40 protein-coding genes (1 of these 40 only partly in view) are annotated in these 50,678 nt (G+C 56.8%); 13 read left to right on the top strand and 27 right to left on the bottom strand.

Annotated elements, in window-relative coordinates:
* Window positions 1-71 precede the first annotated feature (71 nt).
* Window positions 72-515 carry an Lrp/AsnC family transcriptional regulator gene (locus tag AB6731_RS03395; RefSeq protein WP_014170457.1) on the bottom strand — a complete coding sequence of 148 codons (444 nt, stop codon included), beginning with the start codon at window positions 513-515 and terminating at the stop codon, window positions 72-74.
* A gap of 107 nt (window positions 516-622) precedes the next feature.
* Here AB6731_RS03395 and AB6731_RS03390 point away from each other — a divergent pair, with 107 nt between their 5' ends.
* Window positions 623-1,519 carry a DMT family transporter gene (locus AB6731_RS03390; protein ID WP_371005886.1) on the top strand — a complete coding sequence of 299 codons (897 nt, stop codon included), beginning with the start codon at window positions 623-625 and terminating at the stop codon, window positions 1,517-1,519.
* Here the strand turns inward: AB6731_RS03390 and narI are convergent.
* From narI to AB6731_RS03365, 5 genes are all read right to left on the bottom strand, one after another.
* Entirely contained in the window at window positions 1,516-2,193 is a 678-nt protein-coding gene (narI, locus tag AB6731_RS03385) for a respiratory nitrate reductase subunit gamma (RefSeq protein ID WP_014170469.1), read from the bottom strand. The two genes, AB6731_RS03390 and narI, sit on opposite strands and share 4 nt — an antisense overlap.
* The gene (gene narJ / locus AB6731_RS03380) at window positions 2,193-2,903 is read right to left on the bottom strand and encodes a nitrate reductase molybdenum cofactor assembly chaperone (protein ID WP_047366388.1); all 711 of its coding nucleotides are present in this window, start codon (window positions 2,901-2,903) and stop codon (window positions 2,193-2,195) included. Before narJ ends, narI begins: the two co-directional genes overlap by 1 nt.
* A complete protein-coding gene (narH, locus tag AB6731_RS03375; protein ID WP_371005885.1) occupies window positions 2,900-4,435 on the bottom strand; it encodes a nitrate reductase subunit beta in 1,536 nt (511 codons plus the stop codon). Before narH ends, narJ begins: the two co-directional genes overlap by 4 nt.
* Entirely contained in the window at window positions 4,432-8,175 is a 3,744-nt protein-coding gene (locus tag AB6731_RS03370; protein ID WP_025203923.1) for a nitrate reductase subunit alpha, read from the bottom strand. Before AB6731_RS03370 ends, narH begins: the two co-directional genes overlap by 4 nt.
* A gap of 381 nt (window positions 8,176-8,556) precedes the next feature.
* Window positions 8,557-9,954 carry a NarK family nitrate/nitrite MFS transporter gene (locus tag AB6731_RS03365; protein WP_063214300.1) on the bottom strand — a complete coding sequence of 466 codons (1,398 nt, stop codon included), beginning with the start codon at window positions 9,952-9,954 and terminating at the stop codon, window positions 8,557-8,559.
* A gap of 309 nt (window positions 9,955-10,263) precedes the next feature.
* Here AB6731_RS03365 and narX point away from each other — a divergent pair, with 309 nt between their 5' ends.
* Both narX and narL read left to right on the top strand, forming a co-directional pair.
* Complete coding sequence (gene narX, locus AB6731_RS03360; RefSeq protein WP_025203922.1) at window positions 10,264-12,060, top strand: nitrate/nitrite two-component system sensor histidine kinase NarX; 1,797 nt, start codon at window positions 10,264-10,266, stop codon at window positions 12,058-12,060.
* Window positions 12,053-12,703 carry a two-component system response regulator NarL gene (gene narL, locus AB6731_RS03355; RefSeq protein WP_003856701.1) on the top strand — a complete coding sequence of 217 codons (651 nt, stop codon included), beginning with the start codon at window positions 12,053-12,055 and terminating at the stop codon, window positions 12,701-12,703. Before narX ends, narL begins: the two co-directional genes overlap by 8 nt.
* Before the next feature lie 3 nt (window positions 12,704-12,706).
* Here narL and AB6731_RS03350 read toward each other — a convergent pair whose 3' ends face one another.
* The 7 genes from AB6731_RS03350 to nasR form a co-directional block, all read right to left on the bottom strand.
* The gene (locus AB6731_RS03350; protein ID WP_371005884.1) at window positions 12,707-14,113 is read right to left on the bottom strand and encodes a YchO/YchP family invasin; all 1,407 of its coding nucleotides are present in this window, start codon (window positions 14,111-14,113) and stop codon (window positions 12,707-12,709) included.
* A 75-nt stretch (window positions 14,114-14,188) separates the two neighbouring features.
* Window positions 14,189-16,687, bottom strand: a complete 2,499-nt coding sequence (locus AB6731_RS03345; RefSeq protein ID WP_371005883.1) for a molybdopterin-dependent oxidoreductase — start codon at window positions 16,685-16,687, stop codon at window positions 14,189-14,191.
* Entirely contained in the window at window positions 16,684-20,670 is a 3,987-nt protein-coding gene (gene nirB, locus AB6731_RS03340) for a nitrite reductase large subunit NirB (RefSeq protein ID WP_371005882.1), read from the bottom strand. Before nirB ends, AB6731_RS03345 begins: the two co-directional genes overlap by 4 nt.
* 11 nt (window positions 20,671-20,681) lie before the next feature.
* Window positions 20,682-21,470, bottom strand: coding sequence for an ABC transporter ATP-binding protein (locus AB6731_RS03335; RefSeq protein ID WP_014170481.1), 789 nt, complete (start codon window positions 21,468-21,470; stop codon window positions 20,682-20,684).
* 9 nt (window positions 21,471-21,479) lie between these two features.
* The gene (gene ntrB, locus AB6731_RS03330; RefSeq protein WP_014170482.1) at window positions 21,480-22,361 is read right to left on the bottom strand and encodes a nitrate ABC transporter permease; all 882 of its coding nucleotides are present in this window, start codon (window positions 22,359-22,361) and stop codon (window positions 21,480-21,482) included.
* Between the two features lie 2 nt (window positions 22,362-22,363).
* Complete coding sequence (locus tag AB6731_RS03325) at window positions 22,364-23,611, bottom strand: CmpA/NrtA family ABC transporter substrate-binding protein (protein WP_032678342.1); 1,248 nt, start codon at window positions 23,609-23,611, stop codon at window positions 22,364-22,366.
* 228 nt (window positions 23,612-23,839) lie between these two features.
* Complete coding sequence (gene nasR / locus AB6731_RS03320) at window positions 23,840-25,024, bottom strand: nitrate regulatory protein NasR (RefSeq protein ID WP_371005881.1); 1,185 nt, start codon at window positions 25,022-25,024, stop codon at window positions 23,840-23,842.
* Window positions 25,025-25,096: 72 nt separating this feature from the next.
* Between nasR and AB6731_RS03315 the strand changes: the two genes are divergently transcribed.
* The 3 genes from AB6731_RS03315 to AB6731_RS03305 all read left to right on the top strand — a co-directional run bounded on the left by AB6731_RS03315 (window position 25,097) and on the right by AB6731_RS03305 (window position 27,792).
* A complete protein-coding gene (locus AB6731_RS03315; protein WP_020882353.1) occupies window positions 25,097-25,450 on the top strand; it encodes a DsrE/DsrF/TusD sulfur relay family protein in 354 nt (117 codons plus the stop codon).
* Between the two features lie 106 nt (window positions 25,451-25,556).
* The gene (locus AB6731_RS03310) at window positions 25,557-27,341 is read left to right on the top strand and encodes a methyl-accepting chemotaxis protein (protein WP_014170487.1); all 1,785 of its coding nucleotides are present in this window, start codon (window positions 25,557-25,559) and stop codon (window positions 27,339-27,341) included.
* A gap of 211 nt (window positions 27,342-27,552) precedes the next feature.
* Window positions 27,553-27,792 (top strand): DUF1883 domain-containing protein, encoded by a 240-nt coding sequence (locus AB6731_RS03305; protein ID WP_014170489.1) that lies wholly within the window; start codon window positions 27,553-27,555, stop codon window positions 27,790-27,792.
* Between the two features lie 40 nt (window positions 27,793-27,832).
* Here AB6731_RS03305 and AB6731_RS03300 read toward each other — a convergent pair whose 3' ends face one another.
* Both AB6731_RS03300 and chaB read right to left on the bottom strand, forming a co-directional pair.
* Entirely contained in the window at window positions 27,833-28,528 is a 696-nt protein-coding gene (locus tag AB6731_RS03300; protein WP_020882351.1) for a gamma-glutamylcyclotransferase, read from the bottom strand.
* Window positions 28,529-28,705: 177 nt separating this feature from the next.
* Window positions 28,706-28,936, bottom strand: a complete 231-nt coding sequence (gene chaB / locus AB6731_RS03295) for a putative cation transport regulator ChaB (RefSeq protein ID WP_032680829.1) — start codon at window positions 28,934-28,936, stop codon at window positions 28,706-28,708.
* A 269-nt stretch (window positions 28,937-29,205) separates the two neighbouring features.
* Here chaB and chaA point away from each other — a divergent pair, with 269 nt between their 5' ends.
* A complete protein-coding gene (gene chaA / locus AB6731_RS03290; protein WP_020882349.1) occupies window positions 29,206-30,300 on the top strand; it encodes a sodium-potassium/proton antiporter ChaA in 1,095 nt (364 codons plus the stop codon).
* Window positions 30,301-30,392: 92 nt separating this feature from the next.
* On the opposite strand, the gene kdsA is transcribed toward chaA, so the two are convergent.
* Genes kdsA through hemA form a run of 6 tightly spaced genes read right to left on the bottom strand, consistent with a single transcriptional unit; the run spans window position 30,393 to window position 35,696 of the window.
* Window positions 30,393-31,247 (bottom strand): 3-deoxy-8-phosphooctulonate synthase, encoded by an 855-nt coding sequence (gene kdsA / locus AB6731_RS03285; RefSeq protein WP_014170494.1) that lies wholly within the window; start codon window positions 31,245-31,247, stop codon window positions 30,393-30,395.
* A 36-nt stretch (window positions 31,248-31,283) separates the two neighbouring features.
* Entirely contained in the window at window positions 31,284-32,093 is an 810-nt protein-coding gene (sirB1, locus tag AB6731_RS03280) for an invasion regulator SirB1 (protein ID WP_014170496.1), read from the bottom strand.
* Window positions 32,094-32,096: 3 nt separating this feature from the next.
* Window positions 32,097-32,489 carry an invasion regulator SirB2 gene (sirB2, locus tag AB6731_RS03275; RefSeq protein ID WP_020882348.1) on the bottom strand — a complete coding sequence of 131 codons (393 nt, stop codon included), beginning with the start codon at window positions 32,487-32,489 and terminating at the stop codon, window positions 32,097-32,099.
* Window positions 32,486-33,316, bottom strand: a complete 831-nt coding sequence (prmC, locus tag AB6731_RS03270) for a peptide chain release factor N(5)-glutamine methyltransferase (protein ID WP_163304355.1) — start codon at window positions 33,314-33,316, stop codon at window positions 32,486-32,488. The genes sirB2 and prmC overlap by 4 nt, the downstream gene beginning before the upstream one ends.
* Window positions 33,316-34,398, bottom strand: a complete 1,083-nt coding sequence (gene prfA, locus AB6731_RS03265) for a peptide chain release factor 1 (RefSeq protein ID WP_020882346.1) — start codon at window positions 34,396-34,398, stop codon at window positions 33,316-33,318. Before prfA ends, prmC begins: the two co-directional genes overlap by 1 nt.
* 41 nt (window positions 34,399-34,439) lie before the next feature.
* Window positions 34,440-35,696 (bottom strand): glutamyl-tRNA reductase, encoded by a 1,257-nt coding sequence (gene hemA, locus AB6731_RS03260; RefSeq protein ID WP_014170500.1) that lies wholly within the window; start codon window positions 35,694-35,696, stop codon window positions 34,440-34,442.
* A gap of 201 nt (window positions 35,697-35,897) precedes the next feature.
* Between hemA and lolB the strand changes: the two genes are divergently transcribed.
* The 4 genes from lolB (at window position 35,898) to dauA (ending at window position 40,253) form a co-directional block, all read left to right on the top strand.
* On the top strand, window positions 35,898-36,509 hold the full coding sequence (gene lolB, locus AB6731_RS03255) for a lipoprotein insertase outer membrane protein LolB (RefSeq protein ID WP_371005880.1): 612 nt from the start codon (window positions 35,898-35,900) through the stop codon (window positions 36,507-36,509).
* A complete protein-coding gene (ispE, locus tag AB6731_RS03250) occupies window positions 36,506-37,375 on the top strand; it encodes a 4-(cytidine 5'-diphospho)-2-C-methyl-D-erythritol kinase (protein ID WP_106504203.1) in 870 nt (289 codons plus the stop codon). The genes lolB and ispE overlap by 4 nt, the downstream gene beginning before the upstream one ends.
* A 126-nt stretch (window positions 37,376-37,501) precedes the next feature.
* Window positions 37,502-38,449 carry a ribose-phosphate diphosphokinase gene (prs, locus tag AB6731_RS03245; RefSeq protein ID WP_003856663.1) on the top strand — a complete coding sequence of 316 codons (948 nt, stop codon included), beginning with the start codon at window positions 37,502-37,504 and terminating at the stop codon, window positions 38,447-38,449.
* A gap of 124 nt (window positions 38,450-38,573) precedes the next feature.
* Window positions 38,574-40,253, top strand: coding sequence for a C4-dicarboxylic acid transporter DauA (gene dauA / locus AB6731_RS03240; RefSeq protein ID WP_279257614.1), 1,680 nt, complete (start codon window positions 38,574-38,576; stop codon window positions 40,251-40,253).
* On the opposite strand, the gene AB6731_RS03235 is transcribed toward dauA, so the two are convergent.
* Complete coding sequence (locus AB6731_RS03235) at window positions 40,239-41,297, bottom strand: MerR family transcriptional regulator (protein WP_279257615.1); 1,059 nt, start codon at window positions 41,295-41,297, stop codon at window positions 40,239-40,241. The two genes, dauA and AB6731_RS03235, sit on opposite strands and share 15 nt — an antisense overlap.
* Before the next feature lie 124 nt (window positions 41,298-41,421).
* On the bottom strand, window positions 41,422-41,697 hold the full coding sequence (gene ychH, locus AB6731_RS03230) for a stress-induced protein YchH (protein WP_014170506.1): 276 nt from the start codon (window positions 41,695-41,697) through the stop codon (window positions 41,422-41,424).
* A gap of 274 nt (window positions 41,698-41,971) precedes the next feature.
* Between ychH and pth the strand changes: the two genes are divergently transcribed.
* Both pth and ychF read left to right on the top strand, forming a co-directional pair.
* Window positions 41,972-42,556 carry an aminoacyl-tRNA hydrolase gene (gene pth / locus AB6731_RS03225; RefSeq protein WP_006175913.1) on the top strand — a complete coding sequence of 195 codons (585 nt, stop codon included), beginning with the start codon at window positions 41,972-41,974 and terminating at the stop codon, window positions 42,554-42,556.
* A 126-nt stretch (window positions 42,557-42,682) separates the two neighbouring features.
* Complete coding sequence (gene ychF, locus AB6731_RS03220) at window positions 42,683-43,777, top strand: redox-regulated ATPase YchF (RefSeq protein ID WP_014170508.1); 1,095 nt, start codon at window positions 42,683-42,685, stop codon at window positions 43,775-43,777.
* Between the two features lie 59 nt (window positions 43,778-43,836).
* Here the strand turns inward: ychF and AB6731_RS03215 are convergent, their stop codons facing one another.
* The 4 genes from AB6731_RS03215 to AB6731_RS03200 form a co-directional block, all read right to left on the bottom strand.
* Window positions 43,837-44,262: a hypothetical protein gene (locus AB6731_RS03215; protein ID WP_371005879.1), complete on the bottom strand. Its 426-nt coding sequence runs from the start codon at window positions 44,260-44,262 to the stop codon at window positions 43,837-43,839.
* 14 nt (window positions 44,263-44,276) lie between these two features.
* Window positions 44,277-48,641 carry an RHS repeat-associated core domain-containing protein gene (locus tag AB6731_RS03210; protein WP_371005878.1) on the bottom strand — a complete coding sequence of 1,455 codons (4,365 nt, stop codon included), beginning with the start codon at window positions 48,639-48,641 and terminating at the stop codon, window positions 44,277-44,279.
* A 3-nt stretch (window positions 48,642-48,644) separates the two neighbouring features.
* Entirely contained in the window at window positions 48,645-49,085 is a 441-nt protein-coding gene (locus tag AB6731_RS03205) for a DcrB-related protein (protein WP_032680811.1), read from the bottom strand.
* A 75-nt stretch (window positions 49,086-49,160) separates the two neighbouring features.
* Window positions 49,161-50,678: the 3' portion of a type VI secretion system Vgr family protein gene (locus tag AB6731_RS03200; RefSeq protein WP_371005877.1), read on the bottom strand. It continues 405 nt past the right edge of the window; only the last 1,518 of its 1,923 coding nucleotides appear in the window; its start codon lies off the right edge, out of view; its stop codon occupies window positions 49,161-49,163.

Raw genomic sequence — 50,678 nt, 5'->3', positions numbered from 1 at the left:
CCCACCACCATCATCTCAAAGCCAATCCAGTGATGTATTTCAAACGATGTGTCATGCATAGCAACAGACGATCACATCGGTGGCAACCGGCGCTTCACCGGTGAACTTTTCACGATCGACGTATTACACTGAGCATGTTCCGCCAGACCATCAAGCAACGCATCCAGTTGCTCAATCGACCGCACGACCAGCCTGATAACAAAGCAGTCTTCACCGGTGACTTTATCGCTCTCAATACATTCCGGCATGGCCTGAATGTACTTATCTACTTTTTGCAGCAACCCCGGTAAAGGACGAACCCGCACCAGCGCCTGCAACGTATACCCCAACGCCGTCAGATTGACGCGAGCGCCATACCCTTCAATCACCCCACGCTCTTCCAGTCTTTTCAGACGCTCTGCTGTACTGGGAGATGTCAGTCCAATACGTCCGCTGAGTACCTTTAGCGACATGCGCGCATCCTCAACCAGACAGGCCAGGATTTGGCGATCGATGTCATCGAGAAGGTTTTCCATCGTTTTTACCTAATTTAAAAAAGCCATCACTGTATTTCACCTTATATCAGCCATGTTATTCCCGACAGCGGTATTCGACAATATCGTCATTAATCAGGAGGTGAACAATGGGTGATGTACAAAAAGGCGTCTGGCAGATGATCCTGGCGATGTTAATTTCCGGCTCGATTGGCGCGTTTGTTCTGCTTTCCGGCCTGCCGGTGACGGAAGTGGTTTTCTGGCGATGCCTGATCGGGGCGATGGCCCTTTTTATTTTCATCCGAATAAGTCGAAAACCATTTAGTCCGCTCACCCGTGTCACGCTACTGCTGGCAATTCTGGGCGGTGTTGCGTTAGTGGTGAACTGGTTGCTGCTGTTCGCGGCTTATGAACGTATTTCAATCGGCCTTTCTACCGTGGTCTATAACACTCAGCCGTTTATGCTGGTGTTGATGGGGATGTTTTTAGGAGAACGCGTGAGCCTGGTGAAATGGGGTTGGCTCGTTCTCGCCTTTGGCGGCGTGGTCATCCTGCTCTCCAGTGAGCTGAATGGCGCACAGGGCGAAGGCTGGCTCGCAGGAATCGGTCTGGCGATGGGAGCCGCTTTCTTCTACGCACTGACAGCCATAATCGCCCGCAGACTGAAATCAGTTGCGCCCCAGCATATCGCCTTTATTCAGGTACTGACCGGCGTGGTCATGCTGTTGCCCTTCGCCCACCAGCCGGCATTATCAGCTGATTTCCCATGGCCGATTTTACTGACGTTAGGTGTCGTCCACACCGGGATCATGTATCAGTTGCTGTATAGCGCGATCCAGAAGCTCCCGACGCCCGTTACCGGTTCTCTGTCTTTTATCTATCCCGTGGTGGCCATAATTGTCGATAACGTAGTGTTCGGACACTCGCTGAATATCACGCAACTGGCAGGGGGTGCATTGATACTGTTTGCGGCGGCAGGTAATAACCTGGGCTGGGGCGAGAAAAAACCCCGCGAGTGCGGGGTTAGGATCAAATCAGCACATTAGCGACGGGCGCGAACAATCTGATATTTGCGCGTCAGATACTCCACCGGTGCGCTCCAGATATGCACCAGACGAGAGAACGGGAACAGCACAAACAGCGTCATCCCGAGCACCAGGTGCACGCGGAAGATAAACGCCACACCGTCAAGGTGCTCAGACGCACCACCGTGGAAAGTCACCACAGACTGTGCCCAGCCGACCAGCTTCATCATTTCGCTGCCATCCATATGCTGAGCCGAGAATGGAATGGTCAGCAGACCCAGCGCACACTGCACCATCAGCAGGGACAAAATCAGAATGTCCGCCCCGGTGGTGGTCGCGCGAACACGCGGACTGAACAAACGGCGTTTGAGCAGCAGTAAACCGCCCACCAGCGTCATCACGCCGCAGGCACCGCCGGCAATCATCGCCATTTTCTGCTTCACCTCAATCGGCAGGAATGACTCATACATCCAGTGCGGCGTCAGCATTCCGAGGAAGTGACCCGCAAAAATCCCCAGGATCCCGATGTGGAACAGGTTAGAAGCCAGGTTCATCCCTTTGCGATCGAGCATCTGGCTGGAGGCAGCACGCCAGGTGTACTGGCCGTAGTCATAACGCAGCCAGCTTCCCACCAGGAACACGGTGCCCGCGATATACGGGTAAATGTCAAAGAAGAACATGTTCAGGAAGTGCATTATTGCTGTCCTCCGTTAGAGATATTCAAATATTGCGGGGCAACGGCTCCGGCAAAACGACGTTGGTGAGCGGAGATTTCAGACTCACCGCAGTTCTGGTCAGCCATGAATTTCACCTGCTCCTCCTCCCAGACCGCATCCAGCGCCTGTGGCGTATCATCGCGGGCTTCATCGGCGATCTTCTCCGCAACTTTTTCACTGTCGACCGATGCGTTGGCGAGTTTCACCAGCAGGTCGAACAGCACCGCGTAACGGCTCTCGCGCTGCTGAAGTCGTGCGCCGAGCAGCGCCAGGATCGGCGCGATGTCCTGCAGCCCCCCCAGCGCCTCCTCTTTAGGCAACTGCGCCAGATACTCAAGATAGAGCGGCAGGTGGTCCGGCAGCTCGCGGCTGTCGAGCTGCAGGCCGTGTTGCTCGTACTGTCCCATCAGGTCAACCATCGCCTGACCGCGGTCACGTGACTCACCGTGAACATGTTCGAACAGCAGCAGCGACGTCGCGCGTCCGCGGTCAAACAGCTGGCTGTAATCCGCCTGCGCATCCAGTAAATCGCGCGCTAACAGGTCCCGGAGGAAAACGGCCAGTGTCTGGGCATCCTCTTTCTCAAGATTTTCAGATGACGCGAGTGCATCAAAGAACTCCTGCTGATGCTGCGCAAGCGCAGCATCCGGGTACTCGAGCAGGCGCGAAACAATGACAAGTTCAATCATTGGTGCGGCTCCGTTTTGCTCGTCACATCCAGGGCATCGATGCGGCGGCTGTTGAAGAGATTGAATTTCGTGTCTGAACCGTGGCAACCGTCGCCAAAGGTAAAGCCACAACCATTTTTCTCCGGGAAGGCTTCGCGAGCCAGTTCACGGTGGCTGCTCGGCACCACGAAACGGTCTTCGTAATTGGCAATCGCCAGGTAACGGTACATCTCCTGCGCCTGGGCTTCGGTCAGACCTACCGCTTCCAGTGCACGGGTATCGTTAACACCGTCAACGGTTTCAGCGCGTTTGAAGTGGCGCATCGCCAGCATACGTTTCAGCGCCAGCAGGACCGGCTGGGTATCCCCTGCGGTTAACAGGTTTGCCAGATACTGAACCGGGATACGCAGGCTTTCCACGTCTGGCAGAATGCCGTTGCTGCCCAGCTCACCCGCATCCGCAGCAGACTGGATCGGAGACAGCGGCGGCACGTACCAGACCATCGGCAGCGTGCGGTATTCCGGATGCAGCGGCAGCGCCAGCTTCCAGTCCATCGCCATTTTGTACACCGGAGACTGCTGCGCCGCGTCAATCACGCTCTGCGGAATGCCGTCTTTCAGCGCCTGCTCAATCACTTTCGGATCGTTAGGATCAAGGAAAACGTCCAGCTGACGCTGATAGAGATCTTTCTCGTTCTCAGTGCTGGCTGCATTTTCAATCGCGTCCGCGTCGTACAGCAGCACGCCGAGGTAACGAATACGGCCCACGCAGCTCTCAGAGCAGACGGTTGGCATACCGGCTTCAATACGCGGATAGCAGAAGATGCACTTCTCAGACTTGCCGCTCTTCCAGTTGAAGTAGATTTTTTTGTACGGGCAACCGGTAATACACATACGCCAGCCGCGGCACTTATCCTGGTCGATCAGCACAATGCCATCTTCTTCACGCTTATAGATGGCTCCGCTCGGACAGGTCGCCACGCACGCCGGGTTAAGGCAGTGCTCGCACAGACGCGGCAGATACATCATGAAGGTGTTTTCGAACTGGCCGAACATCGCCTTCTGCATATTCTCGAAGTTCTGGTCTTTGGCGCGTTTTTCGAACTCGCCGCCCAGAATCTCTTCCCAGTTTGGACCGCTGGTGATCTTATCCATACGCTGTCCGGTAATGAGCGAGCGTGGACGTGCGATCGGCTGATGTTTGCTTTCCGGCGCGTTGTGCAGGTTCTGGTAGTCGTAATCAAACGGCTCGTAGTAATCATCGATGCCCGGCAGATGCGGGTTGGCGAAGATTTTACCGAGCAGCATCGCACGGTTACCCATGCGCGGTTGCAGTTTACCGTTGATTTTACGGATCCAGCCGCCCTTCCATTTCTCCTGGTTTTCCCAGTCGGTCGGGAAGCCTGTGCCGGGTTTACTTTCCACGTTATTGAACCACGCGTACTCCATCCCTTCGCGGCTGGTCCAGACGTTTTTACAGGTGACTGAGCAGGTATGACAGCCGATGCATTTATCCAGATTCAGCACCATGCCGACTTGTGAACGAATTTTCATTTTACGCTCTCCTGTACCTGGTCATTACCTTCGCCGTCTAACCAGTTAATATTCTTCATCTTACGTACCACCACGAACTCATCGCGGTTAGATCCTACCGTGCCGTAGTAGTTAAAGCCGTAGGCCAGCTGCGCATAGCCGCCGATCATGTGCGTCGGTTTTGGCGTAATACGGGTCACGGAGTTGTGAATGCCGCCGCGCTGCTCGGTGATTTCAGAACCCGGCAGGTTAACGATACGTTCCTGCGCGTGGTACATCATGGTCATCCCGGCCGGGACACGCTGGCTGACAACCGCACGCGCCGTCAGCGCACCGTTGCTGTTGAACACTTCGATCCAGTCGTTATCTTCAATGCCCAGATCTTTGGCGTCCGTCTCGCTCATCCACACAATCGGGCCACCGCGGGACAACGTCAGCATCAGCAGGTTGTCGCTGTAGGTGGAGTGAATGCCCCACTTCTGGTGTGGCGTCAGGAAGTTCAGCGCCTTCTCCGGGTTACCGTTCGATTTCGTACCCATTACCGCTTTCACGGAGCGGGTATCGATTGGCGGACGATAAACTAGCAGGCTCTCACCGAAGTCGCGCATCCACTGGTGATCCTGATACAGGGACTGACGACCGGACAGGGTACGCCATGGGATCAGTTCGTGAACGTTGGTGTAGCCAGCGTTGTAGGAGACGTGTTCATCTTCCAGGCCAGACCAGGTCGGGCTGGAGATAATTTTGCGCGGCTGAGCCTGAATATCGCGGAAGCGGATCTTCTCTTCCTCTTTATTCGTCGCCAGATGGGTATGATCGCGACCGGTAAACTCACTCAGTGCCGCCCATGCTTTCACCGCCACGTGACCGTTGGTTTCCGGTGCCAGAGTCAGGATCATTTCTGCAGCATCAATGGCCGTGTTCAGCATTGGCTGGCCTTTGGCCGGGCCGTCCGCTTTGGTGTAATTGAGCTTACGCAGCAGGTCCATTTCGCTCTGGGTATTCCACGCAATCCCTTTACCCCCGTTACCGATTTTTTCCATCAGCGGGCCGATAGAGGTAAAGCGTTCGTACGTTGCCGGGTAGTCACGTTCAACGGGAATAATGTGCGGCGCAGTCACACCCGGGATCAGGTCACACTCGCCTTTTTTCCAGTCCTTCACGTCCAGCGGCTGCGCCAGTTCGGCTGCAGAGTCGTGCTGAATCGGCAGGGTCACCACATCGGTCTCTTTGCCCAGATGTCCTACGCACACTTCGGAGAATTTCTTCGCGATATCTTTGTAGATATCCCAGTCGCTTTTGGATTCCCACGCCGGGTCAACGGCTGCAGACAGCGGATGAATAAACGGATGCATATCCGAGGTATTCATGTCGTCTTTTTCATACCAGGTAGCGGTTGGCAGCACGATATCGGAATACAGGCAGGTACTGGACAGACGGAAGTCCAGCGTCACAACCAGATCCAGCTTGCCGTCCAGACCGTTGTCTTTCCACTCCACTTCTTCTGGTTTCACGCCGCCCTGCTTGCCCAGATCTTTCCCCTGAATACCGTTTTCAGTACCCAGCAGATATTTCAGCATGTACTCGTGGCCTTTACCGGAGGAGCCCAGCAGGTTAGAGCGCCAGATAAACAGGTTACGCGGATGGTTTTTGCCGTTTTCAGGCTGCTCGGCCGCAAAGCGAATGGTGCCGTCTTTCAGTGCCTTGACGGTGTAATCCGCCGGGGTCATGCCCGCTTTCTTCGCCTCGTCGGCAATGCGCAGCGGGTTAGTCCCTAACTGAGGTGCAGACGGCAGCCAGCCCATGCGTTCAGCGCGGACGTTGAAGTCGATCAGGTGGCCGCTGTAGCGGGATTTATCCGCCATTGGCGACAGCAATTCCTGGGCCGTTACCGTCTCATAGCGCCACTGGCTGGAGTGGTTGTAGAAATAAGACGTACTGTTCATATGACGCGCCGGACGCTGCCAGTCGAGGGCAAACGCCAGTGGCTGCCAGCCCGTCTGCGGACGCAGTTTTTCCTGGCCGACATAGTGCGCCCAGCCGCCGCCGCTTTGCCCCACACAACCGCAGAAGATCAGCATGTTGATCAGGCCACGATAGTTCATATCAAGGTGATACCAGTGGTTCAGACCGGCACCAACAATGATCATTGAACGGCCATGCGTCTTGTCAGCATTTTCAGCGAATTCACGGGCGATACGGGTGATGTGTGCACGCGGTACGCCAGTGATCTGCTCTGCCCAGGCTGGGGTATACGCTTTGATGTCGTCGTAGCTGGTTGCGCAGTTTTCATCATTCAGGCCGCGCTCCAGGCCGTAGTTGGCCAGCGTCAGGTCATACACGGTTGTCACTAACGCCGTCGACCCATCCGCCAGCTGCAGACGTTTGACCGGCAGCTTATGCATCAGGATGTTCTGCAGCTCAACTTTGTTGAAATGCTCGGACCCTTCGCCGCCGAAGTACGGGAAGCCCACATCAGCAATTTCGTCCTGGCTACCCAACATGCTCAGACGCAGTTCAGTCTCTTCACCGGTGGTACCGTTACGCTGCTCGAGGTTCCACTTGCCCTTCTCGCCCCAGCGGAAACCGATAGAGCCGTTAGGTGCCACCAGCTCGCCGTTATTGTTATAGGCGACCGTTTTCCACTCAGGATTGTTTTCCTGACCCAGCGCATCCACCAGATCGGCGGCACGCAGCGTGCGGCCCGCTGCATAATAGCCATCACGCTCTTCCAGCATGACCAGCATCGGCATGTCGGTATAACGACGGACATAGTCAGTAAAGTACTGGCTGGGTTTATCGAGGTGGAACTCACGCAGCATCACGTGGCCCATCGCCAGCGCCATCGCGGAGTCGGTACCCTGTTTAGGTGCCAGCCACAGGTCGCACAGCTTGGCAATTTCCGCATAGTCCGGGGTCACCGCAACGGTTTTGGTGCCTTTGTAACGCACTTCCGTGAAGAAGTGGGCATCCGGCGTACGGGTCTGTGGAACGTTAGAACCCCAGGCAATAATGTAGCTGGAGTTGTACCAGTCAGCGGATTCCGGCACGTCGGTCTGCTCGCCCCAGGTCTGCGGAGAGGCTGGCGGCAGGTCGCAGTACCAGTCGTAGAAGCTCAGACAGGTTCCGCCGATAAGCGACAGATAACGAGCACCTGAGGCGTAAGAGACCATCGACATCGCTGGGATAGGCGAGAAGCCCGCGACGCGGTCCGGTCCGTAGGTTTTGACGGTATAAACGTTAGAGGCAGCAATCAGTTCGTTGACCTCTTTCCAGGAAGAACGAACAAAGCCACCGCGACCGCGCGCCTGCTTAAAGCTTTTTGCTTTGTCGGCATCTTCGATAATGGATGCCCAGGCATCAACCGGATCGCTGTGCAGCACTTTCGCTTCACGCCACATTTTCATCAGGCGTTTGCGCATCAGAGGGTATTTCAGACGGTTGGCGCTGTACAGATACCAGGAGTAGCTTGCACCACGCGGGCAGCCACGAGGTTCGTGGTTTGGCATATCCGGACGGGTACGCGGATAGTCGGTCTGCTGCATTTCCCATGTCACCAGGCCGTTTTTAACGAAAATCTTCCAGCTACATGAGCCAGTGCAGTTCACGCCGTGGGTCGAACGGACGACTTTGTCATGCTGCCAGCGCTGACGGTAACCGTCTTCCCAGTCCCGGTTGGTCTCCAGAACCTGGCCGTGCCCATCGGCAAAAGTTTCACCCTTCTGTTTGAAGTAGCGAAACCGGTCCAAAAATTTGCTCATCGGGTATCTCCTGTGTGGAGCCTGTGGCTCTCTAAATCGACATTGCTGATTTGCAGCGAAGGTAACGCTCTGATAGATGGCGAGAATTGATAACGATCAAGGCGGAGAGGGAGTTTCAGGTGGGGTATTAGATCGGATACCACCAAAGCGGTAGATTTTTAATTTTTATAAGCCATTAATTTATAATGATATTTATAATTTATCGTACAAAAAGCAGGGCTAAATTTAACATCTCAGGTATTAAGGGGTAGACCGCCCTGTAAAGCGATGGCGATCACAGTGTTACCCGCAGGCATTGTTCCTCAAACGCCATCAGTATGTTGTAACTACTGTAATAATAAAAAAACGCGGCCCGAAGGCCGCGCAAACGGATAATCACACTTACTTATTTTTCTTGGTATTACGGCCATATACCAGCCACGTAATCACTACGCAGGCGATATAGAAAACGAGGAAGACTTTCATTGCCCCTGCCGGAGAGCCGGTCAGGTCCAGAGAGATACCGAACGCTTTCGGAATAAAGAAGCCGCCAATTGCGCCGATGGCAGAGATAAAGCCCAGTGCAGCAGCCGTATCCGTCGCGGCTTCACGCATGGCCTGCTCTTCGCTTCCGCCCTGCGCTTTAACGCGATCCATCGTCAGCTTGCGGAAGATAACGGAAATCATCTGGAAGGTCGATGCGCTACCCAGACCGGCCGTCAGGAACAGCACCATAAACACGCCGAAGAAGGCGGTAAAGTTGCCACCCTGGCCATTGGCTGGCAGCGTCAGGAACAGCAGCGCACAGAAAATAGCCATGATCACAAAGTTCACCAGCGTCACGCGTGTTCCGCCCAGACGGTCAGACACCATCCCGCCCAGTGAACGCGCCAGGGCACCGATGAACGGACCAAAGAAGGCAAACTGCAGGATCTGCACTTCCGGGAACTGTGTTTTGGACAGCATGGCAAAGCCTGCGGAGAAACCGATAAACGACCCGAAGGTTGCCAGATAAAGCAGCGCCATGACCCACAGGTGGCCGCGTTTCAGCACCGGCAACTGCTCGCTCAGCGAAGCCTTAGATGCCGACAGATCGTTCATAAAGAACCATGCCGCCAGGGTGAAGACCACCAGGAACGGAACCCAAATCCACGCCGCATTCTGCAGGTACAGGGAAGAACCATCCGCCTGCTCGACGCCACCGCCACCAAAGGCTGCAAAAATGGAGACAGAGATTGCCAGCGGTGCAATTAACTGCATCACGCTTACGCCCATGTTTCCCAGACCGCCGTTAATACCCAGCGCACCGCCCTGCTTCGCTTTCGGGAAGAAGAAGCTGATGTTCGCCATACTGGAGGCGAAGTTAGCGCCAGCAAAACCGCACAGCAGGGAGATAATCACGAACACGCTGAAAGGCGTGGAGGTATCCTGCACCGCAAAACCCAGCCACACGCAAGGTACAATCATGATGCCCGTACTGAACGCCGTCCAGCGACGACCACCAAACACCGGCACCATAAACGCGTAAGGGACGCGCAGCAGCGCACCGGACAGCGACGGCAACGCGGTCAGCATAAACAGCTGATCGGTCGTAAAGGTAAAACCCACTTTTGGCAGATTGACTGCTACTGCACTAAACAACATCCATACGCAAAATGCTAACAGCAAACACGGAACGGAAATCCACAGATTCCGGCTCGCTATACGATGGCCGCGCTGTTGCCAGAACGCCGGATCCTCTGGACGCCATTCAGTAATAACGGCACCATTTTCCCTTTCGGGAGCGGATGAGTGACTCATAGACACCTCTGATTCTCGAATGATGCTGCAAACATTAGGGTTTTAGGGCGGCGGTAAGTTGATATAAATCAAAGGAAAAGTGGGAGGTTTTACAGCGCGAAAAAAGCCCTTATCCTTAGTGAGTAGGCTATTTCAGTAAAAAAGACGTGGTTTTTCACGGCACTGAAGCGTCTCCGATACCGCCTCCTCCTGCCGCTTACTCCGTTGGCAATTTAGGGGTAATCCTTTATTGGTATGGGTATACTCCTGGGTATGCACCAGAATAGCGCCATTCCTGCAAGCAGGCCACGTCAGGAGCCCGGCAACTCTATGTTAAAAAGATGTTTATCTCCGCTAACACTGGTTAACCAGTTGGCACTGATCGTTATGCTGTCCACCGCCCTCGGTGTGACCGGTATGGCGATCTCTGGCTGGCTGGTACAGGGCGTACAGGGTAATGCGCATGCCATCAACGAGGCAGGCTCTCTACGCATGCAGAGTTATCGCCTGCTGGCGTCGGTACCGCTGACGGAAGACGATCAGCCTTTGATCGACGAAATGGAGCGTACCGCGTTCAGCCCGGAGCTGGAACGTGCCGCCATCCGTGACGGGCAGGAATCACAGCTTAAATCCCTGCAAAACTACTGGCACACCCAGCTTCAGCCTGGTCTGAAACAGGCACGCAATACTGAGACCGTAGCACGGGACGTCGCGGGCTTTGTGTCGCGCATTGACGCGCTGGTCTCCTCTTTCGATCAGACCACAGAATTGCGTATCGACCGGGTGCTGATGGTTCACCGTGCCATGGCGTTGTTTATGGGGCTGCTGCTGATTTTCACCATCCTCTGGCTGCGCGCCCGGCTGTTGAACCCCTGGAAACAGTTGCTGGCAATGGCCCGCGCGGTAACCGCACGCGATTTTACTCAGCGCACGCATATCAGCGGGCGGAATGAAATGGCGATGCTGGGCCAGGCGCTCAATACCATGTCCGAAGAACTCTCCGAAAGCTACGCCGTGCTGGAAAAACGCGTGCAGGAGAAAACGGCAGGGCTGGAGCAGAAAAACGAAATCCTCTCCTTCCTGTGGCAGGCCAATCGTCGTCTGCATATGCAGGTGCCGTTATGTGAACGCCTCTCGCCGGTGCTGAATGGCCTGCAAAATCTGACCTTGCTGCATGACCTGGAGCTGCGGGTCTACGATGTTGAAGATGAAGATAATCATCAGGAATTTACCTGTCAGTCCGACATGTCCTGCGATGACAAAGGCTGTCATCTTTGCCCGCGAGGCTTGCCGCCCCTCACCTCCGGCGGTACGACACTGAAGTGGCGACTGACGGACAGCCATACCCAGTACGGTATCCTGCTGGCCACGCTGCCCGCCGGGCGGCATCTGAGCCACGATCAGCAGCAGCTGGTCGATACGCTGGTCGAGCAGCTGACCGCTACGCTGGCGCTCGACCGCCATCAGGAAAAGCAACAGCAGCTGATCGTCATGGAAGAGCGTGCGACTATCGCGCGCGAACTGCATGACTCCATCGCCCAGTCGCTCTCCTGTATGAAAATGCAGGTCAGCTGTCTGCAGATGCAGGATGCGGAGATGCCGGAAAGCAACAAACAGCTGCTGAGCCAGATCCGCAACGAACTCAATACCTCATGGATTCAGCTTCGCGAGCTATTAACCACCTTCCGCCTGCAGCTGACCGAGCCTGGCCTGCGCCCCGCGCTGGAGTCCAGTTGCCATGAATTTAGCGCCCGACTGGGGTTCCCGGTGAAGCTTGATTATCAGCTGCCGCCGCGGTTTGTCCCCTCCCATCAGGCGATTCATCTACTGCAGATCGCCCGTGAAGCCCTGAGCAACGTGCTCAAACACGCTGACGCGACGGCGGTCACCGTTACCGTCAGCCAGCACGATAATCAGGTCAGGCTCACGGTTCATGACAACGGCTGCGGCGTGCCGGAAAATGCCGAAAGAACTAACCATTATGGTTTAATTATCATGCGAGACCGCGCCCAAAGCCTGCGCGGTGATTGCCAGGTTCGCCGGCGAGAGACAGGTGGCACGGAAGTCGTGGTCACCTTTATTCCCGAAAAACCGCTCACAACTGCTCAAGGAGAAACCCATGACTAATCAGGAACCGGCATCCATCCTGTTGATCGACGACCATCCGATGCTGCGTACTGGCGTTAAACAGCTGGTCAGCATGGCACCCGATATCACCGTCGTTGGCGAAGCCAGCAATGGCGAACAGGGCATTGAGCTTGCCGAATCGCTTGATCCCGATCTGATCCTGCTCGATCTCAACATGCCGGGCATGAACGGTCTGGAAACGCTCGACAAGCTGCGGGAAAAATCGCTCTCCGGACGCGTAGTGGTCTTTAGCGTCTCGAACCATGAAGAGGATGTGGTGACGGCGCTCAAGCGTGGCGCGGACGGCTACCTGCTGAAAGATATGGAGCCGGAAGACCTGCTTAAGGCCCTGCAACAGGCCGCCGCGGGTGAGATGGTACTGAGCGAAGCCTTAACCCCGGTGCTGGCCGCCAGCCTGCGGGCAAACCGCGCCACCTCGGATCGCGATGTCAGTCAGTTAACGCCGCGTGAGCGCGATATTCTGAAGCTGATTGCCCAGGGCCTGCCGAATAAAATGATTGCGCGTCGCCTGGATATCACCGAAAGCACGGTCAAAGTGCATGTGAAACATATGCTGAAGAAAATGAAGTTAAAATCCCGGGTTGAAGCCGCGGTATGGGTACACCAGGAACGTATTTTTTAAGCATTACTCATCCGGCAGCAGCTTCCAGCGCGGATCGTCGGTGGGTAATGCCACAAGCGGTTGCGCCACAGCCAGCGTGATCTCATTGGACGAGACGCGCTTGCCATCATTATCTTCGACCACCACCGAAAGCCGCCAGCGGTTGCTCGCGCCTTCCCTGTCATCCCAGGCAGGCATAATCACGCTCCAGCCGTCTTCGCTGGTATTGTTGGCCGGCGATGTCAGACTCAGCGCCTGCGTATCTCCCTGCCAGTGCAGCTGGCGAATCCCGTGCTTACTGCGGATCTGCAGCTTAAGCATCACGGTTTCGCCCCCTTTGAGATCCCACGGCGGTGTCGCCAGGTAGACGGACAACGTTTTGCTCTGGCGGAACTCCATCACCGGCAGGTTATCCCGCTCTGGCGAATCATAGCGACTGCCGCGCAGAGAACGGGTGGCGGCGACTTCACTGGCAGAAAGTTGCTTCACCAGCGGCACGCCAAAGCGGTAGTTGAGTTTGAGGCCAAGATTATTCTGGCTCACCCCACTCTCCCCTTGCTTATGCCCGGCGGTGAGGGTCACCAGCGGAACGGGGGTATAATTCAGCCCCAGATTGACCGCCACCGGGTTGTGATAACCGGTACCGCTGTTGAACAGGTCAACGTTATCACCAAAATATTGCTCAAAGCTGACGCTGGTATTCAGGTGATGGAACCACGGCAGCCACGCTTTAGCGGTCACGTCGTACCCCCGGGCCATGCGCTGCTCCTGAATGTCAGAGCGATCGCGCCAGCCGGCAAAGGGCTGATAATAGTTCGCAGACAGACGCAGGTTCTCGCCCCATACTTCCGCACCTAACCCGGCACGCTGCAGGTTTTCATCCAGCAGGTTGTCGTAAAAGGTGTTGTAGCCGAGCAACCATTTTCCGGCAACCCAGCGCTGCCCAATGCCGGCATTGCTCACCAGACCGTCAGTCTGCTGCGTCAGGCCAAGCTGGCTCCAGCTCAGATAACGGTTGTTATCGTTCCACGGAATAAACCAGCTACCGCTGCTGCCGTTAAATTTGCCGTCGTCATCCACCAGCAAGTTCACGCTGGCGTTCCCCCACGGCGAAAGCCAGGATTCAATATGCTGGTTCACTTCGCCGCTCACCGCGTCACGCACCTTGCCAAAGGCAAACTGACGCGCCTGCTCGCCTGTCGTCAGGCCGTTATCGGTCATACTGGCTTCGCCAAACGCTTTCGCCATTTCTGCCAGATGTTTTTCGCCCTCGGTCGTGGGCGCCGCCATGCCGAGATCGGGCAGATTATCCCCGTTGTTATCAAAGGGGTTCTGTGCCTGTTGCACAAAGGAATTCGGCGCACCGTGAACGGCTCCGACCGGAACGAGGGGGAGTAAAGCAAGCAAACGAAGATGAGATGAAACAGCCATTAACGTCGTAAGAAATACCCGATGCTTACGTGAGAACACCGGGTACCTTACCGTTATTCCTCACGTTTTGCAGCCTTAAGAGGAATTTTCCGGAATATCCTGAAACATTGTTTTTAGTTCAGGCACACAGGAGCCGCAGTTCGTTCCGCAGCGCAGCCTGGCACCCAGCGCCGCGACGGAATCACACCCTCCCCCAATCGCCTCGCGTATGACGTTTTCCCCCACGCTGAAACAGCTGCAGATGATCCGGCCCGGATCGACACTGTCCCCGGTTCCCTGTCCATTCAACAACGCGTGGCGCTCAGCAAGCGTCACGGGAGGTGAACGAAACGCGGCTTCAATTACCGCGTGCGCCAGTGTCGGTAACGCAGTGCCTTCCCAGAACCCGAGCATCAGTTGTCCGTCATGCCAGGCCAGCACGCTGCTGCGCTCGCTGGTCTGCGCGACCTGCAGCTGCCAGCCCCGTTCACTGGCGTACTGCATAACCCACGCCAGCAACGGCTTATCCCCCGCCACCGTCAGACGTGAGACTTTACGCCACCAGCAGACAGAGGGTGGAAGCTCCGGCAGTTCACGGGCATAAAGCTCGCCCTGCCAGCCCGGCTGCCAGGGCATAATCCTGACGGCCGTCTGTTTACTCTCGGGCTGACCGGACAGCGGGTCACAGCGCCCTTCCACCAGCGCATTCACCTTCCCCTGGCGGGCAAACTGGGCATTCCAGTGCATTGGCACAAACAGCTCACCTTCTCGCTGCCCGTCAGTGATACGCACTCTTGCCAGCATCACCCCACGCGGAGAACTGATGCGCGCCAGCTGTCCGTCGTACAGTGAGAAGCGCATGGCATCGGCGGCGCCGATCTCAACACACGGCTCAGCACTATGCTGCATCAGTTTCGGGACGTACCCCGTCCGGGTCATGGTGTGCCACTGATCGCGGATACGTCCGGTATTGAGAATCAGCGGGTATAGCGCGTTTATTGCCGCACCGTGTGGTTGAGGCTCTACCGGCACAATTTCCCGGCGCGCAAAGGCCCCCGCTGGCCACTGATAAGGCTCAAGCCGGTCCCATTCCTCACGGGTAAGTGACGTCAGTTCATGAAGGTTAAACGCCCGCGCGCCGTCATTTTCAAAGGCCGAGAGCGCAGCATGCTCACAAAAAATTTGCTGCGGATGTTCCCAGGCGAAGGCTTCACCAAAGCCCAGCGCCTGTGCCACCCGGGCGATGACCCACCAGTCCGGTTTGGTCTCGCCCGGTGCCGGCAGAAAGGCGCGCTGGCGCGAAATACGCCGCTCAGAATTGGTTACCGTACCGTCTTTCTCCCCCCACGCCTGTACCGGGAAGCGGATATGGGCATAGCGGCTGGTGTCGGTCTCCTGCATCACCTCGGAGACAATCACCAGCGGGCAATGTTCCAGCGCCTGGCACACTGCGTGGCTGTCCGGCAGCGAGACGGCAGGATTGGTGCCCATGATCCACACCGCTTTCACTTCGCCGCGGGCGATCGCATCAAACAACTCCACCGCCATCAGGCCCGGCGTCTGGGCCAGTCTTTCCGTACCCCAGAAACGCGCCACCCGCGAAAGAGACTCCGGCTCGAAATTCATGTGAGCGGCAAGCTGGTTCGCCAGCCCACCCACCTCCCGCCCCCCCATCGCGTTAGGCTGTCCGGTCAGCGAAAACGGTCCGCAACCCTGACGGGCGAATTTTCCGCTGGCCAGATGGACGTTGATGATGGCATTACACTTGTCGCTGCCGCTTGAGGACTGATTAATACCCATGGTGTAGAGCGTGATGGCCCGCGGCGCAGTCACAAACCAGTCGTAGAAGGTCCCCACGTCCTCGGTTGAGAGGCCACAAAACTCAGCCACCCGGGCGATGGGCCACGCGTCGGTTCCCTGAATCAGATTGAGTAAACCGACAAACAGCCCGGCGTCACTGCCGGGCGTAAGCGCCAGATGCAGGTCAGCAATATCGCAGGTGGCCGTTTTGCGCGGATCGATAACCACAACTTTCATCGCAGGGTTGTTCTGGCGCGCCTGTACCAGCCGCTGATACAGCACCGGATGGGTCCATGCCGCATTCGACCCGACCAGCACCACCAGATCGCTGTTTTCCACATCCTCATAGCTGCACGGCACCACATCTTCACCAAACGCGCGCTTGTAGCCCGTCACCGCGGACGACATACAGAGCCGCGAGTTGGTATCAATGTTTGCCGCACCGATAAACCCTTTCATCAGCTTATTGGCGGCGTAATAGTCCTCGGTCAACAGCTGGCCGGAGGCGTAAAACGCCACCGCCTGCGGTCCCCAGGTGTCGATGATGGTCTGCAGCCGTTTACCTGCCGCCGCCAGCGCCCGGGACCATTCCACCTCCTGCCCGTCGACCACCGGGTGCAGCAGTCGCCCCTGCAGACCGGTCGTTTCGCCTAATGCCGAGCCTTTAACGCACAGGTGTCCAAAACTGGCGGGATGGCGTTCATCTCCGCGCACGGTAACCTTCTCACCCTCTACCGTTGCGATCACGCCGCAGCCCACCCCGCAGTAAGGGCACGTCGTTCGGGTTTCATTCATGATGCCTCCGCACGCAAGATCTGCGCGTCGTTCCCGACCCACACCTGACCGTTTTCTATTTTCACCGGCCAGGCGCGCACCGCAGGTTCCCCGTTATCGGCCTGACAGCCGTCGCGCAGACGGATACGCTGCTTATAGAGCGGAGAGATGACCACCGGCTCGCCGGCAGCATCGCCGAGAATACCGCGTGAAAGCACGTTTGCTGTGCTGCCCGGCTCGAGGTCGTCGAGGGCATAGACAGATTGACCAAAGCGGAAAAGCGCAATCGGTTTTCGCCCCAGCCGGGCGCCGATCCCCGCCTGCTCAGGGATCTCATCGATAGCGCAGACCGCTTGCCAGCGTTTATTCTCCTCCACCGGCTGACGGTTCACTTCGGTACGGAACAGCGCCAGACGGCTCGGATCGTTAAGCGTGGTCTGCCATTCACACTGGTAGGTTTCCACCACGCGAGCCATCTCCTGTTCCAGCTCGTGCGCAATGCCCAGGCTGTCGTGAAGAATCACCTCGCGCAGGTAGTCGATCCCCCCTTCCAGATTGTCCATCCACGTACTGGTACGCTGCAGGCGATCCGCCGTGCGGATGTAGAACATCAGGAAACGGTCGACGGTGCGGATCAGAGTCTCGTCATCCAGATCGCTGGCAAAGAGATCCGCATGGCGCGGTTTCATGCCGCCGTTACCGCAGAGATAAAGGTTCCAGCCTTTGTCGGTCGCAATGACGCCCACGTCCTTGCTCTGAGCCTCCGCACATTCACGGGTACAACCGGACACGGCCATTTTAATTTTGTGCGGCGCGCGTAAGCCTTTATAGCGGTGCTCAAGCGTGACCGCGAGACGCGTGGAATCTTGCACGCCATAGCGGCACCAGTTCGATCCGACGCAGGATTTCACCGTGCGCAGGGATTTACCGTACGCGTGACCGGTCTCAAATCCGGCCTCCACCAGCGCCTGCCAGATCGCCGGCAGCTGGTCGAGCGTGGCGCCAAAGAGGTCGATACGCTGTCCGCCCGTGATTTTGCTGTACAGCTGGTAGCGTTTGGCGATCTGGCCGATAGCTATCAAGCCGTCGGCCGACACTTCCCCTGCAGGCATCCGGGGCACGATGGAGTACGTCCCGTCTTTCTGAATATTGGCAAAGTAACGGTCGTTGGTGTCCTGCAGCGGCAGATGTGCCGGTTTCAGCAGGTACTCATTCCAGCAGGAGGCGAGCACTGACCCCACCAGCGGTTTACAGATTTCGCAACCGTGCCCCTGCCCGTAACGGCTGATAAGCTGGTCGAAGGTACGAATATGATTGACGCGCACCAGGTGATAGATTTCCTGACGCGACCACGGGAAGTGTTCGCAGATGTCCTTTTTTACCTCCACGCCCTGCTCCGCAAGCTGGTACTCCATCACCTGTTTCACCAGCGCGCTGCATCCTCCGCAACCGGTCGCGGCTTTGGTGCACTGTTTTATGGCTCCAATATCCGCGGCACCGGCACTTACCGCCTGACAGATATCACCTTTGCTGACGTTATGGCAGGAGCAGATCTGCGCACTGTCAGGCAGTGCCGCCACGCCGAGGGCTTTTGGCGCGCTCCCGGCGAAGGAAGGTAAAATCAGCGTTTCAGGCTCTTTGGGTAGCGCTATGCCGTTGAGCATCATCTGCACCAGGGTCGCATATTCGCTGGCATCCCCCACCAGTACGCCGCCCAACAGGGTTTTATTGTCCTCACTGACCACGATCTTTTTATAGATTTGCTGCGGACCATGCGTCCATTGATAGCTTAGCGCGCCGGGCGTTCTTCCATGGGCATCGCCAAACGAGGCCACATCTACCCCCAGCAGCTTCAGTTTGGTGCTCATGTCAGCCCCGGTAAAGGCGCTCGCCTCTCCCGCCAGCGTGGCCGATGCCACCCGCGCCATCTGATAACCCGGGGCGACCAGACCAAAAATTTTACCCTCCCACAGTGCACACTCACCGATAGCGAACACGTCTTTATCGGAAGTCTGGCACTGGTTATCAATGCAAATCCCGCCGCGCTCTCCGGTCACCAGGCCACTGCTGCGCCCAAGTGCATCCTGCGGGCGAATACCTGCAGAGAAGACCACGATGTCAGTTTCCAGCTGTTCACCGTCCGCAAAGCGCATCACCAGCCCGCCGTTCGCAGAGACGATGTCGGTGGTGGCTTTACTGGTGTGAACGCCCACGCCAAGCGCTTCGATTTTTTTGCGCAACATGGCCGCGCCGTCGTTGTCGAGTTGTACCGCCATCAGGTGTGGCGCAAACTCCACGACGTGCGTTTCCAGGCCCAGCTGTTTCAGGGCATTCGCGGCTTCCAGTCCCAGCAGGCCACCGCCAATGACCACCCCGCGACGGGATTGCTTTGCCTGCGCGGCGATGTTATCCAGGTCGTCCAGCGTACGGTAAACAAAGCAGCCTGGCAGCGTGCTGCCCGGTACCGGAGGCACAAACGGGTAAGAGCCGGTCGCCAGCACCAGTTTGTCCCAGTGGGTTTCATGCCCACTGGCGGTACGCACGACGTGTGCGTCGCGATCGATACTCACAATTTGCTGCGAGAGGCGAAGCTCAATGCCGTGTTCAGCAAAGAAATCACCGTCCACCAGTGAGAGCGATTCTGCGCTTCGTCCGCCAAAATACTCTGACAAATGCACACGATCGTAGGCGGCATAGCGCTCTTCGCCAAAAACGATAATCTGGTACTGCCGGTGCAAATTGCGCTTCACACAGTCTTCGAGAAAATGATGGCCGACCATACCGTGTCCAACCACCACCAGCGTAGGTTTTGTCATAGCGTTTTGTCCTGCAACCTGCGGTTGCGTAGTGAATCGATTGAACAGCCAGTCCGCGTGGGCGGGCGCAGCCGTTGCCAGTAAATCGGTGAATGTTGCCGCGTTGCGGCAATCCCCCATCAGCAGCACGCCAGCAAGCGCACCGCGATGCAGTAACAAACGGCGATAGTGACGGGTCAGCGGATCCCAGGCGCTCCAGACCACATCGTCTGGCAGAACCTCTACTCGCCCGGCGCTGAACAGCTCCACACCGGGCACTTTGAGGCGCATGCCGCTGTCGGTCAGGGCAAATGGCGTGCTAGCCTCCCCAGCCAGCCGGGCGGCGAGGATATCCGCCTGCGCCAGGCAAGGTGCGACCAGGCCGAACGTCTGGCCGTCGATTTCGCAGCACTCACCGATGGCGCTGATCGCCGGGACTGAGGTCTGCATCTGGTGGTTAACCACAATGCCGCGGACACAGTGAATGCCGCTGCCTTTTGCCAGTGCGACATTGGGCTGCACGCCGGTCGCCAGCACCACGCGAGAGGCGTTAATCTTGCGTCCGTTGTGTAACGTCACGGCATCCGCCGCAATGGCGGTCATTCCCGATGACAGTTCGCAGCGAACGCCGCGCTCCGCCAGCGCCTCTTCAAGCAAAACGCCTGCCTGGCGATCGAGCTGCTGTTCCATCAGCCACGCACCACGATGCACCAGCGTGACGTTGTCACAAGACCGGGCCAGTGCCGCAGCGACCTCAACGCCGAGCACCCCACCGCCCAGCACTACAGCTGGCCCCGGGTTCTCCTGAATCGCGCGGATATCGGCCAGCGTACGGAAGGTGAAGACATGCGGAGCGTCACCGCCCGGAATGGGAGGTACAAAAGGCGTCGACCCGGTGGCAAAGACCAGTTCGTCCCAGGCCAGCGTGGTTGCTGTGGTACGGACCTCGCGTTTCTCAACATCCACGGAAAGCACCTTTTCGCCCCGTCGTACCGTCACACCCCGTGCGTGATACCAGGCGTCGTCCTGCAGGCGGATCTGCTGCGCCTGTTTTTCCCCGCCCAGTACCGGCGAGAGCATGATGCGGTTGTAAGCGTGTTCCGACTCCTCGCCAAACACGGTGATCGTGAAGCGACCGGGCGCACGCTCGGTCAGCGAGGCAATCAGCCGTGTTGCGGCCATCCCATTACCGATAACGATCAGTCGCATCACCGCCTCCGTTACGCCGCTTTAGGCTGTTTTTCATAGAGGAAATGGAGGATCTGCTGACGCATATGGTGATAGCGGCTATCGTCCGCCAGCTGAACCCGATTGCGCGGGCGAGGCAGGTCAACGTGCAGCACCTCGCCGACGGTGGCCGCCGGGCCGTTAGTCATCATCAGTACCCGGTCAGAAAGCAGCACGGCCTCGTCCACATCGTGGGTGATAAGCACGATGGTAGTGTTCAGCGCCTGCTGGATTTGCATCACCGAGTCCTGCAGATGCGCGCGCGTGAGCGCATCCAGCGCGCCAAACGGTTCATCCATCAGCAGGACCTTAGGCTTCATCGCCAGCGCACGGGCAATGCCAACGCGCTGTTTCATGCCCCCGGAAATTTCCGAAGGCCGTTTATGCAGGGCATGCCCCATCTGGACGCGATCGAGGTTGTGTTCAATCCACTCCTTGCGCTCCGCCTTGCTCATGGTGCGGCGAAAGACCTGATCCACCGCCAGCGCAACGTTGTCGAAGCAGGTGAGCCACGGCAGCAGAGAATGGTTCTGAAACACCACCGCACGCTCCGGTCCTGGCCCGGCGATTTCGCGGTTATCGCAAATCAGCCCACCTTCGGTCGGCAGGGTGATCCCGGCAATCAGGTTGAGCAACGTCGATTTGCCGCACCCGGAGTGGCCAATCAGGCTGACGGTTTCGCCTTCGTGAATATCAAAAGAGACGTTCTGTAGCGCCAGAAACTCGCCGCTGGCGGTAGAAAAACGCTGGCTCACGGCCTGGACCTGAATTAATGGTTTCATCTTCGCTCCTTATTTTTCCTGCCAGCTAAAGCGACGGGCGATCAGCATCAGCCCCTGCTCCAGCAGCAACCCGACCACGCCAATGATGACGATGGCGATGAGAATGTTTTCGACGTTGAGGTTGTTCCACTCATTCCAGATCCAGAAGCCGATCCCCAGCCCACCGGTGAGCATCTCGGCGGCGACAATGACCAGCCAGGCGATGCCAATAGAGAGGCGAACGCCAGTCAGCACCGCGGGCAGCACGGCCGGGAAGAGGATTCGCCGCATGATGGTCCACTCGGAGAGCTGCAGCACGCGGGCAACGTTGAGGTAATCCTGCGGAATACGACGTACCCCTTCAGCGGTGTTAATCACCATTGGCCATATTGAACAGATAAAAATGGTCCAGCTGGAGGCGGGTTCCGCTTTCTGGAACAGCAGCAGGCCGATAGGCAGCCAGGCTAAAGGACTGACCGGGCGTAACAGTGCGATCAACGGGCTGAACATGCGCGAGCAAAAGGTGAAGCGACCGATCAGGAAACCGAGCGGGATCCCCGCGAGCGCCGCCAGACCAAAGCCCACCGCCACGCGCTGCAGCGAAGCGAGCACGTTCCAGCCGATACCCATATCGTTTGGCCCGTCGCGGTAAAACGGGTCAGCGAAGAGCGTTAACGCGGAATCCAGCGTGCTGAGCGGCGTCGGGAACCCTTTGCTGTTGATCGCGGCCAGTTGCCAGAGCAACACCAGTAACCCGAGCCCCAGCAGCGCCGGGATCACGCGCTGCAGAAGGTCATTCATCCGTCGCGTGAACGTCGGTGCGCGGCGGCGAACCTGTACCGGAGGGAGGGTAATCACTTCCCCGCTCGCCGGCGTCTCGTCTTTCGATTTCGTGCTGTGCAGATGCTGCATAATCAGGCCCCTTTACGGTGAATAGCGAAGCGGTTGGCGTAACCGTCCGGATCGGTACCGTTCCAGACGGTACCGTCCATCAGGGTGCTGCTGCGATACGGTGATGACGGGGTGGATATGCCTCCCACCGCCGTGGCGGCATCCTGCCAGACCGAGGTCTGGTTAATGCGCTGCGCGATGGCGGCATAATCCGGCGCCGATTTGAGCAAGCCCCAGCGGCGGAACTGGGTTAAAAACCACATCCCGTCGGAGAGGTACGGATAGCTGACGGCTCCCTCGTTGAAGAAACGGATCGGATGCGCATCCTGCCAGCGCTGGCCAAGCCCGTTGTCGTACTCTCCCAGCATCCGTCCGGTGAGATACTGCTCTTTGGTGTTCAGCCACGCCCGGCGAGCGAGGATTTGGGCGGTCTCACGTTTGTTGTCTGGTGATGCATCGATCCAGCGTGCGGCTTCCAGTACCGCACTCACCAGCGCCCGCGCGGTGTTCGGGTTTTTCTCCACCCAGTCGCGGCGTGTGCCAAGAATTTTTTCCGGATGATCGGCCCAGATCGACTGGGACGTTGCGGCGGTAAACCCGATGCGGTCGTTAATGGCGCGCGCATTCCACGGCTCACCAACGCAAAAGCCGACCATGTTGCCAATCCGCATGTTCATCACCATTTGTGGCGGCGGCACAACCACGGTCCGGACGTCATCGAACGGATTAATGCCCGCGCTGGCCAGCCAGTAGTAGAGCCACATCGCATGCGTACCGGTCGGGAAAGTGTGTGCGAAGGTGTAAGTGCCCGGTGCCTGCTGCCCAATCAGCGTTTTCAGCCCGTCGAGATCGCGAACGCCCTTCTCTGCCAGATCGCTGGAGAGCGTGATGGCCTGACCGTTCTGGTTCAGGGTCATCAGGTTTGCCATCTGCTGTGGCTTACCGGCAAGACCCAGCTCCAGCCCGTACAGCAGGCCGTAAAGAATGTGGGCGGCGTCCAGTTCGCCGGCCACCAGCTTATCGCGCACGGCTGCCCAGCTTGCCTCTTTGGTTGGCACGATGGTGATGCCATATTTTTTATCAAACCCCTTCAGCGCCGCGATAACCACCGGCGCGCAGTCGGTTAACGGTATAAACCCGATGCGCACCGTCTCCTGCTCCGGTTTATCCGAGCCTGCCGCCCACGCGGCCTGCATGACACCCGGTAACAACATGGCGCCGCTCGCCAGCATGCTGGCCTGTAAAAACCGCCGTCTCGACAAATCCGCCATGACCACTCCTGAAAAAAAGACAAAAAAAAGCGCCCACCCGTGCCGAAGCACCGCTGGACGCCTTTATCCCGAAGACAGATGCACCGCCGTTGGCGCACCGTCAAAAATGGTTAATCAGATAATGCAAAGGGAATGCCAGGTTTTACTGCCCTGTTTTCCGGGCGTTTACCGGGAAATCTCCACGACCGCGCACCTCAATCAGGCACTAAATGCCCACTGATTGTGCAGCTACTCCTTAGGGGTTACCTGCCACAAGCTCTTCACGGTGAGCAGCGCGCGGGCGATATCTACCATGCGCTGGTTTTTGTCCATCGCCATTTTACGCAGCGCCGTCCATGCCTGTTCCTCACTCATCTTTTGATGGGTCATCAGTACGCTTTTCGCTTTATCGATGGTTTTGCGCTCTTCGAGCGTATCGCGCAGTGACGCGAGCTGACGGGAAAGCTGTTCTATCTCGCGCGCCTGCTGGCGAACCAGGGTTAACAAGGGCTTATCCGGATAAGAGGCCAGCGGATCGTCCTGCTCCTCAGCCGGTAGCGTGTGCTCCTCCTGGCGATGGATACGCTCGTCCACCGCGATCATCAGATCGGCGATAACCATCTCCTCCAGGGTGCGCAGATGCTCAAGGCGTGCCGTTTGCAGAGCAAACCAGGCCAGTGCGGTATGGCCATTGTCAGCGGCTGGCTGGCGGGTACAGGCCACGCGCCTCAGTTGTTCCGTCTCACGGTCAGGCTGGCAATTCTGGGAAAAGGTGGTTTGCACATCCGTCGTGCTGTGGGTCATGAAAATCTCGAAGCAGGCCTGCTGTCCGTCAATCCGGTCCACCAGCCGCTGACGGATGCCATCGTCAAAATAGCCCTGCGTGAAGCCAATCGCGCCCAGCGCCCGCTCTTGTCCCGCCAGCTCTTTACCTTGCATCAGGCTATAAAGCGCGACAAAACGGCCTGCGATTTGCGGATCGTCAATGCTGTCATTAAGCTGCGGTACGATACTGAGCAGATGACGCAGGATGCGACAATAGTGATCCATCGCCTGCGGGGCCGTAATGGTTTGCTGAATAACGCCGTCACGAAGGGCTGACAGGTTATCCAGACTGAGCAGCGCGCCGGCTATACGTTCGCACACGCCGCTGCCCTGGAACGGGGAGTGATTATCCAGAACGTCATAAAGCGCAGTGAGGTTCTCATTCACCAGCGCCCGGCTCGCTTTGCATTCGGCAGCGTACAGCTTACCCTGTGAGCAGAGCCAGACGTTAGAGGCTCCACGCTCGCACTGCAGCATATGCACCAGCAGGCTGATGGCGTTAACCAGCACGCCAAGCTGTGCCAGCCTGCTCAGTTGCTCCCGGCGCATCGACCTTGCACGCTGGAGCCATTCGGTCGCACCTGGCGAAATGCCAGCCATTAATGTCATGCTTACTCTCCCGGACAGCGAAACCCTGGATAGCTAAGCAATATTCGTGCCTTTAAAAGAACAGGAGTCAACATGCAAAAGATTGTTATCGTCGCCAACGGTGCGGCTTACGGCAGCGAATCCCTTTTTAACAGCCTGCGTCTGGCGATCGCGCTACGTGATAAAGAGAGTGAACTGGAGTTGCGGCTCTTTTTAATGTCGGATGCGGTCACCGCCGGGCTGAAGGGGCAAAAACCGGCAGAAGGCTACAACATCCAGCAGATGCTGGAGATCCTGACCGCGCAAAACGTTCCGGTCAAACTGTGCAAGACCTGCACCGACGGGCGCGGCATCACGGGATTGCCGCTGATTGAAGGTGTGGAAATCGGCACGCTCGTTGAGCTGGCCGAGTGGACTCTGCGCGCCGATAAAGTATTAACTTTTTAATAATAAACCCGTAAAAATATTATTTTCTTATGGACGCGGTTTCAGCATCAAGTTTACCTGCAGGGTTGCCGATAGGCATGGAAACAACACAGCAGGTATTTCACTTATGTTCAGATCCATTCGTGCACGCATCATTGCCGCGACGACAGGTTGTCTGGTCGTCGCCCTTCTTCTTAATACTGTCATCAATTTTCAGGTCACACGTCAGGATAACCAGCAGTCGCAGCGTGACATCCTGACCAGCACCAGCGCCAGCCATAACATGGCGATTGCGGACTGGGTGAAGAGCAAAATGACGGTTATCGCCTCCGCACAAACCGTTGCGCTCAGTGACGATCCGGTTCCGGTCTTTAAACAGCTTGCCCAGGCGGGTGGGTTCACTAACGTATACGTTGGCTATGCCAGCAAAACGGCGAAATTCTCTGAACCAGCGGGCGTACCGGCGGATTATGACCCCACGATCCGTCCCTGGTATCAGCAGGTCGTAAGCCAGGATAGCCCGGTCGTGACCGCGCCATATGTTGACGCTGGTAGCGGAAAACTGGTGGTGACGTTTGCCGTGCCGGTGAAAGAAAACGGTACCCTGAAAGCCGTGGTGGCTGGCGATGTGGCGATGGACAGCGTGGTTGCTAATGTGCGCGGGATCCACCCAACCCCGGCAAGCAGCGGGCTGCTGCTGAATAGCGATGGCACCGTCATTGCCGCCAGCGACCCTGCCCTGACGCTTAAACCGTTCGCCGAAACCCTCAAAGGCATCGACTTTGCGGCGCTGAAAAGCGGAAACCCGGTAAACGGGACCTTCAATGGCGCCGAAAAAACCTTCGTGGCAACCGCCGTGCCGGGTACGAACTGGATGCTGGTTGTTGCCCTGGACACAGGCGATGCCACCTCCGGAATGCGCTCGCTGCTGAAAGCCTCGGCCATCTCGCTGGTGATCCTGGCCTTACTCAGCGGCGCCATTGTTCACTTCCTGATTGCGCGTCTGCTGAAGCGCCTGTCTGACATTCGCGATGCGATGCATAACATTGCGAACGGCACTAACGATCTGTCGCAACGCCTGCCGGACAGCGGCGATGACGAAGTGGCGCAAATAGCGCAGGCGTTTAACGCCTTCAGCGACAAGCTCTCGGTGGTGATGGTACAACTGCGGGATGCCAGCGCATCGGTGAAAAACGCCGCGCGGGAAATTGCGGCAGGTAACCAGGACCTCTCAGGGCGTACCGAGCAGGCCGCCTCCAGCCTTCGCGAAACGGCCAGCGCCGTGGAAGAGATCACCGCGTCGGTAACCCAGTCGAACGAGTCTGCGGCTGAAGCCAATGACCAGGCGAGTAAGGCCTCTGCGGCGGCGGCTCGCGGTGGCGAGGTGGTATCTCAGGCCATCAGCACCATGCAGTCCATTGAAGTGGCTTCCGCGAAGATTGGCGACATCACCAGCGTGATTGACGGGATTGCCTTCCAGACCAATATCCTGGCGCTGAATGCCTCGGTGGAAGCCGCACGCGCCGGAGAGCAAGGGCGTGGGTTTGCCGTGGTGGCCGGCGAAGTGCGTAATCTGGCCAGCCGCAGCGCGCAGGCGGCGAAAGAGATTAAAACGCTTATCGATTCCACCACCAACAGCGTGGCTACCGGCTCCCGCTACGTTCATCTGGCCGGGGAAAGCATGAACGAAATCCGCTCCAGCATCGGTAGCGTGTCGGGCATCATGCGTGAAATCTCCATCGCCACCAGCGAGCAGATGAAAGGCATCCAGGAGATTAACCATGCGGTGACCCATCTGGACAGAATGGTTCAGCAGAACGCCGAACTGGTGGTGCAATCTGCGGCTGCAGCCGGCGCGCTGCAGAGCCAGGCGGGCGACCTTGCTGAAACTGCCGGGCATTTCCGCATTTAATGTTAGGGTGGCGCGCGTTCACCGGGTAAAACGCGCGCCAGGATAAATTTTCAGGAATTTTGTCATTTTTGTTTAATCGTTACGCCATTTTTTGATCAAAGTCAGCATCCTCACCCTCCCCCTTTGGTGTTATGCCATGAGTGAATTGTGAACAATATCACGCTCGGATATGGCAGCAGGGAGAGCGTTGTTTAAGACTACGGGGTAAAAAATGGCACTGGTAAAAACAAGTTTGAAATTGTTTGGCGGGGATACGGTCGTGGTGCGGTGTTCTGAGCGCTGCCGCATTCATTTGATGAGTTCGAAAGCACAACAACACTCGCAGGCGGATATCCTGACCGTGCAGGATGACAAGGCATGGCTTACCGTGCCGTACACCGGCACGTGGGATGTTCTGATTGACAGCCATAGCCAGTCACTGGAGCATTCCGTAAGCTACGTTGCTGCATAAGTCACAAACGCCCGGTCTGCTTACGCAGCCGGGTGCATTCTCAGGCAAAACCGGGACGCAGCGTATTATTCAGCGGGTTCCCTTCCAGCAGCGCTTTCACCTTCACCACCAGCTCATTCAGACAATCGTCCTTCATGCCGAGGCGCGTCAGCTCCTGGTCGAGCGAAAAGAGATACTGCGCGTTGGTGCCCAGCGGCCCACTGGCGGCAGCGATCAACGGGGCAATAACCTGCGTGCGGGTATCCGCTTCATACAGCGGATGGCGCGGATCCATAATAAACACCAGCGCGTTAACGGTACGTCCGTCATCGAGTTCCAGCTTGCACCAGCTCGGCATATAGCAGCCGGTGATCATCTCGCGCTTCCACAGCAGCGTCAGTTCGTCTTCCAGCGTTGCATCCGGCAGACGGTAGGCCACCCCCGTGGTGCGTCCGCCTTCTTTTAGTGCAAGCATGCGTCCAGGCTGACACGCGCTACCTCGACCGGCCGTCAGGCGCAAACAAAATGCGCGATGCCAGCCAGGAAGTGTACCTGTTGCCGATTCGACAAATTCGAGAGCCGGGTTCCACATCAGCGAACCGTAGCCAAAAATCCATACCGGGCCATCATCCGGGCGGCACGCCAGCGTGGCAGCGAGCGACGCCGCACGTTGTTCAGCTGACCAGAGAAGCGATTCCTCAATAGCACCAAATGCCGTCTTACAATCTGCCTTCATTAAGAAATCACGCGTTAACACTTTCCACCTCCGCCACTGCATGCTTCCTTGCGACATCTGTAATCCGCCTTCCCGGCATTGTGTGCTGGTCATTTTGCCAGCAGTTGAGTAACGATAAGCAATTCACGGGCCAGTTGCAATACAACGGAAGTTCAACCGCCTGAAAAGTCAAAACGAAGGCAGCGAATGATTTCACGGCTATTTCTTTTTATGCCATTTATCGTCGTCTCCTTTCTCATATTCATGTTTTACTGCGGCCCAGGCGACTTTGTGCGCGGTCTCTTCACGGCTGGCATCATCACGTCGATCTTCTTTATCTTTGTACTGATCCCAGGCGCTGTTAAAGGCCTCTTTGTAGATATCCTGCGCGTGCGCGGGCAATACGTGTTGCACGCTGTCTGGTAATTCGCGTTTCGTTTTATATGGCATCGCTAACCCCTCTTTTGGTTAAAGAGATAAGTGTGGACGACGATACGGCATGGTGCCAGTCAATTGAGAATTATGCGTAAATGATAATTTTAATATTATGTTATTAAAGGATTAATTACAGAACACGTTCCATTATCGACACCCCAAAGCCAAAACATTACAAACAGTAAAATTGAGTAAAAAATCAAGGGTATTTAACAGAAATCTGTTAATTTAATGACCGAAAATTCTATCTATAATTACAAGCACCTGCATTGATGGAGAAGCACATGACAGCAGCACACGAGGCGGTGAAGACCCGCCACAAGGAGACATCACTCATTTTCCCGGTCCTGGCACTGGCTGTGCTGCTCTTCTGGGGAAGCAGTCAGTCACTGCCAGTGGTAGTTGGTATCAATATTCTTGCTCTGGTGGGTATCTTAACCAGCGCCTTTAGCGTTGTTCGCCATGCGGACGTATTAGCCCACCGCCTGGGTGAGCCTTACGGCTCGCTAATTCTCAGCCTTTCGGTGGTTATCCTCGAAGTCAGCCTGATTTCCGCGCTGATGGCGACCGGTGACGCCGCACCGACCCTGATGCGTGACACCCTCTACTCCATCATTATGATTGTGACAGGTGGTCTGGTGGGCTTTTCACTGTTACTGGGCGGCCGCAAATTTGCGACCCAGTACATGAATCTGTTCGGCATTAAACAGTATCTGATTGCCCTTTTCCCGCTGGCAATTATTGTGCTGGTCTTCCCGATGGCATTGCCGGGGGCCAACTTCTCAACCGGTCAGGCGCTGCTGGTTGCGCTGATTTCCGCAGCCATGTACGGCGTATTCCTGCTGATTCAGACCAAAACGCACCAGAGCCTGTTCGTCTATGAACATGAAGATGACGGCGACGACCCGCATCACGGTAAGCCGTCGGCTCACAGCAGCGCGTGGCATACGGTTTGGCTGATCGTACATCTGATTGCGGTTATCGCCGTGACCAAAATGAACGCCAACCCGCTGGAGACGCTGTTAACCGAGCTGAATGCCCCGGTCGCGTTTACCGGTTTCCTGGTGGCGCTGCTTATCCTGTCGCCTGAGGGTCTGGGGGCGTTGAGGGCGGTGCTGAACAATCAGGTGCAACGCGCAATGAATCTGTTCTTTGGCTCGGTCCTGGCGACTATCTCACTCACCGTGCCGGTAGTAACGCTGATTGCCTTTATGACCGGTAACGAGCTGCAGTTTGCGCTGGGTGCGCCAGAGATGATTGTGATGGTAGCTTCACTGCTGCTGTGTCAGATATCCTTCTCGACCGGGCGCACCAACGTGCTGAACGGCGCGGCGCACATGGCGCTGTTTGTGGCCTATCTGATGACGATATTTGCCTAAGCGTTGTTCGGTGAGGCTCTGAGGCCACACCCGACACCTCTTCCATCGGGAGAGGAATAACCAAAAAAAACCCGCCGAAGCGGGTTTTTTTATTAGTGGCTGGTATCCAGCTCGTCGAAACTCTTCACCAGATCGTCAATCGCTTTGATCTGTTTCAGGAACGGCTCCAGTTTAGCCAGCGGCAATGCGGACGGGCCGTCGCACTTCGCGTTGTCCGGGTCCGGGTGCGCTTCAATGAACAGACCGGCCAGGCCAGTCGCCATACCGGCGCGCGCCAGCTCGGTGACCTGCGCACGGCGGCCGCCAGAAGCTGCACCAAACGGGTCGCGGCACTGCAGCGCATGGGTCACATCGAAGATGACCGGAGACTGGTTGGACACGTTCTTCATCACGCTGAAGCCGAGCATATCAACGACCAGGTTGTCATAACCGAAGTTTGCGCCACGGTCACACAGGATCACTTTATCGTTGCCGCCTTCGATAAATTTATCGACGATGTTACCCATCTGGCCAGGGCTCACGAACTGAGGTTTCTTCACGTTGATGACCGCGCCGGTTTTCGCCATCGCTTCCACCAGGTCCGTCTGACGTGCCAGGAACGCTGGCAGCTGGATAACGTCGACAACGTCCGCAACAGGCTGCGCCTGAGAAGCTTCGTGCACGTCGGTGATCACTTTCACGCCAAAGGTCTGTTTCAGTTCCTGGAAAATTTTCATCCCCTCTTCCAGGCCCGGGCCACGGTAAGAGTGAATGGAGGAACGGTTGGCTTTGTCAAAAGAGGCCTTAAACACGTACGGGATACCCAGTTTCTGGGTCACGGTCACGTAGTGCTCGCAGATACGCATCGCGAGATCACGGGATTCCAGCACGTTCATACCGCCAAACAGCACGAACGGCAGGTCGTTTGCCACGTTGATATCACCAATGCTAACCACTTTTTGTTTCATAGGATCGCCTTATTCAGGTGTGAATCGGAATTAAGATTAATGCAGTGTAATTTGTTTGTGCGAGATCGCGTTGATCTGCGCACGAATCATTTCGCTAATCGGGTCTTCCGGGCATTGCTCAACGAAATAATTCAGATCGTTCAGCGCCACATGCTCGCAATCAAGCTGGGCATAAATCAGCCCGCGATCGCGGATTTCGTACGGATCTTCCGGATTAAACTGCAGAAGCACTTCGCTGGCACGTAATGCCAGTTCCATCTGACGCTCTTCCATCAGCGCAGATTTCAGCGTATCCAGCAGTTTACGGATCACCTCGGCGTTATCCGCCTCGTCGAGATCTTCATTAAAGAGCTCGGCAACCGGGCTGATATTGCCTTTTAACCAGACGTCCAGCGTATGCTCATCCAGCGTATCGCCGTTAAACGGATTGATGAGCCACATCTCACCGTCCAGCCACTCCGCTCGCAGGATCATCTGCGTCGGGAAAATGACCGGCACCAGTGGAATATCCAGACGATGCGCGACCCACAGCAAAATGGAACCCAGCGCAACCGCGCTGCCCTGACGATTTTTCAAGACCTGATCCAGCCATAGTGCGTCAGACAGACGATACACGCCACGCGTGTCGCAGAAACCCCATTCGCCGTAGAAAAGCTCAAGCAGCTTCTCTAATTGCCAGTCCTGCGGGCGCGCCTGATTGATCTCTTCACGCGCCAGGCTGACCAGATTCTCCAGCTCTTCGTAGACGTATTGCGACGTAAAATCGTCGCGGATCATCTCCGAAATCAGGATCATGCCATCGCAAAGCGGCACTTTATTAAATTCGAAATCGGCTAAGGACCTCATGACTTACCCCAGTAACGGTATTCTTGTGGTGGCGAGTTTAATGATGATGTACAGCACCACCAGCCCCAGCAGAAAGGCGATAAAACCGGTCTGCTGGCTGCGCGGACGACGACGCCCAAGCGCGATAAAACCCAAAACGATGTAGATGATAACGCCAAACAGCTTTTCAGTCAGCCATGCGCCTTTATCAGTAAATGGCAGATAGCCGGTCTTCCACATTAATCCGGCCCCCGAGAGAAACAGCACCGTGTCAATACAGTGCGGCGCAATACGCACCCAGCGGGCGTCAATCAGCGGATTATTGCTGTAACGCCACCCGTAACGGACGATGAAAAAGCTGATGGTCAGGGCAACGGCTATCAGGTGGGCCGTGATCAGCACGGTAAAGAGACTCATGCCCATTGTCCCAGCGTCAGACGGTCGTTGCCGCCATAGTCGCGACAGGTTTCCACCGCACGATAACCTGCAGCGATGAACACGTCACGCACCGCGTCCCCTTGCGTCCAGCCGTGCTCGACCAGCAGCCAGCCGCCGGGGAGCAAATGCTGTCGTGACGTTGTCACAATATGCACAATATCCGCCAGCCCTTCGTTGGCAGCGACCAGCGCCGTCAGCGGTTCGAAACGCACGTCCCCCTGCGTCAGGTGCGGGTCATGCTCGTCGATATAGGGAGGGTTGCTGACAATCATCCCGAACGTGCGGTTATCCAGCGCACTAAACCAGCTGCTTTGCAGAACGGTGACGTTCGGGAAGCCCAGACGCGCCACGTTACGCTGCGCCAGCGCTACCGCATCGGGCATCACGTCAACCGCTGTCACCTCGCAGTCCGGACGCTCGCTGGCCAGCGCCAGGGCAATTGCACCAGTGCCGGTTCCAAGATCGAGAATTCGGCAGGCTTGTGTGGGTAAACGCGACAACGCCTGCTCCACCAGACACTCAGTGTCCGGACGGGGGATCAGGGTCGCTGGGGAGACGTACAACGGCAGTGACCAGAACTCACGCTCCCCGACCAGATGCGCCACCGGCTCACCGGTTTTGCGTCGGGCAAGCAGCGTAGCGAGCTGCGCTTCCTGCTCAGCACTCAGCTGGGTCTCGCCGAAAGCCAGCAGGTAAGTGCGGGCTTTCCCCGTTACAAACTCAAGCAAAATTTCGGCGTCACGTTTAGGGCTTTCGCTCGCGGAAAGCTCACTGGCGGCCTGCCTTAACCAGTGCTGAAACTCCATTATTCCTGCTCGGACAGTGCTGCCAGCTGGTCGGCCTGGTATTCCTGCACGATAGGCTCAATCAGCATATCCAGCTTTCCTTCCATCACTTCGTCCAGACGGTACAGGGTCAGGTTGATGCGGTGGTCGGTAACACGGCCCTGCGGGAAGTTATAGGTACGGTTACGGTCGCTGCGATCGCCGCTGCCCAGCAGGTTACGACGCGTGGAGGCTTCCGCCTGTTGACGTTTTGCCATTTCAGCCGCGTGGATACGCGCGCCCAGCACGGATAAGGCTTTGGCTTTGTTCTTGTGCTGTGAACGTTCGTCCTGGCACTCCACCACGATGCCGGTTGGCAGGTGGGTAATACGGATAGCGGAATCGGTGGTGTTAACGTGCTGACCACCTGCCCCGGAGGAGCGGAAGGTATCGATACGCAGGTCCGCCGGGTTGATGTCCGGCAATTCTGCTTCAGGCAACTCTGGCATCACTGCAACCGTACAGGCAGAAGTGTGAATTCGCCCCTGAGATTCGGTGGCAGGTACGCGCTGCACGCGATGACCGCCGGATTCAAACTTCAGACGACCGTACACGCCGTCACCGCTGATTTTAGCGATAACCTCTTTGTAGCCGCCATGTTCACCGTCGTTGGCGCTCATAATCTCAACGCGCCAGCGACGCGCTTCGGCGTAGCGGCTGTACATACGGAACAGATCGCCGGCAAACAGTGCCGCTTCGTCACCGCCGGTCCCGGCGCGGACTTCGACAAAGGCGTTACGCTCATCGTCCGGATCTTTTGGCAGCAGAAGCACCTGCAACTGTTGCTCCATCTCTTCAGCACGCGCTTTTGCGTCCAGCAACTCTTCCTGCGCCATCTCGCGCATTTCAGGGTCGTCGAGCATCATCTGCGCGGTTTCAATATCTTCCTGGACCTGTCGCCAGTCGGTAAAGCATTTTGATACATCACTCAACTGCGCGTATTCACGCGAGAGCGCGCGAAAACGTTCCTGGTCAGCAATGGTCCCGGCATCGCCGAGCAGCGCCTGTACTTCTTCATGGCGCTCGTGCAGAGCTTCCAGTTTGGCGACGATAGAAGGCTTCATAGGCGTAAATGCACCTTGTAATAGAAAATGGGTATAGGGCGCTATTCCAGCCCGAGGCTGTTGCGCAGAATAGTCAGGCGTTCATCATCCCCGTCACGGGCGGCCTGCTGAAGGGATTTGGTTGGTGCATGGATCAGGCGGTTGGTCAGTTTCCAGGCCAGATCCTGCATAATGGCTTCTGCGTCGCCGCCCTGCTGAAGGGCGGCCAGCGCTTTGGCGGTCAGGTCATCACGCACCTGCTCCGCCTGACCGCGGTACTCACGGATAGTCTCGCTGACGCTTTGCGCGCGCAGCCAGGCCATAAACTCACTTGTTTCCTGCTCTACAATGGTTTCCGCCTGAACCGCCGCCGCTTTACGCTGGGCAAGGTTATGCGAAATGATGCTTTGCAGGTCGTCCACGCTGTAAAGGTAGGCGTTCGCCAGTTTACCGACTTCCGGTTCGACATCGCGCGGGACGGCAATATCCACCAGCAGCATCGGTTGATTACGGCGGGATTTCAGCGCTCGCTCGACCATCCCTTTACCGATAATCGGCAGCGGGCTGGCGGTAGAGCTGATGATAATATCTGCCTCTTTCAGGCGCTCATCAATGTCGCTCAGCGCAACCACCTCGGCACCCACCTCGTCCGCCAGCACCTGTGCACGTTCGCGGGTACGGTTAGCGATAATCATCTTTTTAACTTTGTGTTCGCGCAGATGGCGCGCCACAAGTTCGATGGTTTCGCCCGCCCCGACCAGCATCACAGTGACGGTCGACAGGGATTCAAAGATTTGACGGGCCAGGGTACAGGCCGCGAAAGCAACAGAAACCGCACTGGCACCAATGTCGGTTTCTGTTCGCACACGCTTCGCCACGGAGAATGACTTCTGGAACATACGCTCCAGTTCACTGGCTTTCAGATGCCCTTTTTGCGAATCGGCAAACGCCTTTTTCACCTGACCGAGAATTTGTGGCTCGCCGAGCACCAGCGAGTCCAGGCCGCTGGCCACACGCATCAGATGGCTGACTGCATCGTTATCCTGATGCCAGTACAGGCTATTACGCAGCTCTTCTTCGTTGAGGTTGTGATAATCACATAACCAGCGGATCAGCGCTTCATGCAGGTTGTCCTGCTCTTCAACGCTTAGGTAGAGTTCAGTACGGTTGCACGTCGAGAGCACCACGCCACCCTGCACCATCGGCTGTGCAAGCAGGCTGTCCAGCGCCAGGTCAAGCGTATCCGGCGAAAACGTGACGCGTTCTCGCAGCGAAACCGGGGCTGTTTTGTGGTTAATACCGAGTGCTAATAGGGTCATGTTGAGCGGGAGTAGTACCAGCGTTAATAAGGTTAGCAGAACGCATCATACAGGATGCGCGAGATCAATAAAAGAGACTGCCCCCTTTCGGAGTAATAGCTTATACAATGCTTTGAGATAATTTGAACGTAGACGGTGGCACCCTTCGACGCTAGCATTAACAGTTATAACTGCAACGTATCTCAAGGATTTGTCCTCATTATGACCCGACTGATTCGCCTGCTGCCCCTGGCGGCACTGGTTCTGACCGCATGTACCGTCACCCAACCTAAAGGCCCGGGCAAAAGCCCTGATTCACCGCAGTGGCGTCAGCACCAGCAGGACGTCCGCAATTTGAGCCAGTACCAGACCCGTGGTGCCTTCGCTTATCTCTCTCATGAACAAAAAGTGTATGCGCGTTTCTTCTGGCAGCAAACCGGGCAGGACAACTATCGCCTGCTGCTGTTAAACCCGCTGGGCAGCACCGAACTGGAGCTTATCGCCAAACCGGGTGAAGCGCAGATCACCGACAACAAAGGCCAGCACTATACCGCCACCGACGCCGAAGAGATGATCGGCAAGCTGACCGGAATGCCTATTCCGCTGAACAGCCTGCGCCAGTGGATCCTGGGCCTGCCGGGTGACGCGACCGATTACCAGCTTGACGACCAGTACCGTCTGAGCCAGGTGAACTACACCCAGAACGGCAAAACCTGGAAAGTGGTGTACAGCGCCTATGACAGCAACACCAGGCCTTCCCTGCCATCCAACATGGAACTGACCCAGGGTAGCCAGCGCATCAAGCTGAAAATGGACAACTGGATCGTTAAATGATGACCCACTGGCCTTCTCCGGCAAAACTGAACCTGTTTTTATACATCACCGGACAGCGTGCTGACGGATATCATACCCTGCAGACGCTGTTTCAGTTCCTTGATTACGGCGACACGATCGCGATTGGCCCGCGTCAGGACGGCGAGGTTTGCCTGCTGACGCCGGTTGATGGCGTGGCGCATGAAGATAACCTGATCGTGCGCGCTGCACGTCTGCTGATGAAAACGGCATCGGACACCGGTCGTCTGCCGGCAGGAAGCGGCGCGGATATCCGTATTGAGAAGCGTCTGCCGATGGGCGGTGGACTGGGCGGTGGCTCATCAAATGCCGCCACCGTGTTGGTTGCCCTGAATCACCTCTGGGGCTGCGGATTATCTCAGGATGAGCTGGCAGCGTTAGGCTTAACGCTGGGGGCGGACGTCCCGGTCTTTGTGCGCGGTCATGCGGCGTTTGCTGAAGGGGTGGGTGAAATACTTTCCCCGGTCGAGCCGCCGGAAAAATGGTACCTGGTGGCCCACCCGGGCGTCAGCATTCCGACCCCGGTCATCTTCAACGATCCTGACCTGCCACGGAATACCCCGGTGCGGTCAATAGAAACGTTATTAAATTGTGAATTCAGCAACGATTGCGAGGTTATCGCAAGAAAACGTTTTCGCGAGGTTGATGCGGTGCTTTCCTGGCTGTTAGAATACGCGCCGTCGCGCCTGACTGGCACAGGGGCCTGTGTCTTTGCTGAATTTGACACCGAATCCGCCGCTCGTCAGGTGCTTGAGCAAGCGCCGGTTTGGCTGCATGGTTTTGTAGCACGTGGGATGAACACCTCCCCCCTACAGCAAGCCATTCTGGCGCAGACTGAGTTTCGGTGACAACGTCACCCTGTTCCAGACGTTGCATCGCGCTCTTTAATACACCGCCTGGATAGCATTTCGCCTGGCCCGCACAGTTTGCGGCGAACGCTATCCACCACTGGACGCATGCCTGAGGTTCTTCTCGTGCCTGATATGAAGCTTTTTGCTGGTAACGCCACCCCGGAACTAGCACAACGTATTGCCAACCGCCTGTACACTTCCCTCGGCGACGCCGCTGTAGGTCGCTTTAGCGACGGCGAAGTCAGCGTACAAATCAATGAAAATGTACGCGGTGGTGATATTTTCATCATCCAGTCCACCTGTGCTCCAACAAATGACAACCTGATGGAACTGGTTGTTATGGTCGACGCCCTGCGTCGCGCTTCAGCAGGCCGTATCACTGCTGTTATTCCTTACTTCGGCTATGCCCGTCAGGACCGTCGTGTCCGTTCCGCGCGTGTGCCAATCACTGCCAAAGTTGTCGCTGATTTCCTCTCCAGCGTTGGCGTTGACCGTGTTCTGACCGTTGACCTGCATGCAGAACAGATCCAGGGCTTCTTCGACGTTCCGGTTGATAACGTATTCGGTAGCCCAATCCTGCTGGAAGACATGCTGCAGCTGAATCTGGATAACCCAATCGTGGTTTCTCCGGACATCGGCGGCGTGGTACGTGCTCGAGCTATCGCTAAGCTGCTGAACGATACCGACATGGCAATCATCGACAAACGTCGTCCACGCGCTAACGTTTCTCAGGTGATGCACATCATCGGTGACGTTGCTGGCCGTGACTGCGTGCTGGTTGACGACATGATCGATACCGGCGGTACGCTGTGTAAAGCAGCAGAAGCGCTGAAAGAGCGTGGTGCCAAGCGCGTATTCGCCTACGCGACTCACCCGATCTTCTCCGGCAATGCAGTAAACAACCTCCGCAACTCCGTTATCGACGAAGTAGTGGTGTGCGATACCATCCCACTGAGTGACGAGATCAAAGCGCTGCCAAACGTGCGCACCTTGACCCTGTCCGGGATGCTGGCCGAAGCGATTCGTCGTATCAGCAACGAAGAATCTATCTCAGCAATGTTCGAACACTAATCGAACACGGCCGAAAAACCCGCTGCGGCGGGTTTTTTTGTCTCTGATATTTATTTGTATGATCAATGCCTCCTTCACCTGCCATTCATATGACAGATGATGCGCACACGGATGAGAGATAATTGTGAAACACGTAACCTCCTCACATGTTCTTCCCTTTCGCGCCCTCATCGACGCTTGCTGGAAAGAGAAATACACCGCTTCACGTTTTATGCGTGACCTTATTGCCGGTATCACCGTCGGGATTATCGCCATTCCGCTCGCCATGGCACTGGCAATTGGCAGCGGCGTAGCACCGCAGTATGGGCTTTACACGGCGGCCGTCGCCGGGATTGTGATTGCGCTAACGGGCGGGTCTCGCTTCAGCGTTTCCGGCCCGACAGCCGCATTTGTGGTGATCCTCTATCCCGTTTCTCAGCAGTTTGGCCTGGCAGGCCTGCTGGTCGCCACCCTGATGTCCGGCGTCTTTTTGATCCTGTTTGGTCTGGCCCGTTTTGGCCGGCTGATTGAATACATTCCCCTTTCCGTGACGCTGGGGTTCACCTCCGGGATTGGCATTACCATCGGGACAATGCAGATCAAGGACTTCCTCGGCCTGCAGATAGCCCACGTCCCTGAACATTACCTGCAAAAAGTCGGGGCGCTGTTTATGGCACTCCCCACCGCCAACCCGGGCGATGCCGCCATCGGGATTGTTACCTTGGGCACGCTAATTATCTGGCCTCGTTTAGGCATTCGTCTGCCTGGCCACCTGCCCGCCCTGCTGCTGGGCTGTGCGGTGATGGCCATCGTTAATCTCTTTGGTGGTCATGTCGCGACCATTGGGTCTCAGTTCCACTATGTTCTGGCTGACGGTTCACAGGGAAGCGGTATTCCTCAACTGTTACCACAACTGGTACTGCCATGGGATATGCCGGGTTCCAGCTTCACCTTAAGCTGGGACTCCCTGCGCGCCCTTCTGCCCGCGGCCTTCTCAATGGCGATGCTGGGGGCCATTGAATCCCTGCTCTGTGCCGTCGTGCTGGACGGCATGACCGGCACCAAGCATAAAGCCAACAGCGAACTGGTTGGGCAGGGTCTGGGCAACATCATCGCCCCGTTCTTTGGCGGTATTACGGCAACAGCGGCCATCGCCCGCTCTGCGGCAAACGTACGTGCCGGGGCGACGTCGCCGGTATCAGCAGTTATCCACTCCGTGCTGGTGATCCTCGCCCTGCTGGTCCTCGCCCCGCTGCTCTCCTGGCTGCCGCTTTCAGCCATGGCAGCCCTGCTGCTGATGGTGGCGTGGAACATGAGCGAAGCACATAAGGTGGTCAATCTGCTGCGTCGCGCACCGAAAGACGACATCATCGTGATGCTGATTTGTATGTCGCTGACCGTGCTGTTCGATATGGTTATCGCCATCAGCGTCGGGATCGTGCTGGCCTCCCTGCTGTTTATGCGCCGTATAGCGCAGATGACGCGCCTTTCCCCGGTTAACGTAGAGGTACCTGACGATGTGCTGGTGCTGCGTGTGATTGGCCCGTTGTTCTTTGCTGCCGCGGAAGGTCTGTTCAGCGAACTGGAAACCCGTATCGTGGGCAAACGCATTGTGGTGCTGAAATGGGATGCCGTGCCGGTGCTGGATGCGGGTGGTCTGGATGCCTTCCAGCGCTTCGTTTCGCGTCTGCCGGAAGGCTGCGAACTGCGGGTGAGTAATCTCGAATTCCAGCCGCTGCGCACCATGGCGCGCGCTGGCGTGCAGCCGATCCCTGGCCGCCTGGCCTTTTATTCCAACCGTGAAGCCGCGTTAGCGGATCTGTGAATGCCCTGATGCAGAGAAACGTCTCTGCATCATCACGGCTATCGCCTGCTGGAGCCATGCAAGCACGGCAGGCGTCATCCATGTTCCTTTCATCAGATGCGGCTCCTGCTGCATGGCAACGCGAAACTTTTGCTGGGTTTCAGGATTCGTTCCCGCGTATGACTGGAACAATACCCGCCAGTGTTCAGCGAGCATTTGCGCCTCACCGGAAGACGGGTCGAGGTTTTCCCGCTGCGCCTGATGCAATTTCGCTACCAGTGGCGGCCATTCCATCATGCGATCAAAATAGTGTGCGCGGGTAAAGGCCATCTCTTCTGCAGAGAGATACTTTTCCCAGATGGCAAGCTTCGATTCGGCAAACGCCCGCGTAATATAGTCAGTCATTTCCGCCGTAATACCCGTCTGCTCACGCATCTGCGGCTCGACGCTGTGCATCTCGTTCAGCCGGGTGAGAAATTCCGGCTTACCTGCCGTATCCTGCTCCAGGCGTGACATCCAGCGCGTCGCCAGATCCCTGGCACGGGGATCCGAAACGTCGATATTATGCTTCAGCAGGCTATTTGCCTCAGCAACCAGACCTGACCAGATATCCGCAAGTGCCTCCTTCCGTACGGCAAACGGCAACTGCTGTAACTCCTCTTTGCTAAACCAGCGTTCGTACATATTCATTAACTCCAGAGTCTGTAGCCAGGATTCCAGATTGGGTGCCGCATCGTCGGTAAGCCCGGTACGCAATTCCACCAGCCTCTCGCGCAGCGTCAGCATGCTGCGCAGTTGCTTATCCAGCAAACTGATTTGCGCATCGAGTAATTCGGTTAACGACAGCGACTCCTGTTTCAGAAAATCCCTGATTTCAGCAAGTTCCAGCCCGGCTTTTGCCAGCACCTGAATCGTATGCAGACGTTGCACATCCGCCAGATTATACAACCGGTAACCTGCCGCACTTCTGGCAGAAGGCAGTAACAACCCTGTTTGCTCATAGTGATGCAATGTTCGCACGGTGATCCCGGCACGTTTCGCGAGTTCACCCACCTGAATCAACATAACTGCTCCTTTTACTTTGCCAGTGGCACCACTCTGAAGCCTTACGTTACGTGAGGGTCAACCTTTCGTGCAAAAAAAAACGACTCCATGAGGAGCCGTTTCGGTGTTCTTTCGTCGTAGCACGTTAGCTGTGTTTGTGCTGGTCCCTGCGACAGCGCTTATCGTAATGGCGCACCCACCAGTATTTATCGCAGACTTCTTCATGACCACTCACGCGTGCACCGGCAAGCCATAGCACTGCACCAAGGAAGATACTCAATACCGCGCCATGCGCGAAGTATTGCGGAAGGTCAAGTTGCGGCAATTGGTTTAAAATTGAATAACCCACGCCAGCGACCATCACAAACAGTCCCAACCCCATCAGCACATTACCGAGTATCGAAGCGTTTTTGCGTTTCATATGTCACCTCCGGAACTTTGGGTTGTAAGGGGAAAAGCCCCTGATCCTTGTGTGTAAAGTATAGACAACGGCTCTTTTATGAGTTGCGTGAATGATCACATTTACAGATAACTCCCAGACAAAAGTTTACAAATAAGACATTGAACAGCTTGAAATTCTAATTGTTCAGATAAGTAATTATTCATATCTCGCGGTTCGGGCAGCAGAATTTTGTCAAGCGGCGCGTCAGACAGTAAACTACGCGCCAGATCTGGAACCCATTAGGAATTGAATCGTGACGATTAAACTGATTGTCGGCCTCGCGAACCCAGGCGCAGAGTACGCGGCGACCCGCCACAATGCCGGCGCCTGGTATGTTGATCTGCTGGCCGAACGGTTACGTGCTCCCCTGCGTGAAGAACCAAAATTCTACGGGTATACCTCACGTATCAATCTTGCTGGCGCAGATGTTCGTCTGCTGGTGCCCACCACCTTTATGAACCTGAGCGGCAAAGCTGTTGCAGCCATGGCGACGTTTTATCGCATTAACCCGGATGAAATTCTGGTGGCCCACGATGAGCTGGACCTGCCCCCCGGTGTGGCAAAATTCAAACTGGGCGGTGGTCATGGCGGTCACAATGGTCTGAAAGACATTATCAGCAAGCTGGGCAATAACCCCAATTTCCACCGTTTGCGCGTGGGAATCGGCCATCCGGGCGATAAAAACAAAGTTGTCGGTTTCGTACTGGGTAAGCCACCGGTTTCTGAGCAGAAACTGATTGACGAAGCGGTTGACGAAGCGGTGCGCTGCACTGAAATCTGGCTGCAGGATGGCCTAACCAAAGCGACAAACCGCTTACACGCTTTCAAAGCGCAATAATCCGCCCGATACGGCTTTTTTACCGCGCGTGGTGCGGGTTACGTGTATAATAGGCGTAGTTATTTACTTTTCATCAATCGGTTATCGTTAACGGATTGATTATCAAGATATTAAGGTGATTTAGAAATGGGATTCAAATGCGGTATCGTCGGTCTGCCAAACGTGGGCAAATCCACCCTGTTCAACGCGCTCACCAAAGCAGGTATTGAAGCGGCGAACTTCCCGTTCTGTACCATCGAACCGAACACCGGCGTTGTGCCAATGCCCGATCCGCGTCTGGACCAGCTCGCGGAAATCGTGAAGCCGCAGCGCATTCTGCCGACCACCATGGAGTTCGTGGACATCGCGGGCCTGGTGAAAGGTGCATCCAAAGGCGAAGGCCTCGGTAACCAGTTCCTGACCAACATCCGTGAAACGGAAGCAATTGGTCACGTTGTGCGTTGCTTCGAGAACGACAACATCATCCACGTTAACAACAAAGTGGACCCGGCTGACGACATCGAGGTGATCAACACCGAGCTGGCACTGTCTGACCTCGACACCTGCGAACGCGCTATTCACCGCGTGCAGAAGAAAGCCAAAGGTGGCGACAAAGACGCGAAAGCAGAACTGGCTGCGCTGGAAAAATGTCTGCCACAGCTGGAAAACGCAGGCATGCTGCGTGCGCTGAAAAACCTGACAGAAGAAGACAAGGCGGCAATCAAATACCTGAGCTTCCTGACCCTGAAGCCAACCATGTACATTGCCAACGTTAACGAAGACGGTTTCGAGAACAACCCGTACCTGGACAAAGTGCGTGAAATCGCGGCGGCTGAAGGTTCAGTGGTTGTAGCGGTTTGCGCTGCCGTTGAATCCGACATTGCAGAGCTGGACGACGCTGACCGTGACGAATTCATGGCCGAGCTGGGTCTGGAAGAGCCGGGCCTGAACCGCGTGATCCGCGCAGGCTATGAGCTGCTGAACCTGCAGACCTACTTCACCGCTGGCGTGAAAGAAGTGCGTGCGTGGACGATTCCTGTCGGTGCGACTGCGCCTCAGGCGGCCGGTAAGATCCACACCGACTTCGAGAAAGGCTTCATTCGTGCGCAGACTATCGCGTTTGAAGATTTCATCACCTACAAGGGTGAGCAAGGCGCGAAAGAAGCAGGCAAGATGCGTGCGGAAGGGAAAGATTACATCGTTAAAGATGGCGATGTGATGAACTTCCTGTTTAACGTTTGATTTGTTTTGAATGAAAAAAATCCACGCTTTGGCGTGGATTTTTTTATAGAGTAACGAACTTATCCCCTCTTGCGCAGATAGAACTCTAGATATTTTTTAGGTCTATCCTGAAACGCACGCTCTTTGCCGTAGTTATAAGCATCGTTGAAATATTTATACGCTTCATCGAATTGATTCAACTCGTAACAGACCATGCCGAGGTCGATTAATGGTGCAGTGTCTATATCCGATCCACGTGTGCGCAACGTCGTCTCTCCCCATTTCTTCGCCTCATCGTAATCGGCGAGATCAAAATATGCGCTGTACATGCACGCAGAGATCCAGTTGGCGAGTTCCCATTCAAGCTTTGGTTCAGGGAGAGCTTGCCATGCTTTTTGGTATTGCTCTAAAGCCTCGGCGTATTTTTTGTCATCGTGAAACTCGTTTCCTTTTTCAACAAAGGAGTTAATTTCGGATTCAATTTTTGGGTCTTCAAGATCTTTCATGGAACAATGCTCCTTCATTGGAAATATTGGGATTTTTCCTGTGGGCCAATAAAATCAGCGGAATCTTTATATCTATCAGGTAGCAGCGCTCCCTGAGACCGATTGTGGCCATAATATTCAAGCTCATAATTTCTGGAATCTCTCATAAAGGCTCTGACCTCACGAGATTTAGGACCATAGTAGCCACCCTTCTGATTCCAGTATTTAACTGCATCTGTTAAATGAGCCATGTCCGCATCCTGAATACGGTACCATTTACCATCAGTTGAGCTTTTAAATTGCATCCTATCGCCCGTACCACGAATACGTCCTTCTCCTCGCATTCGTGCGATTACTTCACGTCCAGTTTTACTATTTTTTCCAGGGGTTCTTCCCATAAATTTTTTACGGCAACTCAACCCCCACGGATCCACCCACCCCAGCGCATTCGGCGCATACTGGTAAAGGTTTATCCCCCCCGCCAGCCCTATCGGGTCCTGCTGCGTAAACCGCCCGCAGTCCGGGTCGTAATACCGGAAGAGATTGTAGTGCAGCCCTGTCTCACGGTCCAGGTATTGCCCCTGCATGCGCAGGTTCTGAGAATATCCTGATACCTGCGTCTCGCTTTCCCGCAGCAGCTTGCCCCAGGCGCTGTTCACCCCTTCCCAGCGCACCTGCCCTTCGATATCCGTCATCCGCTCCGGCGTGCCGTTGGGCTGACAGTGGAACCAGAAGATCTCCGGGGCATCTACGCCGTCAATACGCGCCAGCGGGTCGTAGCTGTCCTGATCGCTGTAGACGTAGGTCAGCGGCACGTCCCCGTGCACCTCCTGCAGCAGACGGAACCCTTCCCAGACAAACCGGGTGGTGATCGGCTTGCCGGTTGGCTGTCCGCCCAGCATCTGGCGTCGTGTTTTGCTGATGCGTCGCCCGAGCGGATCGTAGCGGAAGCTGACCTGCGTCTGCGGTTTGTTGCGGTCCCGCGGCTGGCTGATGACTTCCGTCAGACGGTGCTCACCGTCGTAGCGGTAGTGCCAGCGGGTCTGGCCGTTATCTTTCTCCACGGTGCGGCCGTGGATGTCATAGCGCCAGCGAATGCCGTTCAGTTGCGTCAGGCGGTTGTGCGTGACCTTCTCAGCAGATCCTTCGAGCGGGTTACCGGCAGCGTCCCAGCGCCACTGCTCCTGGCCGGGCAGCGTGCCGTCCTGAACGAGCAGACGCCCGGCGCTGTCGTACTGCCAGCGGTACCAGCTGAACGGGTTATCGTCCCGCTCTTCCCGCACCAGGTTATTGCGGTAGTCGTAATCCCAGCGGCGGGACCAGCGGCGCGGCGACGGGCGCTGCGCATTGCCGGTAAAGACGTCCCGGCGATGCAGTCGCCCGAGGCGGTCGTACTCGCTGCGGGTGGTCAGCAGCCCCTGGGTGCGGCTGGTCTCACGGTGGAGTTCGTCACGGGTAAAATCAGAGACCGACAGCTTATCGAGGGCAATGCTGAGCAGATGCCCGCTGCCGTAGTAGAACTGTTTCAGCTCGCGGCCATCGGGCAGCGTGACGGAGGTGCGGTTGCCGAGAGCATCATACTCCCATGCCAGCTCACCGTGCTCGCCCACTTCACGCGTGACACGCCCCAGGGCGTCATACTCAAAGGCAAGTTCCTGTTCTGCCTCTGCACTCCAGGCGTCAACGGAAAGTGCCGGATGAAGTCCAATGCGACTCAGCAAACCTGACGGTGTGTAGTGATAACGGGTCTGCCCTTCCGGCGTGGTGCGGGCAACCAGCTGGCCACTCGCGCTCCAGGCGAAGGCATGGGTGATGGCTTCCGGATGACCGGCAGCAAACGTGCGCGTTATCGTTCGCCCGCATGCGTCATAGCGATACTGCGAGGTTACGCCATCGAGCCCCACCTCTTCCAGCAGCAGCGAGTCGGGCCCCCAGCGGAACTGGTACGCTTCGCCGTTTTCATTTTCCAGGGCAATCAGTCGCCCTCGGCTGTCCCAGCGGCGACGGACCTCTTCACCCTGAGTATTACGCGTAGCGGTTAATCGTCCTGCCTCGTCGTATTTAAACTCACTTTCTTTGCCATCAGCGCCCGCATGCGTCACCGGCAGGCCGCGTTCGTTCCATGCAAGTGACTCTGTCCAGCCTTCCGGTCGATCGAGTTGCACCGGACGCCCTGCGGCATCGTAGCTATAGCGCGTCTCTTCGCCGTCAGCGCCGATCTCAGTCGTTAACCAGCCCAGCGGATGATAGGTATAGCGGGTTATACGTCCTGAACAGTCTGTGGCACGAATGACCTGCCCGGCCTCGTTGTACTCCTGGTAGCGACTGTTTCCCGCGGCATCAACTTCTTCAACGACCTGACCAAACTCGTCCCGGCGCAGCAGTGTTGTCTGCCCCATCGGGTCCACCACACGCTTCAGCCCGTGATGTTCGTCGTACCAGAAACGGGTCGTACTGCCGTCGGCTTCAATGATGGCTGACGGTAGCGCGCGGTGCTCCAGCCAGGTGGTGGTGCGGGTATTGCCGTCGGCGTCAATTTCCTGCACCCGGTTGCCCATTTCGTCGTAGACGAAGGTGACGGCGTTACCGAGCGGATCGATGCGACGGGTCAGAAGTTCGTTTTCATCCCACTCGTAGCACCAGTTTTCACCGCGCTCGTCAACGTAGCGGACAATCAGATTTTGCGCGTTCCAGTAGTGCTTACGCGTCTGGCCATCGTAGTGCTCGACGGTCGTCAGCCCGGCGGCTAAATCGTAGGTGAAGCAGCAGCCGTCGCCGGTGCTGGTGCGGTTTTCCACCACGCGCCAGTGGTCGAATTTTTGCCAGCGGTATTCGCTCTCCAGCCCGCCTGGCAGGCGGTGCCAGACCATCAGGCCGTGGTCGTTATAGCGGTATTCACGCGTTACTACGCCAGAGGCATCCGTCACACTCGCCAGCTGGCCACGCGCATCGTAACCCCACTGCATCAGCGGCCAGGTACGGTTGCCGTCAAAATGGCTGGCAGAGGTGGCGCGCTGTGGGAAACGCTCATCTTCATAGCGCAGGGTGACATCAATCGCCCGTGGCTCATCGTGAAGATTGACCAGCCTGCCGTGTTCATCCCACTCCGTCAGCAGCGCGTTACCGTATTCGTCGCTGAGGGAGGCCAGACGCAGGAGGGTGGGATTCGCCCGGGTCGGTTTATACAGACGCCATACCGCGCCGTCATCGTCGGCAATCGCCACGTCGCCGCTCTCATTGCGGCGGATGATGATGCCTTCGCTGATGCTGTAAAACGCGCGATCGACGGGCGGCAGCTCAAAGGTCAGCTCACGGCCGGTTTCGTCGAACCAGGTCGCGTTGTTCTCTTCGAGCATCAGATAGCTGTCAAAGGTTGTCGCCCAACCCAGACCAAACAGCCCTTCACGGGTGGTCAGGCTGTTGTAGCTGCGCTGCCAGCGCAGCGGGAAGCGCCCCGGCAGCGAGAAATCGAGTTCATCGTCATCATTCAGCACCTTCACGCCGGTTGCAGCATGTACCGGGTGCGAGGAGCCAAACACAGCATTAACGGCCATATCGGCCAGCATGCCACCGCCGGCTGCCGCCAGTGCACAGGGCATATTTTTCAGGATTTTACCCGGACGTCCGCGCAGCAGGGAGAGCGCAATCATCCCCAGCGCCAGACCCGGCGTTTTACCGCTTTTGATATCGCGGACCGTGAGCGTGTCCCCGCCGATGATCACATTCGGGGACACATCATCAGAGACAGTGCCTTCACAGGTGGTGCGATCTTTTGCACGTACCGCGGGCTGCCCGTTAATGAAGACGCTCTTAGAGCCCTCCGCGAGGTATTGCGGCCCGGAGTGCTTTTCGCACGCCACCTTGTCTTCTTCCAGCGGCGAGGTTCCCGAAGCGGCAGAGGCCACGCTCGGCTGCCACATTTCGCTGCCAAACTGTCCGGCGGCGGAAAGCAGCATGCCCGCGTAGTCGGCAAAGCTGCCCGGAGACTGTGGTTCAGGTGACGGTGTGTCGGCAGGCGTCAGCGTTCCGGCCGCTCGTGCCGCGGGAATTGCGTTCGTCAGAACGTTATCAGACCCGGTGGTGATTTTGCCCGCTGGCGACGGCGGGAACAGCGCGTTGCCTAAGCCTTCGGCGGCGTTGCTGATATCGTCAGTTATACCTGCCACGTTTGCCAGTACGCCGCCAATGATCCCACTTAACAGACAGCTGGATCCAATCGCCGCCACGCCCGCGGCGGCAGCACCCGCCCCCAGCAGCGGAGCAGCAACGGTCGCCGCCGCGCCCACGGCAGCGCCGATAACGGCATAGGCCGCACCTTCCGCCACAATACTGGTGATATCCGCAAAAATGCTGGAGTGAATGATCTCGTCGCCCTGACGGGCCGCGTTGTTATCGCTCATGCCTTACACATTCCGGTTGTCGTTTAGCGTCAGACTCTGCTTAAGCGCGCTCCAGCGCCCCTCATCCTCTCCGGTGAATGCTCTGAGCGCCGAGAGGGTAAAAATCATCAACACCGGCTTGCCCGGCGTTTGTACGGCCAGCTGTTTTTGCCAAATGCGCTGTCCGTTACTGTCAAAGGTCGTCTCGACTTCCAGCGCGTTAATTTTTCCGTCAGGCCCGACCTTTACGCTCTGGAATGCACTTTGGGCAATCTCGCCCATCTGCGGACGTAGTAGTTCCCACTGGCGGTGAAACTCTTTCTCATAGTCGCTGCCATCCGGAATAACGCCGCGACTGACCACCACGGACAACCCGCTTTCGTCGTCGCGAATAATGTTCATACTGTTATCCTGCCAGGCGGCAGGAAAAAGGGAGAAGGAACCTTCCTGGAGGGTATATTTCATCGCTGAACTCGTGTCTCAAATTGCTGAAGGGATTTACATGCCGCCATAGACAACCCGGCGGCAGACTGAAAACGGTTACTCTTCCGGCGTCGTAAATTTCTCCTGCACCGCCGCATCAATATCCCCTTTATGCCCGGAACCCGGCGCCGTGGTGCCCGGTTGTGTGCCAGACGTATTCAGGTGCAGCTTACCGCCGGTGGTGATATGACCATCCCCTTCAACGAAGAAATTAAACTCTTTGCCGATGAGGTTAATCTTGCCGTTAGCGTTCAGCTCAATTGCGCTTTCACCAGAGACCAGCCGTAGCTTCGTACCGGAAGCAATGACATATTGCTCCACCGCCGCATCCAGCTTGCCTTTGCCCGTCAGGATCTCTGTTCCGCCTTTCACCGCCTGGATCTGATTCGCTTCCACCCGATGCATTTCATTTTTCTTCACATAATGGCTGCGCTCGCCACCGACGCTGTGCGTTTCATCGTTCTTAATGCTGGTGTCCATGTTGCGCTCAGCCTGGATCCACACCTGCTCTGCGCCCGCCTTGTCCTCAAAGCGCAGGGCATTGGCATTATCCACGGAGCCATCCTTCGTGCGGCTCATAAAACCCATCTGCGTGGCCGCCGCCGGCAGCGCCCACGGCGGCATGCTTGCTTCGTTATACACCCGCCCGGTGATAATCGGACGGTCCGGGTCACCGTTGATAAAGTCCACCACCACCTCATCGCCGACCCGCGGAATTTGCACTCCGCCGTACCCCTGACCCGCCCAGGCGCTCGACACGCGCACCCAGCAGGAGCTGGTGTCATCCCCCTTCGCCAGACGGTCCCAGTGGAATTTCACCTTCACGCGGCCATATTTGTCCGTCCAGATACTCTCCCCATTTGGTCCCACAACCTTTGCCGTCTGCGGGCCGTAGGTGCGCGGCCACGCCGTGCTCTGCGCCGGACGGTATGACACCGACGCCGGGATGACCGCGAAATCAGTGCGGTGAATGGTTTCCCCCTCGCCGCTCGCGTAGCGGTTCTCCTCGAAGTGGTAACCCGCCGCCGTGACCAGATAGTCACCGTTATCACTGAAGAACGGGGCGTTAGTCAGGGTGAAGGTGTGTCCCGGTGCAATACCCGCGGCCGTGGCCGTCGCCTGAATCTGCTGGTGCTCCACCTGCCAGCGCTCCTGACGGATACGGGCGTAGAACTCCGCATGCCCGGTCTCAACAAACCGTCCCGGCCAGTCGTACACGTCGATACTGCCCGGTTTCGGTGACGCCGGGTTCTGCTGCGCCTGGAACAGCCACGCGTTCGGCTTGCGGAAGTCGTAGTCATCGAGGCTGTAAATCCCCGGGGTGACGCTGTCCTCCAGCGCCCACTGGCTGATACCCTCTTCATCCGTACTGCCGCCTGACGGCGTCTGGTGGTAAGGAATGACTTCGTAGCCGCTGAACGGCTGATGCTGCGTCGCGGCGTCGGTGAGCACCAGGGTGTGCTTGTCCGCCTCGTGGCTGAAGTGGTATGCAATCCCCTCCAGCTCCATCAGACGGCTGATGAAGTCCAGGCTCGACTCCTGATACTGCACGCAGTAGTCCCACACCCGGTAGCT

Origin of the sequence: Enterobacter sp. RCC_40, assembly GCF_041360735.1 — a bacterium.
Taxonomy (GTDB): Bacteria; Pseudomonadota; Gammaproteobacteria; order Enterobacterales; family Enterobacteriaceae; genus Enterobacter; species Enterobacter ludwigii.
Note: the sequence above shows the minus strand (reverse complement) of the source record. Positions and strands in the feature narration are given on the sequence as shown.

Bases quoted from the DNA above. Each gene is read 5' to 3' on its own strand.
- AB6731_RS03215 (WP_371005879.1), bottom strand. From the start codon at position 44,262: ATGAAAGATCTTGAAGACCCAAAAATTGAATCCGAAATTAACTCCTTT.
- chaB (WP_032680829.1), bottom strand. From the start codon at position 28,936: ATGCCATATAAAACGAAACGCGAATTACCAGACAGCGTGCAACACGTA.
- lolB (WP_371005880.1), top strand. From the start codon at position 35,898: ATGACCCGACTGATTCGCCTGCTGCCCCTGGCGGCACTGGTTCTGACC.
- sirB2 (WP_020882348.1), bottom strand. From the start codon at position 32,489: ATGAGTCTCTTTACCGTGCTGATCACGGCCCACCTGATAGCCGTTGCC.
- prmC (WP_163304355.1), bottom strand. From the start codon at position 33,316: ATGGAGTTTCAGCACTGGTTAAGGCAGGCCGCCAGTGAGCTTTCCGCG.
- ychH (WP_014170506.1), bottom strand. From the start codon at position 41,697: ATGAAACGCAAAAACGCTTCGATACTCGGTAATGTGCTGATGGGGTTG.
- AB6731_RS03390 (WP_371005886.1), top strand. From the start codon at position 623: ATGGGTGATGTACAAAAAGGCGTCTGGCAGATGATCCTGGCGATGTTA.
- ntrB (WP_014170482.1), bottom strand. From the start codon at position 22,361: ATGCAGCATCTGCACAGCACGAAATCGAAAGACGAGACGCCGGCGAGC.
- narH (WP_371005885.1), bottom strand. From the start codon at position 4,435: ATGAAAATTCGTTCACAAGTCGGCATGGTGCTGAATCTGGATAAATGC.
- AB6731_RS03350 (WP_371005884.1), bottom strand. From the start codon at position 14,113: ATGGCTGTTTCATCTCATCTTCGTTTGCTTGCTTTACTCCCCCTCGTT.
- nirB (WP_371005882.1), bottom strand. From the start codon at position 20,670: ATGCGACTGATCGTTATCGGTAATGGGATGGCCGCAACACGGCTGATT.
- AB6731_RS03305 (WP_014170489.1), top strand. From the start codon at position 27,553: ATGGCACTGGTAAAAACAAGTTTGAAATTGTTTGGCGGGGATACGGTC.
- narL (WP_003856701.1), top strand. From the start codon at position 12,053: ATGACTAATCAGGAACCGGCATCCATCCTGTTGATCGACGACCATCCG.
- AB6731_RS03325 (WP_032678342.1), bottom strand. From the start codon at position 23,611: ATGGCGGATTTGTCGAGACGGCGGTTTTTACAGGCCAGCATGCTGGCG.
- chaA (WP_020882349.1), top strand. From the start codon at position 29,206: ATGACAGCAGCACACGAGGCGGTGAAGACCCGCCACAAGGAGACATCA.
- AB6731_RS03205 (WP_032680811.1), bottom strand. From the start codon at position 49,085: ATGAAATATACCCTCCAGGAAGGTTCCTTCTCCCTTTTTCCTGCCGCC.
- AB6731_RS03235 (WP_279257615.1), bottom strand. From the start codon at position 41,297: ATGTTGATTCAGGTGGGTGAACTCGCGAAACGTGCCGGGATCACCGTG.
- AB6731_RS03315 (WP_020882353.1), top strand. From the start codon at position 25,097: ATGCAAAAGATTGTTATCGTCGCCAACGGTGCGGCTTACGGCAGCGAA.
- AB6731_RS03210 (WP_371005878.1), bottom strand. From the start codon at position 48,641: ATGAGCGATAACAACGCGGCCCGTCAGGGCGACGAGATCATTCACTCC.
- nasR (WP_371005881.1), bottom strand. From the start codon at position 25,024: ATGACATTAATGGCTGGCATTTCGCCAGGTGCGACCGAATGGCTCCAG.
- AB6731_RS03395 (WP_014170457.1), bottom strand. From the start codon at position 515: ATGGAAAACCTTCTCGATGACATCGATCGCCAAATCCTGGCCTGTCTG.
- hemA (WP_014170500.1), bottom strand. From the start codon at position 35,696: ATGACCCTATTAGCACTCGGTATTAACCACAAAACAGCCCCGGTTTCG.
- ychF (WP_014170508.1), top strand. From the start codon at position 42,683: ATGGGATTCAAATGCGGTATCGTCGGTCTGCCAAACGTGGGCAAATCC.
- ispE (WP_106504203.1), top strand. From the start codon at position 36,506: ATGATGACCCACTGGCCTTCTCCGGCAAAACTGAACCTGTTTTTATAC.
- AB6731_RS03345 (WP_371005883.1), bottom strand. From the start codon at position 16,687: ATGAATGAAACCCGAACGACGTGCCCTTACTGCGGGGTGGGCTGCGGC.
- AB6731_RS03370 (WP_025203923.1), bottom strand. From the start codon at position 8,175: ATGAGCAAATTTTTGGACCGGTTTCGCTACTTCAAACAGAAGGGTGAA.
- narI (WP_014170469.1), bottom strand. From the start codon at position 2,193: ATGCACTTCCTGAACATGTTCTTCTTTGACATTTACCCGTATATCGCG.
- AB6731_RS03310 (WP_014170487.1), top strand. From the start codon at position 25,557: ATGTTCAGATCCATTCGTGCACGCATCATTGCCGCGACGACAGGTTGT.
- AB6731_RS03335 (WP_014170481.1), bottom strand. From the start codon at position 21,470: ATGAAACCATTAATTCAGGTCCAGGCCGTGAGCCAGCGTTTTTCTACC.
- AB6731_RS03365 (WP_063214300.1), bottom strand. From the start codon at position 9,954: ATGAGTCACTCATCCGCTCCCGAAAGGGAAAATGGTGCCGTTATTACT.
- narX (WP_025203922.1), top strand. From the start codon at position 10,264: ATGTTAAAAAGATGTTTATCTCCGCTAACACTGGTTAACCAGTTGGCA.
- sirB1 (WP_014170496.1), bottom strand. From the start codon at position 32,093: ATGAGGTCCTTAGCCGATTTCGAATTTAATAAAGTGCCGCTTTGCGAT.
- narJ (WP_047366388.1), bottom strand. From the start codon at position 2,903: ATGATTGAACTTGTCATTGTTTCGCGCCTGCTCGAGTACCCGGATGCT.
- kdsA (WP_014170494.1), bottom strand. From the start codon at position 31,247: ATGAAACAAAAAGTGGTTAGCATTGGTGATATCAACGTGGCAAACGAC.
- prfA (WP_020882346.1), bottom strand. From the start codon at position 34,398: ATGAAGCCTTCTATCGTCGCCAAACTGGAAGCTCTGCACGAGCGCCAT.